Below are 57,671 nucleotides of genomic sequence, written 5' to 3' on the forward strand. Positions count from 1 at the left end.
CGACCGAGATTGAAAGTTTTGAAGCATCTGGCCCATTTAATAAACCTTTATAAACATTGGCGTTATTGGCCGTTGGGCGGAATAACACTTGTTTGCGTGGGTCGTCGAGTTTGGTCAGAATTTCGTCCATTGTTTCCGACATGATGAACAAATTAAAGTCACCGATACGAGCGGTTGCCATTCTAAAATTATTAGGTTGCGAAGCCGTAAAGGCATAAACCGCATTTTGAGTAGCGTCTTTGATATAGTCTCCGCCAGCAAAAATTTGTTTTAACTGCTCTGCTACATTCTCTTTGCCTGATGCACGCATCAAATATTTGAATTTCAACGAATTAGCAAATCTTCTCCATTTAGTCAAGTCACCGTTGAAGATAATATCTCCTTGCAAGCGTGTTGCTCCTTTATAATTCGTAATAGCCGTAATGGCTGAATTTAGGTTATCGATGATTCCATCTTTTCCTAAATAAATGTCTCTTTGAGCATCGTATTTTGGCGTCACGTTTCCACTTTTTCCCTTCAAGGCCTCTGAGTAAGGTACATCGCCATAAAGGTCGGTCAAAACACCTGTCAAATACGCCTTGTAAATCAAAGCTGGGCCTTCATAGACACCAAAAGCGGCATTTGCTCTTGATTTTGCCAATAAAATCTCATTATCACGTAGATTTTCGTACAAAAATGGCCACGGATTTCCGCCGTACTGTGGTTCTGTCAAGCTATGGCGGTCGAATAAATTAAAGTCGATGGCCGTGAACTGTTGTCCCAATAAATTTCCCGCCACAAAGCCTTCGTACGACATTTGGTCGGCAAAATCGAACAGCACTTTACGGAGCAAAAGCTCGGGCTGCACATCAACTGGGGCAGTTGGATTGATGTTGAGTTTCTCGAAATCTTGCGTACAGCTCAAACTGCTCACAAACAAGATAGCAATGATATATTTATTAAATTTCTTCATGTCTTTAATGATTTGAAAACCTTAGAATGTTATGCCCAATTTCACACCAAAACTACGAGTAGTTGGGTAGCTCATGTCTTCTACGCCCGACATCAATTTTTGTCCTTGAAAACCAAACTGCTCAGGGTCGAAGTGCGGTATTTTGCTGAAAGCGTAGAGATTACGGCCAATCAACGAAACATTGATGCTCTCAATACGATTTTTGAACCAACCTTTTGGCAATTCGTAGCCAATCAGTACCTCACGGAGTTTCAGATATGAAGCATCATAAGTGTTATTTTCTTCGTGGTTTCGGTCGTAATACATTCTGTAATACGTTTCAGCACTTACAGCAGTAGTATTTGGCTGGTAATTAGGGTTTTCGGCCGTTCCCGTGTTCACTACACCTTTAGCAATAATTCCTGCTTCGGGGCGGTCTTCGGTTTCGATAAGTTGTCCACCAACTGCGGCCAATGCTAAAGTACGAGAAACAACTTTTCCGCCTTGACGCCAATCGAACAAGAAACTCATTTGAAAGTTTTTATAACTCAAAGTATTATTGAAACCTACCATAAAATCAGGTGTATAATTACCCAACTTTCTGAGGTTATTATCAACAATGTAACGGCCATCTTTTCCAATGATAAACTCACCTTTATCATTTTTCAAATAGCCCGTTCCGTACATATCGCCCATGCGGCCACCTTCTTTTACTTGGTACCAAACCGTTTGATTGACGTTATCATAAATTCTGTTGTAGGCCAAAGTGATAGTTTGCCCAGGAATCGGCAATTTCTCTACGATATTCTGATAAGTCGAGAAATTGAAAGTACTTCTCCAAGAAAAAACATTCGTGCGGATTGGCGTTAAATCAAGTACAACTTCAACACCTTTGCTTCTAACTGCTCCGCCATTGATACTTTGCTGACCATAACCCGAAGAAACGGCAATCGGCAATGAGATAATTTGATTTTTATTTAATGCGTTAAAGTATGTTACGTCAAGTTTGATTTTATCATTCAAGAATCGCACATCGGCACCAAATTCGGTCGAACTAATGCTTTCGGGCTTCAAGTTGGCATTTGAGATTTGGTTTTGGTCTGTAAAAGTCGGCAAACCACCTACGGGTGTACGTGCCACGAATGTTCCGATGGTTTGGAAAGGATTGGTATCATTTCCAACTTGTGCATAACTCGCACGGAGTTTCAAGAATGAAATGGCCGTTGGTAATTTTACTAAATTTGAAACCACTAAACCTGCCGAAACTGATGGATAGAAGAATGAAGTATTGGCCGAAGAAGTAGCAGTTGCCAAAGCACTTGACCAGTCGTTACGACCAGTAATATCTACAAACAAGAAATCTTTAAAGCCGAATTTAGCAATTCCATATAAACTATTGATGCGTTTGGTGCCTGCCGCTTGAAAATACTCTAAAGGCGAAGCTGCATTCGACAAAGCATAAACTCCAGGTTGTGCCAGCGATAACGTTTGAACTTGTTCGTTAGCCACTCTTTGGTCCATTCTATTACCACCAGCCGAGACATCTACGCTCAAATTGCCCAAGTTTTTGGTGTAATTCAGCAAGAAATCAGAGTTGATTTCACGATAGAAAACGTTTTGCTCGGCATAAGCACCAGTTTTAAAACGGTTTGAACTGTATGCACGACGGAAAGTACGGTCTTCGTTTTGGTAGTCCATACCCGTACGAACCGAAAGCGATAATTCGGGCGTAAATTCATAACGAGCCGAGAGATTACCAAAAACTCTGTCACGATTGAAGGCGTTGCGGTTTTCGTAAAGTGTAAAATAAGGATTATCAAAAAATGTGTAGTTATATGAAAACTGTTGCACATTTTCTAAACCTGGCTGCCAGTAATCTTTCAGTGGCTCAATATTATTTGAGCGACCAAACCAACCTACCAAAGCATAGTTGATATTTTCAGAACCATATTTTGTAGCAGGACGATTACTACTTCCCGAATTAATATAACTAATATTTGAGGTAATTTTTAGCTTAGAAATTGGCATAAAATTGAGAGCCGTAGAAACTGTACGACGCTTCAAATCTACTCCTGGAATATAAGATTGGCTATTCAAATCGGTCATTGAAAGGCGGAAATTGCCTTTTTCGTTGCCTGCCGAAATGGCCAGATTATTGATTGAAGTGCGGCCAGTTCCGTAGAAATCTTTGAGGTTATTCGGGTAAGCCACAAAAGGCGTTGGCGTGATTGGCAAACCACCGTGAATGGCCACATCGCCCGCTCTTACAGTTTGTCCGTTTGGCAAAGTTACGGGGCTATCATATTGCGGAATCGAAAGCCCAGTGTTTAATTTTGGTCCAAAACTATAAGTGATATTATCGTTGATACCTCCACCGAGACCATCTTTGTAAGCATATTGCCCGCTATTTCCTAAACCATAAGAATTCTGAAAAACAGGTAATTGAAAAGGCGTTTCGAGATAATTTGAAGTATTAAACGACACGCCCAAGCCTTTAGATTTTGCTCCTGATTTTGTTTTAATAATCAAAACTCCATTAGAAGCACGAGTTCCGTAAAGTGCTGCCGCTGATGGGCCTTTTAGCACCGTAACCGATTCAATATCATCAGGGTTCACTTCCATACCTCCGTTCCCGAAATCAACTTCCATGAAGCCGTTGGCATCATCGTTTACGTTATTTACTATTGTATTGTTATTAATCGGAATTCCATCAACCACAAATAGTGGATTGGCATTTGTGAAAGACGATTCTCCTCTTATGCTTATACGTGTGGTTGAACCTACGCCCGTAGAGCCGCCTGTGATGGTTACGCCCGCCACTCGGCCAGCCAAATTATCCAAGAAATTAGTTGATTTTACTCGGCTAACTTCCTTAGCATCAATCTGCTGCACGGCATATCCCAAGTTTTTCGACTGACGCTCTAAACCTAAGGCTGTGACTACAACTTCGTTTAAAACTTCACCGCTTTGCAAAGAAATTGTCAGTTGAGTTTGGCCATTCAATGCTATCGTTTGGCTTTTATAACCTACCGATGAAACATTGATTTGCTGAGTTTTTTCGGGAAGTATTAATGAAAAGTTTCCTTTTTCGTCCGAAACAGTTCCGATAGTTTTTTTACCATCGTTGGCACTGATGCTCGCTCCGATTACACCTTGATTGGTTTCGGCATCAAGGATTTGCCCTGTTATTTTTCGGGTTTGCTGTGCGAAAGTCGAGACCGAAAACATCAGTCCGATGAGCCATAGAAAGCCACTACCTTTCGTAAATATTTTTTTCATAAAATCTTATAGAAACAGATTGATAAAATTTGAGCAAAACAATTCTAAGCCTTCGTAAATGAAATCATTTGAAGGTGTTTACTGAGAATTATTAATTTTAGATTTACGTATTAGGCAACTTCGCCTCCGCACGAACTACCCGCTCCTGCCGTGCAGCCATAACAATGCTGATTGACAATAATTGAGCGATTGCTTAGTTCGTCGTAATCAAACTCGCTGATGTGCTTTGATTTTGCAGCTACTTTTAGTTCGAGCATCTGATTAAAATCACAGTCGTAGAGATAGCCATCCCAACCAATTGAAAGTGTATTTCGGCACATAACATTGCTGGCAGCCACAGGATTATAAGCCGCTACGAGTTTTTCCATATAAGCAGCGTAGTTGCCACTTACCAATAAATAATCGAGATAACGACTAATTGGGATATTAGTGATGGCAAAAAGAGAATTGAATTCAATGTTGAATTTTGTTTTTAAAACTCGTTTAAATTCTTTCTCCAAACCAGCTTGACCAGCAGGCAAAAATGCACCAGCAGGATTATAAACTAAATTGAGGTTTAGCCCTGTTCCTTCAACACCATAACCAACGGCATTGAGCATTTGTAAGGCTTTTATTGAATCATCAAAAACACCATCGCCACGTTGCGAATCGGTACGAGAAGCACTCGTAGCAGGCAATGAAGAAACAACTTCAATATTATTTTTTTTGAAAAAATCTGGTAAATCGTGGTATTTTGGATTGGCCAGAATAATTGTCAAATTACAGCGTACAATTATCTTAATCTCCGCATCAACCTTACGGATTTCTTCAATAAACCATCTGAAATTATTGTTCATTTCGGGAGCTCCGCCAGTCAAATCAAGGGTTGTGAACTTATATTTTGCAATGATGTCAACGCATTGTTGCATGGTTTCACGGGTCATGATTTCCTTGCGGTCAGGACCTGCGTCAACGTGGCAATGCTTACACACTTGATTACACATTTTTCCTACGTTTATCTGAAAAATCTCGAGTTTGGTAGGTTTCAGTGGAAACAAGTTGATATCCTCTAATTTATCTCGAAACAAAGGCACGTTATTGCCTAAAAGTTCTTTATCGTTAAGTACTTTTAGTTGGAAAGCAGATTCTCCTAATTGGCTTTTCTGAGCCTTTAAACTCTTGACTGGATTTGACATTTATTTATTCTAATGTTGAATGAGTGAATGATAGAATGAGTGAATGAATGAGTCTGATTTTTTATTCTATCATTCACTCATCCAATCATTCAAAATTATATTTTACATCATTAATTCTTTGGCTTTGTTTATCATCTGTACGCTGTGTACGAGTTTTACGCCCGCTGCCATTGCTGCTGATACGTGTACGGCTTCCATCATTTCATCTTCGGTACAGCCTTTTGCCAATGTATCGGCTGTGTAAGCATCAATACAATACGGGCATTGCATGGTGTGAGCCACTGCCAGAGCAATTAATGATTTTTCACGCTCGGTCAATGCACCGTCTTTGAAAGTTTCGCCGTAATAATCAAAGAATTTCTTGGCTAAATCTTTGCCACCAAATTCTCCGATTTTACCAAACTTTGCGAGGTCATCGGGGTTATAATATGTTTTCATATAGTATGTGTTTTGAAAAGAAAATACAGCATTGTATAGCGGACTTAAAAAGTCCGTTTATGACTAAAATTAAACAATAAATGAGTGTTTTTAGACGAATGGTGGAGCTCGGAGAGATAAGGAGCGAATTGACCAGTTTTCTACAAAGAAGCTGTAAAAACCCTGCATTCTTGCAGTAACTTGCTCAACGAGTCGAATTAAAAAGGCAATAAAATACCTTGATGTTGTGTAGGTTTGTAGTTCTTGAAAATTATGAATATCTGATAAAGTTTCGAGCATTAATACAGCTTGGTTAGTGTATTGCTCTATAAAACTTTCCAGCATTTTTTCACTCTGCCAAGCAAGATTCTCGAAAACTTCCGCATTAAAATCTTTGCTCGAAATACCAATTAAATAAGCTCCTCCACGATTATCAGGGCCAACAACTGTATCAACAGTTTGAAGTTTTTCGGCTGCCGCTAAAATTCGATTTTCATTAAGTGCGGGGCAGTCATTACCGATACAAATTACTTTTTCAAATCCTCGCTCAAAAACTACCTGAATAGCTGCCGAAAGCTGTTGCCCGAAACTATTACTGTTTGGCTTGATTAATTGATTTGAATGAAAAACTTGCAAATTTTCGGCTTTAGAAGCAGCTGCCGTAGCCGTACGTTCAACGAAATGGTTCAACTTGTCAAATACCAATCGATTGACTCCTTGATTCTTTGAGGGAGTCAGCATTTTACGAGCAGCTTCTTTCGATGCTTCTTGCGTAAAAATCAATATGGCAGTAGATTTTGACAAGGTTTTTCTAAGTTTTTCTTATAGTCATTTAAACTACATACGTTAATAATTGTTCGTTGGATTTCAGATATGTTCTAAAAAGTTACCGCAAGGATACAAAACATTCATTTAGGTATCCTTGCGGCAGCAGAAGATTTTGAAATCTTACTAAAATTTACTTACCATATTTGGCAATGTGTTCTTTAATTTTAGCAATACGATTCTCGGGACTTGGGTGCGTACTCATAAACTCATCTTGTCGTTGTCCGCCAGCGGCTTCTTCTAAGATTTCCATTACCTGAATCATCGCATTAGGGTCATAACCCGCCTGTATCATATATTTTACGCCAAACTCATCAGATTGTAATTCATCATTACGGCCAAACTTCATTTGCTGGATTTGTGCCACATACTGGGCAATTTGTCCACCGCCCATGCTAGTTCCGTCAGAAGTTGCCGTTGCTACCGCACCAACCAAGCCATTATAAAAATCAGATTTGGCCATTTGTTGTGCCGAATGGCGGTGAATAACGTGGCCAACTTCATGACCCAGCACACCAGCCAATTGGTCTTCTGACTTCAATCTTTTTAGAAGCCCAACAGTTATAAAAATTTGTCCGCCTGGCAATGCAAAGGCGTTAACGGTTTGGTCATCGGCCAGTACGTGGAAATCGAATTGATACGGAATATTTACTCCCTTAGCTTTCGCTTCGTCGGCCACTTGTTTCACAATTTTATATCCAACGGCTTTAGCTTGCTGCTGTACTTCATTATCATTATATAAACCGCCGTATTCTTGAGCCATTTGCGGAGCCGACTGCAAGCCCATTGCCACTTCTTGCTCGGGTGTTAGGTCAATATGCTGTTTTTCTCCCGTTATGGGATTTACTTGGTTTTTGCTGTAATAGCTTATCAAGGCCACAATCGCCATGACGATACCGATAAGAAGTCTGAATTTTAAACCAGAAGACTGCATGATTTATTGAATTTACGATTTATAAATTACATTTTGTGTTTTAGACGAACAATGCCCCGTTAAGAAACGTATTATTGGTATTTTTCTCGAAAAATTATTTCAGTATTGATAAAGCGGCATCAATATAAGTAAAGTTTTCGGGCTGGAAGTGATGCACGTGTTTTACAACTTTTGTTTCGCCTAAACGCACAATTATAGCATTTTTTTCTCGAATAGTATATACGTATTGTCCGAAAAGACCATTCATAGTCGGAATCGAAAAACCGCTATGATTGAATACCCAAAACTGATAACCGTAATAATCCACTGGTTTACCGCCTTCGGTTGGGTCTTTCAGATAACTGGCAGGCGAAGTGGCCACTTTCATATAATCTTCTGGCACAATCTGTTTATCTTTCCATTTACCGTTCGTACGCATCAATTCTCCGAAACGAGCGTAGTCACGAGCCACTCCATTGAAACAACAAAAGGCCTTTTCATGCTTACTTTCACCATCCAAAAGCCACTTTGCATCATTTTCCGCTCCCATCGGTTTCATAAAATACTCAGAGGTTAGTTCCGAAATATTCTTCCCAAAAGCTTTTTCAACTACAAGCCCCAGCACTTGTGTATCGCCACTGCGATATTCCCAATTTACACCTGCTGGCTCTTTGACTTCCATTAAATTCACTACATATTCTTGGTCATCGGCATAATACATTTTGGCAGAAAGACCCATATAGCTTTGGTCGCTTTCTTTGTAGTTTGTTCCCGAACTCATCGTCAGCAAATCTTTGATTCTGATTTTGGCCAAATCCCCTTCTTTAAAATGTGGCACATAATTACCAACGGGTTCGTCGAGTGACTTTATTTTTCCTTCGCTTACGCCAATGCCTACGAGCATCGAAATGATACTTTTCGCCGCCGAAAACGAACCACTGATACTATCTTTTGTGTAGCCGTCGAAGTATTTTTCGTAGAGAATTTTGCCGTCTTGAATCACTAAGAAAGCATGTGTATTATTAGAATCTATTTTTGCTAAGAGCGAATCGGGAAGCTCAATTTTATTGTAGAGAGAATCGTGAGGCCAAACTTGCGGGGCATCGCCATTTTCGATATGACGAGTTGGGTGCGTACGAAAATCAAAAATGGAGTGTTTTCCCCATGCCATAAAGTTTCGTATGTGGTCAAACGACGGCAGATAAAGAATTCCAGCAAGTAAGGCTACGGTCAGCGAAACGCCGATAAGCGATTTTTTAAGCATTTGATTAGGTTTTTAGGTTGATTTGCGATGAGTAAAGTTAGCATTTTTATTAAAATCTACATCAAAACTGGCACAACAAAAGTTTTATGAGAAAGCATCTTGACTATCAAGTCTTTAGAAAAAAAGTTGAAATTATCGAAAACATTCATTGTGAACAAACAATTATGTGACTATATTTGGGATACAATTCTACTGTTACACAGTCCCAAATAAAAAATGTAAATACTTGGCGGAGTACCGCCGACCAATAAACTCCAAAACTATAATTCCAATGACCGACGCTGAACTATTACAAGTTGAACCCCTTCTTATCGAAGACAAAACTCGTTTTGTTCTTTTCCCCATCAAACATAACGATATTTGGGAATTTTATAAAAAACACGAAGCCTCTTTCTGGACTGCCGAAGAGATTGACCTCTCGCCAGATTTGCAAGACTGGGCAAGATTGAACGATGGCGAACGCCACTTTATCTCACACGTACTCGCATTCTTTGCAGCGTCTGATGGAATCGTGAACGAAAACCTGGCCGTAAACTTCATTTCTCGTATTCAGTTTGCCGAGGCGAAATGTTTCTATGGTTTCCAGATTATGATGGAAAACATTCACTCAGAAACTTACTCGTTGTTGATTGATACGTATATAAAAGATGCGGTTGAGCGTGATAAAATGCTTAATGCCATTGACCATATTCCGTGCGTGAAGAAAAAAGCCGACTGGGCTTTGAAGTGGATTGATAACGGAAATTTCATTGACCGTTTATTAGCATTTGCCGTAGTTGAGGGAATTTTCTTCTCAGGTTCGTTCTGCTCAATTTTCTGGTTGAAAAAACGTGGTTTAATGCCAGGTCTTACATTCTCAAACGAGCTTATCTCGCGTGATGAAGGCTTGCACCGTGACTTTGCTTGTTTGCTTTATACGCAGTATATCCAAAATAAATATCCAGCCGAAAAAGTATATAATTTAGTACGTGATGCGGTTGAAATCGAGAAGGAATTCGTAACAGATGCTTTGCCAGTATCATTGATTGGTATGAATGCCGAATTGATGTGCCAATACATCGAGTTCGTAGCCGACCACTTGCTCGAATCTCTTGGTTTGGATAAAACTTACAATGCAACCAATCCATTCGACTTTATGGATATGATTTCGTTGCAAGGAAAAACCAATTTCTTCGAGAAACGTGTGGGTGAATACCAAAAATCAGGTGTTATGTCGCAAAAGAGCGATATGGCTTTCTCGTTAGACGAAGAATTCTAATTTCTCTGTGGAGCGAATCTCCCGATTCGCAGTAGATTTTACATAGTGAACGAACTGGGAAGTTCGTTCCACAAATATAAAAAGGCTGCAAGTTTGATTTGCAGCCTTTTTTATATTTTAGTTGGTGTATCTCTCATATCTCCACCACAAACTGCTTACCATTTTGCTGCGGAATAAAAGCCTCAACGCCAGTTTTTATTTCTTCGGCCAATACTTCGAGCAACTTTGTTTTTACGAAATGGCGGTAGGTAACCAAACTTATTTCACGTACAGGTACGGGAGCTTTAAACTCTCGTATCTGTTTTTTTTGTTTGGTATCAAAGTTAATCACTGCCAGTTCTGGAACAACCGTAATACCATTATTCATTTCTACGATTTTTAGTAATGACTCAATACTTCCTGCTTCGTATTCGAGATTTCCGAAATCAGTATTTTTCTTACGTAACTCACACAGATTCATCATTTGTGAGCGAAGGCAATGCCCTTCTTCGAGCAGCCAAAGTCGATTTACATCAATTTCTTCGGGCAAAATAAACTTTTTCTTGAGCGTAGTTTCTTTATCCGATACAAAAACTACCAGTTTTTCGTAAAAAAGTGGATATTCTTTCAAACCTTCAATATTGATAGGCGTAGCTAAAATACCGACATCAAGGTGGTCTTTTTCGAGTTGTTCTACAATCTGGTCAGTATTTAACTCGCTGACTTTTACCTTTAGTTGTGGGTTATTTTTTAGTAAATTATACAAAAACAATGGCAGAAGATACGGTGCAAGCGTCGGAATAATGCCGATTCTGATTTGTCCTTTTACTTCAGCTTTGGTGTCGTTGGCAAGTTGTTTTAGGTAAGAAGTTTCTTTCAAAATAACCTTTGCTTGCGTAATAATCCCTTTTCCTGTTTCGGTTGGCACAACGGGCTGTTTACTTCTATCAAAGAGTATCACTTCTAACTCTTCTTCGAGTTTTTTTATCATCATACTCAGCGTTGCTTGCGTAACACAACATTCGTCGGCCGCTCGCTGAAAATGACGATGTTTATCAACCGCTACTATGTATTCTAATTGTTGGAGATTCATTAATGCTTAAATTAGATATTATCTATACAAATGTAAGAACTATCATTTCTATTTAATAAACTTAGCTCTCAGATAATAAAATTGAGCCCAAAATAAATTTTCTTCATTTTTTCTGTAACCTTTCTTTTTTTGCTAAGTTTCCACATTCAAATAACAAAACTTATATATATTCTGACGCTTGAACGCTCTATCCGACAATAACCTAATGCTCAAAGTAAAAACGGGCGATTTGGATAAGATGGGCCTGCTCTTTGAGCGGTATCATCGAGCTTTATTGGCCTTTTTTTACCACTCAACAGGGCAGTCGGCTCACAGTGAAGATTTGGTACAGACGGTATTTTACCGAATGCTCAAATATCGACACACTTTTATAGAAAATGGCGAGTTCAGAACTTGGATGTACCATTTGGCTCGAAATGTATTAAACGATTCAATTAAAAAGAATCACCGAATGAGTTATCAGTCGGATATGACAAGCATGAGCGAGCAAGCATTTACTGAGCCTTCGGCCGATAAGCAACTCGAAAAAAAACAGGAACACGAAAACCTTCATGCGGCCTTAGCAAAGCTTAGTTCTGAGCATCGAGAAGTTTTAGTTTTGAGCCGTTTTCAAGATTTATCGTACAACGAAATTGCCGATATTTTACAAACCACCGAGGGCAATATCAAAGTAAAAGTACACAGAGCCATGAAAGAGTTGAAAAGTATTTATTTGAAAGAAATGATTTAAATTACCAGATGATGATGAACGAAGAATTTGATGATATAGAAAAACAACTTTGGGAACAAATGGGTAACCTTCCAACGCCCAACCCAAGCCCAAACATGAAAACTCGTTTTCATGCGATGCTTGATACTTACAAAGCCGAAGTTGAAGACAAAAAAGCAAGTAGTTTTAGCGTGTTTTTAATGAAATTAAAGCAAGTTTTCACCTACAAAACATCCAACAACTGGGCTTATGCGATTATATTGATAATGATGAGTGGCATCATCGGATACTTTGCCGGAAAACCTAATAATCAAGCAGTTGCCGACCAAAATGATGTAAAGAAGCTGTCGTCAGAAGTGCAAGAAATGAAAGAAATGATGATGCTTTCGATGCTCGAAAACCCAACCGCCACCGAACGCCTCAAGGCCGTAAGTTATACACAAGAACTCAACAAAGTTGATGATAAAGTGATTGATGCTTTGCTAACAACCCTAAACTCTGACCCGAATGAAAACGTTCGCCTCGTTACGCTCGAAGCCTTGATTCAACTGGGCAATAACCCGAGGGTACGAGAAGGCTTAGTGCAGTCGCTTATGAAGCAAGAATCGCCACTTGTGCAAGTTGCACTGGCCGATGCAATGGTGAAATTACAAGAAAAACGCTCTGTCAAACAGTTTAAGCAATTACTTCAAAAAGAAAACCTCAACAAAGCCGTGAAAGGCAAAATTGAGAAAACGATTCAAGTACTTTCGTAGAACACAAAACAAACACAAAATTATGAAAAAACTAATTATTCCGATTCTGTCGGGAGTGGTATTGTCATGCACAAACGCACCCGCACAAGAACCAAAATTCACCGAAACCATCAAGAAAGAGTTTGTGGTTTCACCCAGCAGTGTGTTGGCAGTTTATAACATTGATGGCTTTATCAAAGTCGAAGGTTATGAAGGCAATAAGGTTTTGATTGAAGTCGAGAAAACCATTTCGGGCAAAACTAATGAGATTGTAGAAGAAGGAAAGCGAGAATTTAAACTCGAATTTGAGCAGAAGGCAGATAGCCTAATCGCATACATTTCCGAGCCGTTCGATTCTCGACCAAACCGAAATCGTGATAGATGGAATAAGGATGAATACCGTAAAATTCATTATCGGTATAACCTGGATTTTACGATTAAAGTGCCTAAAAGTATGAATTTGGCGGTTTCAACGATTAATAACGGAGATGTAATGATAGCCGATGTAAATGGTTTATTAAAAGCCAATAATATCAATGGCAAAATTACGCTCAAAAACGTTAAAGCGGCTACCGAGGTACGCACCATCAATGGCGATGTAAATATCAATTATATATCTTCGCCGCCCGATAATGCTAAATATTACACACTAAACGGAAATTTAAATATCAGTTATCCAGCCGATTTTTCGGCCGATTGCGAGTTCAAAACTTTCCAAGGGGATTTCTATACCGATTTCGATAATGTAGAGAAACTACCCGCTCGTGTAACAAAAACCACTAACGAAACCGACAAAGGTACCACCCACAAACTCAGTAAAGGTAGCATTATAAGAATTGGGACTGGGGGGAAAAGTCTAAAATTTGAAACTTTCAACGGGAATGTTTATATCAAAAAATCGTAAAGCAATTTAGAGAATTGCTACATCTAAAATCAAAAAATAATATTTCAAGAATCTTAAAAATATGAAATCGCAAAAAACAATATTCGCTGCATTGATGCTAATGTTATCTGCATCGTTTTATGCCCAAAGTCAAGAACGTGAGCAACTTACCGTTCCGTTATCTGACCCCGCCAAAGAAGTAAAACTCAACGTCAACCTAATCACAGGCTCAATTAAAGTCATGGGTTATGATGGCAAAGATATTATTATTGATGCTATCGCTCCTGTTTCGGAGAAAAAACAAACTCGTGAGCGAGCCGACGGAATGAAGAAAATTTCAACCAACGATGGTTTCGAGATAGTGGCTCGTGAACAAAATAACATCGTCAATGTCAGCACCGACCGTGTTAATATGAAGGTAAACCTGACAATAAAGGTACCTCGTAAAGCATCGCTCAAACTCAAAACTATCAATGATGGCGATATTTATGTGGAAAGTGTAGCTGGAAATCACGAAATATCAAATATCAACGGCGAAATCAAGATGAAAAATGTGGCAGGTTCGGTTGTTGCCAATACCATCAACGAAAACATCATCATTAACTTCACCGACATCACACCCAATACCCCAATGGCTTTCACGACTCTCAATGGTAACGTAGATGTAACGTTTCCAGCCAATTTAAAAGCCAATGTTAAGCTAAAGTCTGACATGGGTGAAGTACTAACCGATTTTGATATTGATGTTGATAAAACAGCCGCAAAAGTCAAACAAACGGCTGATAAAGAAAAAGGTCTTTACAAAATTCAGAAAGACGAATGGACGTATGGAAAAATCAACGGTGGCGGCCCTGAAATCATGATGAAAACCATGCACGGCGATGTACTGATTCGTAAGATAAAATAACAAAAAAAACACCCAGTCGAAATTCGGCTGGGTGCATACTGTTCAGTTTAGGGTAGGTATCAAAAATCATTCAACAGGCTGTGTGCTTGCATATACCAAAGCACCACCTGCAATCGCAAGGTCTTTCAATAAGCTCATCATTGACATCTGCCCGCTATCTCCACCTGCCATTACTCCTGGTAGGTGAATAGCCAAAACAAACACTAATAATAAAACAGCAAGTAAAGCTGACGCAAGGCGAGCTTTCTTTTGCATAATAATTGCCACAGCGGCTGCAATAAGGGCTACTCCTGTAATATACACCCAAATAACACCTCCGGGAATTGGAACCATCTTAGCCATTCCTTCAGCACCCAAAAAATGAAAAATACCGAAAATGGCCATCGGGATAGCCAAGAGAAAACGGCCGATTTTTGTAAGCGGCGAGATTACTGCTTCCATGATAAATAAGTTAGGTTAGGTTTAGGGTTAAATAGAATTTCGTTGTAATATTAAATTTTTTATTGGATAAATACAAATTTAATACTCAAAATTTTATGTATGTACATACATTATTTTCAATATTCATCTCGTTTTGTCAAAACATTCCATTTTATAAAACGTTAGTATATTGAAATTTCTATCTATATGCCATGCCAAAATCACTATTAAAATATAAAAACTATGATGTGCATTCCATAACAACCGTACACGACGGAAACATCAATGCCAATATTGCAACTTGGGTTATGCAAACGGCAATGGGCGGAAAAATTGTTTGTGTGTCTCTTTATAAAGTTGATTATACGATTGAACTCGTGAGGGTTTCTAAGGTGCTAAACATCAATTTGTTGCATATCGAACAGACGGGCTTAATAAACAAATTGGGTCGTAGAAGTGGAAAAGACAGCAATAAATTTAAAAACTTAAAGTTTGAATTAGATAATAGAGGGTGTCCGTTCTTGACCGAAGCCATTGGCTATATTCAATGTAAAGTTTTACATTCGACCGATGCAGGGGACCACGAATTGTTTATATGTGAGGTATTAAAACAGGTAGTTTTAAATCCCGAAAAAGAAGTAATGACCAATAATTATTTGAGAGAAAAAGGATTGGTTCGAGGTTAAATGTTAAATAAAAACGCCATTCAACGTTCTGCTGAATGGCGTTTTTGATATAGTTATCATTACTTGCAATCGTAAGTATAAGTGGCACTTCCTTCGAGTTTATCTTTACCATCAATTTGAATGTAAGTCATCTTTGTTGGAAGATTATCTTTGCTATACTCATATTTATAAGTAGTAGTAACAGGGTCTGTACTAAAAACACCTAATAACTTATCTGTCAAAACATTATTAGCATTTACAAATTTGGTCATATTTGTTCCAAAAAAAGCCCCCACGATAATAAACGGAATATTAGCTTTTGCCAAACCTGCATTCACAAATACATTCGATTTAGCATCAAATGTTAGATTTTCAATTAATGTTTCTTTCTTCCCATCTGCACTGGCAATTAATTTCTTAATATTATTGCCTTGATATTCGAGGATAAAATCAATATTTCCGTCTTCAGTTACGGCTGTCACTTGCGAAACCTGCCCGCTGGCATTTGTGGTAAGCTTATATTCAGTTATAAAGAGCGAAACAGGCGTATTCTTAGCCGTATATTTGATATTCGACATATTGCCTTTCGAATCATACGAATAAGTATATGTTTCAACCCCAGCTCCATCAACTAAAGTAAGTTTTGTAACCCTATTATTGGCATCATATTCATAAGTCGATAATGCCCCATCTTGGTCAGATGTAGTTAAGAGATTCTTGGTATTATAAGCCAGCTTATTTGTATAAGTATCACCATCTTCTACTTCGACAATCGTTTTTACATAGCATTTCGTAGTGGTTGTTGTCGTACCTGTATTAGAACCCGTTGTCGGGCTATTGGTCGAATTTCCTTGGTTAGTGCTTGCTCCAGTGATAAGATTTTCTTCTTCACAAGAATTAAGAATTAACAGCGAAAAGGTTGAAAGTGTCAGCAGCAATAAAAGTTTTCTCATTACAGGTGTATGATTTTGTTATTTTATTCACAAAATTATAAAAAAAACTATTAATTATCACATCCTTGTATAGTTGCTTTAAAAACACTTCCTGCACTAACACTAAACCCTGGTAAAAGCTCAATTTTGTTAGTTGCTTGATAATTAACCTTTGACGCTCCCGACAAAGCATTGCTGGCACTAATCGAATCCGCTGCTTTTAGGGTAGCGTTTGTATTGGTGTAATTATCTGCTGTGGTCAAGTTTAAGCTCGATACACAAGGGGTAAACGTTAAAGCCAACGATTTACTTGCTGCACGATTATTAGCGTCATCTCTCGCTTGTACGGAAACAATATACGTTCCGGCCGCTAAAGCTGGTAACGAATAACTAAGATTTACGGTACTATCTATTTTTACTCCATTTACGATTATTTCGTATGTAATATTAGTTGTTACATCATCGGTTGATGGATTCCACGATAATTGATAATTATTGGATATTGGTGCTATACTTGTCAAATTGCTTGGTGTTGTTGGTGGTAAGACATCGCTATTTACACTTTCTAACAAAAATTTAGCATCGGCCCAATCTCCATGGTCACAAAAATTATTGTCTCCCGAAGTATCAGTAATTAATTTTATTTGAGAGGTGTTACTTATATCAAGATTTACATCTACTGTTGCTGATGATGGATATAAAGTCGGGCTTGTATAAGCCAAATTATTATCTTTATATATTTTAAAAATAACACTTCCGCAGTTTCCATCTAAAACCTCATCGTCAATACCAATTTTTGCTTTAAATGTATTATACTGATTAGGTGTCAAATTATAGATTATTTCCGAATTGGCATGTGTCCCAAGTCCTTTAGCATAAGTTGTACCGTTAAGTGTTAAAGTCCTTCCATCACCCACAGCATCTTCACCATTACTTTTATCAATTTCAACTGGTCCAAAACCATTAGTACTTGACACAGCTGTTAAGTCTGAAACATAAACCTGAGCACTACCCCCAGAATTAGCTTTAGCTACAAAATCAATCTTTGAGCTTGGCGTAGCATTATTTCCTAAGTCAATGGCTTTTACATAACATTCAAAAGATTGATTTAAGATGCTTGTCTGAGAAGTGTATTGATAAGAAAGCGTTTGAGCATTTACAATAGCTTTGGATACTCCATTGACAAATATCTCATAAGAGTTAATACCAGTATTATCAGAAACACTATTCCATGATAAATTGAATGAGTTATTTGTAATATTATATACTTTAATTAATGGCTCATCGGGCGGAGTAATATCACTTGGATTACAGTTAGGATAAATGTCTTTTATGGAGGTCGTTGAAAGTCCATAAGAGTCTGTTACTCTTAACGTAACTCTGTAAAAATACAAGTGTCCATCACACGGTACAATTTCAAGATTCACCTGCGAGGTTTGTCTTGTTACATCTAAAGCAGGGTGTGAGTGGTCGTCGTGATATAAACGGACTGTCCAACGATAAGTAAGTTGACTACTGGCTTCTTCGTTGTCAGAAACTTGTGCAGAAAGGGCAATAATATCAGTGCCATTGTTATTGAAGAAATTAATAGCATCAACACTGGTAGAGTTTATAACTGGAGGTGTATTATTGAGCGAGATAATAGTAGAGGTTGTATCTGTCAGCCCACCTTCATCAGTAACAGTAAGCAAAACCTTAAAAGCCTGTGGATTTGACGAACCATTATCAAATGTATGAGAAGGGTTCACTCCACTTCCAGTCTGTCCATCACCAAAATCCCATGTGTATGTGAGAGTACCTGTATTTTCAGGGTCAGTAGAGGCCGAAGCATCGAAAGTAACATTTAAAGGCGAAGTTCCATTTTTAGTACTTGGTGTAAATTTTGCCGTTGGAGCAATATTAGTACCTAAAGTATAGTAAATTCTACGAATTTCCTGTGGGTCTCCTTCATTGAAACCTAATTTCACATAATAAAGTGCTTGGTCAGCTGGGTTATAAGCCAAAGTTACAGCTCCAAGAGCGATTGTATTCAAATCTCTAAATGATGTTGGGTTCTCGTTATTATCAAACGAAAAGCTCTTAATCCAACCAGGAGTAAAGTCAGCAAAAATATAAGAGTTACGGTATTCTTCTGGAAACGCCGTACCTGTGTACCAAACTCCTCCGATAGAACACGTACCTGTAAAGTTACTGCCAGGAAATTCGTCAGAACCAATCGTATGAGCCATATCATTAATGATTACTCGAGCAGAAATGTCTTCTTGAGAGCCTTCGTGTATCCATTCTACGGTTGGTTTTTTGTAAGTTGCAGGTGTATAAGTCGGATTTGACCACAACGTCGGTCTATCATTTCCTTCATAAATCGGCCACCCAAAATTTTGCCCTCCTTGGGTAATGATATTTAATTCTTCACGGTTATTCCAACCAACTTCTCCGATATACACTATCCCAGGTGAGCCAGAGTTAGGTCTTACTGAAAGTCTGAAAGGATTTCGGAATCCTAACGCCCAAACACGAGATTGAGCCGAGCGAGGAGCATTTGAATCATAAAACGGATTTCCTCCTACTCCATCACCAGTGTTAGGGTCAATTCTAAGAATTTTCCCATTAAGAGAGTTTATCATCTGACAACGATATACCCTATCTTCGACATTTTCAGCCTCTGATAAAATCCCATCAGCCAATGCTTCGCCATCATAATCAATACCGAGACCACCATCACCACTACCAATAAACAATGTTCCATCATTACCAAAAGCCATACCTCCACCAGCATGATTTGTGCCTGTAATTGGAATACCTGTCGATTTTGTTTCACCCAAAAGTACTAACCTTGAACCATAATCAACCGTAGTTGGGGTTTGCGGAGTAGGTGTTGTATATCTTGTTACACGAGCAATAGTTGCTCCTTCAAGCGAGGTATTAGGGTCGTATCCCTCAGTGCCATAGTTTAGTAAATAATGCCTATCAACAACATAATATAAATAAACATGACCATTATTGATAAAATTGGGGTCTAATGCAAAACCTAAAATACCATAATCTCCATATATGGCAACTTCTTCCGAAATATCAATAAATAAAGTTTTTACATTATTTTCAACTACATATACTTTCCCATCTTTCTCCCAAACATACATTTTACCATTAGCATCGAATGTCAATCCTGTTGGGTTTTGCCAATTATTAGAGTGTAGTTGGTCAACAAAGCCATTTGGAACTTGAGCTTTGCTTACAAAAGTTGTGAATATTGAAATAATAATTATTTGTAAGAGTTTCCTCATAATATTATGCACAGGTTAATGTATATTCTATTCAAGTTGTAGGACGGATTTTTCTAAAATTAAGTTGCTTCATTACTATTTACCTTTAAAGTTTGGCTTTCTTTTCTGTAAAAATGCCATTACTCCCTCCGCAAAATCATGGGTTTTACCTAAAATATATTGATTCTCAGCTTCTTGCTCAAGTATTTCCGCTATTGTGCTGCTGTAAGATTGATTCAGTACTTTTTTCATCAAACCAATAGATTTTGTTGGAGCGGTTTTATAATATTCTACCAATTCGCCTACGGTTTCGTCTAAGTTCTCATAGGCTACCGCTTTTGTTACTAATCCTAAGGTCAACGCTTCATCCATATAAACTTTCCGACCAGTACTACACAATTCAAATGCCTTTTGCATCCCGATGATTCTTGGCAAAAAATACATCGAACCAGCGTCAGGCATCAAGCCAATTCCGACAAAAAGCTCACTCATGTAAGCTTCTTTATTAGCAATAATCAAATCACATGCCAATGCCAACGACATCCCTGCTCCTGCTGCAATACCATTCATTCGACAGATAACAGGCTTTTCAGCATTTCTTATAGCTGCTATCATTGGATTATAATTTTTGCGAAGCGAATCTCCTAACGAAGCCATTCCTTCGTCCATACCTGCTTTCAAATCTGCCCCCGAACAAAACGCCTTATCACCTATTCCTGTAAGTACGATTACACGCACCGAATTATCGGTTGAAGATACCTCTACAGCCTTCGTAATTTCTTTGATGAGGCCCGTGCTAAGGGCATTATATACCTGTGGACGGTTGAGTGTAATGGTAGAAACACCATCAGAGATTTCCAAGAGTATGTTTTCGTACATAATTGACTATCAATTATTTGGTTTTGTTGTAAATTGTAATTTTTGAAGCGTACATCTGCATATACGGCAAATTAACATACAAAGTTGGGAAGGAAAGTGACTTAATAAAACATTTTCATTTAAAATTTCTTTGAATTGCTTCCGAAACTCTATATTTGCAAACTTTTTTTACAAATAATCAGAAAATTAAAGTGAGTCTAACTGGAAATGAGCAAGGTAGTGGCAACCATAGTAACGGGCATCACCACCATAATCTCGACAAAGTATCTGCTGCTGGACTGTTAATTGCAATGGGAATTATTTATGGTGATATTGGCACTTCACCATTGTATGTTCTAAAAGCCATTGCAGGAACTGAAGTTATTAATGAAGCAATAATACTGGGGGCATTATCATGTGTTTTTTGGACGCTAACAATGCAAACAACTCTAAAGTATGTAATCCTAACGTTAAGAGCCGATAACCGTGGCGAAGGTGGTATTTTGGCTCTCTTTGCATTAGTCCGTCGTCATGCCAGATGGTTGACAGTACCCGCAATAATAGGAGCAAGTGCATTGCTCGCCGACGGTATCATTACTCCCCCTATTTCAGTAGCCTCAGCCATCGAAGGATTACGCATCAAATTTCCTGATATTCAGCAAGATACTATCGTAAAAATTGTAATTGCGATTATATCTATCTTATTTATAGTACAGATTTTTGGAACAAAAAAAGTAGGATACTTATTTGGTCCTTTTATGCTTGCATGGTTTTCTATGTTAGCCATTTTGGGGGGTGCTTGGATAGCCAAAGATTTTACGGTGCTAAAAGCTGTAAATCCTTACTATGCTTACCAATTATTAGTAAAGCATCCTGGAGGATTTTGGATTTTGGGTTCTGTTTTTCTATGTACAACAGGGGCCGAGGCTTTATACTCTGATTTGGGTCACTGCGGGCGTGGCAATATCCGTATCAGTTGGGTCTTCGTGAAGATTTGTTTATTGCTCAATTATTTCGGACAAGGTGTGTATGTGATGAGTCTAAATGGACAAATGCTGGGCGATAAAAACCCTTTTTATAACCTAATGCCAGAATGGTTTTTACCTTTCGGGATTTTCATTGCTACTTCTGCTGCTATCATTGCAAGCCAAGCCTTGATAAGCGGTTCATTTACACTTATTTCGGAAGCTATTCGCTTAAATTTTTGGCCAAAAATAAAGGTTAATTATCCATCTGACCAAAAAGGACAAATTTATGTTCCAAGCATTAATATTTTGCTTTGGATTGGTTGTGTAGGCGTAGTTCTCTACTTCCGTGAATCGTCTGCGATGGAAGCTGCTTATGGTTTGTCGATAACCATGACAATGCTCATGACTACAACACTAATGGCTTATTATTTATATGCCAAGAAATACAACATTTGGGGCATAATTGCCTTTATTTTCATCTATTTCTGTATAGAAGTTGCTTTTCTTATTGCCAACCTCCAAAAATTCCCTCATGGTGGTTATGTATCCTTAATCATTGCGGGTATAATTGCCTTGGTAATGTACATTTGGATTCGTGCATTCAAAATCAAAGCAAGATTAACAGAATATGAGAAATTGGATAAATATACCGAATCATTAAAAGAATTGAGTTCGGATATTACCGTTCCAAAATACGCTACTCACTTAGTATTTTTGAGCAACGCAGGCCGTGCTTCGGAAATTGAAAACAAGATTATCTATTCTATTTTTCAGAAACGCCCCAAACGTGCCGATGTATATTGGTTCGTACACGTTGATACCGTTGATGACCCTTACACAATGGAATACAAGGTAATGACCGTAGCCGATGATGATGTTTATAAGGTCAATTTCCGTTTGGGATTCCGTGTTCCGCATAAAATAAATCTTTATTTCAGAAGAGTACTCGAAGACATGGTTAAAAATGGCGAAGTAGATATTCGTAGCCGATACGAATCTCTAAACCGACATAATGTAATCGGTGACTTTAGATTTGTTGTTCTTGAAAGGTTCCTTTCTTATGAAAACGAACTACCATTTTGGGAAGGATTAGTTATGAGGGCCTACTTTTTCATCAAACAATATACGCCTTCCGAAGATAAATGGTTCGGACTTGACAGTAGTGCTGTGAAAGTCGAAAAAGTACCATTTATCATTAAAGCCATTGATAATATCAACCTCAAGCGTATTCCGTGGGCAACTAATGGTTCGGGACAAACAAACGGGCATTAATAGATGAATGTACAATTTGATGAACGTGGCAACCTTTCTCCAAAAAACGAAGAAAAATTCAGCTTACAATTGTTGAAGCAATGCTTCGTTAATGAATTTCAAGAAAGCCAAACAAGGGAATTAATTTATGAAGGCTTAGTGAGGTTTTTAACTAACTTTTATAACTTTACTAAAACTTCTTTTGAAATTTGGATAGATGGCAGTTTTGTTACAAAAAAAGTCAATCCCAATGACATTGATATTGTTTTGATTATAGATGCTCATATTCTAAAACAGAAAGGAGCGGAAATTGAGAATTTATTCAAGTCAAAAGAAGCAAAATTAAGTTATAAAGTTGATGCTTATACCATTGCTGAATATGATATTGATAGTCCACAATATCCACTTTTTCAAATAGAAAGAGCTTATTGGGCAAACTGGTTTGGCTACACTCGAAGAAATCGCCAAGGAAAACGTTTTCCAAAAGGTTTCACAAAACTAACTTTCAATGGATATGAATATCAATGATGATAAATTAGCTCGAATAACTGACCTTTTGGAACAAATCCAAGAAACTGAGTCGATTATTCTATCTCATAAAAAACTCAACGGAATTCAAACTCAAATAGACCAATACGAAACTATTCGCGAAAACTTAGTGAATGAGCTTTCTGAACTAATGAATGAATTTCACTTCAAAATACAGTATCAAAAAGAGGCTGCATAGTCTTATCAACCAATAAAATTTAAGAAATTTTTCCTTCAGGAAAACCAATAGTTTATGAAAATACTCATCACAGGCGGAGCAGGATTTGTGGGTTCGGCCTTAGCACTTTCGTTGAAAGCAAATTATCCATCTTATGAAATTTATTGTCTCGATAATCTTCGCCGTAAAGGTTCAGAATTAAATGTATCTCGCCTCGGTAAAGCTGGCATCACATTCGTACACGGAGATATTCGCAGCAAAGAAGATTTCGATGCTCTCCCAATTGTTGACACCGTAATTGAGGCTTCGGCCGAACCTTCAGTTTTGGCTGGAATCAATGGCGGAACGCCCGATTATTTGATTAATACCAACCTTTTCGGAACGGTTAATTGCTTAAATTATGCCGTAAAATGCAACGCAAAGTTCATTTTCCTTTCTACGAGCCGAGTTTATCCAATCAAAACCATCGAAACCTTAGATTTTGAAGAAAAAGAAACTCGTTTTGTATTGACTGATAATCAACCAGTTAAAGGAGTTTCATCCAAAGGAATTGCTGAAGATTTTCCTTTGGATGGCGTTCGTTCACTTTATGGAACAACCAAACTGGCTTCTGAATTAATCATTCAAGAATATAACGAATTTTATAAACTTCAGACCGTTATCAACCGTTGTGGCGTGCTTACTGGCCCGTGGCAAATGGGTAAAGTTGACCAAGGAGTAATGGTGCTTTGGATTGCCAAACACTTCTTTGAGCAGCAACTTGCCTACATCGGTTACGGTGGCGAAGGAAAACAAACCCGTGATATTCTGCACGTGGCCGACCTTTATCGCTTGATTGACTGGCAATTACATAATTTTGAGAAAGTAAACGGCGAAATTCTAAACGCTGGTGGAGGTGTTGATGTAAGTGTTTCATTGCAAGAATTGACTGAGATTTGCCAACGAGTAACAGGCAAAACGATTCCGATTAAGAAAATTAAAGAAAACCGCCCTGCGGATATTCGTTTGTACGTAACCGATAACTCGAAAGTAACTGCCCTGACGGGTTGGAAACCAGAAATTGGTGTAGAAGAAATAGTAAAAGATATTACGCAATGGTTATCAGATAATCGTGCTGATTTAGAGCCGATTTTGAAATAAAAAAGTTTCCGTGGCACACTGTGCGTGTCACGGATAGTGGTTTCGACTCCGCTCAACCACCAAAAAAAGCAAATGTGGCACACCTGTTTATCGCTGATAACAAGGTGTGCCACATCTTTTTTTTACGCTGCCCGAGTGAAGTCGAGGACAACTCTACTCAATGGTGTCTGAGCGAAGTAGAAGACACACTCATCTACTTCAACCTTTCCTCAAATAACTTCAAAATACGCTTGTATTCATCCATCCAAGAAGTTGGTTCTACAAAGCCGTGGTCTTCCATCGGATAGCTGGCCATTTCCCAATTTTCTTTTTTCAATTCAATAAGGCGTTGAACCAAACGATATGAATCTTGAATGTGCACATTCACATCAACCATGCCATGACAAATCAATAAATGTCCTTTCAAACCAGCTGCGTGGTAAATTGGCGAACTTTTGCGATAAGCCAAACTATCAGTTTGTGGTTCGTTCAAGATATTTGCCGTGTATCCATGATTATAAGCTGCCCAATCAGTCACGGGGCGGAGTGCCGCACCTGCCGCAAAAACATCGGGCGTTGTAAACATGGCCATTAAAGTAATAAAACCACCATAAGAGCCACCATAAACACCTATTTTCTTAGGGTCAATGCCATATTTTGAAACCAACAATTTTGCTCCATCAACATTATCTTCTAAATCTTTTCCGCCCATAAAACGGTAGATTCCTGTGCGGTGGTCACGACCGTAGCCCGCACTTGCACGGTAATCAATATCCAAAACTGTATAACCTTTATCGACCAATAAATTATGAAACATATACTCTCTCGAATACTGACTCCACCATTTATGAGCATTTTGTAAATAGCCCGCACCGTGTACAAATATGACCGCTTTTTTATTCTTCAATTTGGCAGTTGGTTCATAAATTCTAGCAAAAACCTCTACACCATCACGAGCTGTAAATGAAATTACTTTTGCATCTTTCCAAGCATAGGCTTTAAATTCATCAGTTAACGAATTGGTCAATTGCTCGGCTTTGGCATTTGGCTTGTTTTCTTGCAAAAACAACTCCCATGGCTTATTGATGTATGAATAACGAATCGCCAAAGTTGATTCATCGGGCGAAAGCGTTACATCATTTGCCCCAACCATGCTTGTCAATTTTACACGCTCGCCACCTTCAACTGACATTTTATAGAAATGCTGTTCGCCTGGATGAACCTCGTTGGTAGTCAAGTAAAACGATTTTTTATCTCTTGAAAGTTGAGTTTGCTGCACCTCAAATTTACCTTTCGTAAGTTGTTTTTTCTCGCCAGTTACTAAGTTTACGGTGTAAAGATGCGAGTATCCATCGGCTTCTGACTGAAAATAAAGCGTTTGAGAATCGACCCAACCTAAACCTCCACCACCGAAATTAAAACCAATTCCTGGACCACCAACCCATGCTTCGTCGTGTTGGCGGTCGAGTAATTTTAGCTTGCCAGTAGCAGGGTCAAGTTGCATAATCCAACGGTCTTTGTTATCAACCGAACGAATATTTACAACCGCATACGAGCCGCTTGGCGACCAAATTGGACCTAAAACTATTACTTTACGAGCCGTTGCCTTCTTCTTTGTTGTATCTTTCTTGGCATAATCTTTCAAGAATTCTGGTTGGTCCATAATCCCTGGAATATCTTTCGTAACTATTTGATAAACAGTATCTTTCTTTATATCATAGACAAAATTTTCGTAGGTAGCCAATGGCGAACCGACTTTTGTACGAGCGGCAATATCTTCTGTAAAACCAGATTCGGTTACATAACTTGGTACAATCGTAGTTTTGGCGTTTTTAGGCTGTATCGAAAGTCGATAAGTGATGTAGCGTAAATCAGGGCTGATTTGTGATTGCTCTAAAGTTTTATCTTCGGTGTAAATTTCTTTCGGGCGTTTGGCTTGGTCGAGTTTAGCCAATTTCTCGGCTTCGTCTTTCTTTTCTTTGCGTTCTTTCAAGACATCAAACATGGCTAATTGGTCGGCTTTTAGCCATTTTTCTTCATCGTTGGCAGGCTTTGCTTCTGCTCTTTTGCTACCCGTCAAGAAATTGGATAATTGCGTAACCGAGCCATCTTCTAAACTCATGCTAAATAAGTTATTACTTCTTCCGAAAATAATCTTAGTTTCATCTCCACTAAAATATGGGTTCGATTCACGCTCAATAGTGTTGGTTAATTGCTTGATTTTTAAGGTTTTAGTGTAAAGCAAATACAGTTCTCCTTGCTTTTCGTAAACCTTCATTGAGCGGCTCGGGCTGTAAGTACCCGACTGAGCAGGTAAAGCTCGGCGTTCTTTGGGCGTAACTTTTACAGGTGTGCGGTCGGGTAAAACAAATTTATAGAGCGAATCACCTTTGTTTTTATCGGGATTCCACGAAAAATAGAGTGTTTTGCCATCTTCCGACCAAAAAATATTACTTGGTGAGGTGCCAATCCATTTTGATTGGTCTTGCATGATTTTTTCGACCGTAAGGGCTTGACCGAAAGTAAATTGAGCGAAAAAAATACTAATAAATAGTAGTAATGCTTTTTTCATTGACGAAGTTTGGATAGGGTTTGATATAAAAGAAAAAGTGCAATCTTTGCTGTTCAAAGATTGCACTTTTTCCTAAAAATTCAAAGGGTCGAGTTCTTTAAAGTGACCATTCATAGCGATTCGCTCTTTAGTTCGTTCGACTTCGGTCACGACTGGGATAATTCTTTCAAGGTGGTCAGCCAAAATTTCTTGTCTGACTTTTTCGCTGGAAGTTGTCAAAATTTCGTATTCTTCTTGCATTGAAATGCCAATTTTATGAGCAATTCGGTAGCTAAAAGGCATATATTCTGGTTTTTCGTAATCAACTTTTACTTTCAAAAGTCGATACAATTTTTCGACCAAACTCAATAAATATGGATTGATAACTTCGCTCAAATCTTCATTTTCGATAAAAACTACGTCTCCTCCTGCATATAATTTACCCTTAGTTGGATTCTGAAAATCAACAATTCTGAAAATACGTAAGCCCTTGGTTTTAATGTCCATTCGACCATCACCATAGCGTTTTGATAGTTGTTTTACTTCTACTTCTGTGCCGTAGCCGAGGAGTTTACTATTCACAAACGAAGGTATTCCGAAAGTTTTTTTTTCGTCGAGACATTCATTTATCAACTGACGATAACGAGGCTCGAATATATGTAGATTGAGGTCTTCGTGCGGAAAGACCACTAAATTTAGCGGAAAAAGAGGTAAAAAAGACATAAAATTCAGAGTTCTTAGTTTTTGACAGGCATTCCTGTTAGATGCTGAGTTATCTGATTTAAAACTTATAACTCAGGTTTAAAACTTCAAACTTCAAATAATAGATTATTGTTTTGGCGGTAGAGGTTTTTCAACGCTTACACCAACCGACATTACATAAGGGAGCGGGTCTTGACGCATATACTGCTTCAATTTGATAGTATATTTCCCTTTTTTCGGAAACATATAATTGCGAGTTGAAAGCACTTTATGGTCCCAAATATCGCCGAGTCCTTCACCCAATGGCTTCCCAGTTTTCGGGTCAAAAAGCGTCACTTCTTCGAGGCGATTGCTAATTTGTTTACCATCTGGCCCATAAATGTAGCGAGTTACATAAAGGTTATTGTAAGGATACTGAGAAGCATTACGAATCAAGAGATAGATATTATAAGGCACAGTTTCGTCTTTGACTTCAAACGTAAACGAAGGAATATTTTTTACGTACCAATTGGTCTCTTTTAAATCTTCGTAAGATTTAAAAATGGCATTACTATCGCACGATAAAACCCACACCGAAAGCACGAGCATGGAGCTAATAGTCAATGATTTTTTTAAGAATTTCACCAATTTTTGTTTATTATTCATCTATCTAATCTAATTTTTCGGCTGTACATATTTTGAAACGGACGTGATACACATTTTATGTTTATCACGTCCGTTTTTATTTAATTATTGCTGCTCAGTGTTTGGTTTATTGGGCGGAGTTGGATTTGGTTTTTCGCCGCCTTGCTTATTCTGAGGGTTATTGTTTGGCCCACTACCTTTTTTGTGCTGAGGATGCTGCGGTTTCCCCTGGCTTCCTCCTTGGTTATTCGGGCGATTCTGATTCTGCTGCGGGTTTGGTTTCCCTCCTTGCTGCGAAGCCTGAGGATTATTTGGTTGTTTTCCTCCTTGTGGTTGTCCACCGCCCTGCGGAGAGCCGCCCTGCGGATTTCCTTGTTTGTTAGGGTTTTGTCCGCCTTGTTGCTGTGGCCTTGGCTGCTGATTCGGATTTCCGCCTTGTTTATTATTAGGTTGATTCTTAGGCTGATTTCCTTGATTTTGCGGAGAACCTCCTTGCTGAGAGCCGCCCTGCTGTGGCTTTTGTCCACCCTGTTGAGGGCCACCCTGTTGCGGATTATTTGCTTGAACCGCATTATTACGATTCTGATTATTTGCTCCTTGTTGATTATTTTTTTGCGGATTATTCCCCTGTTTTTGCGGAGCACCTCCCTGCTGATTACCTTGTGGTTTTCCACCCTGCGGAGAGCTACCCTGCGGTTGTCCGCCTTTGTTTTGTGGTTGGTTATTATTTTTTGGAGCAACAGCTTCTTGCTTAGCAGCTTCTGGATTATTATTTCCACGATTTTGCTGCGGCTGATTTGGGCGATTTTGCTGATTTTTATTGCCCGAATTTTGCTGTGGCTTTTTGCCTTTATCAGTATATTTTTTATCCAGACGGTCTAAGTCAGAGTTTCTTGGAGCGTTTTTATCAACTACAATCGAATCAATCAGATTCAAGTCTTCCAACGAGTTTGGCAAAATACCTTTTTCGTTCATCTTCATGATTTCTACCACTTGATGAATCGGTAATGAATGCCAGTTGATGTCGTTGTTGTAGCTAAACCACATGATACGACGGAAAATGTCGGTTTTTTGTAAAACGGCAATTCCTTTCTCAGTTTTCAATGGTTTTTCTACGGTTGGAATGTCACTCAAAGCATCGAGATAGGTCTCTAACTCATAGTTTAAACAACATTTCAAACGCCCGCACTGACCCGAAAGTTTGGCAGGATTGAGCGAAAGATTCTGATAACGAGCCGCCGAAGTCGGAATCGCACGGAAATCGGTAAGCCATGTTGAGCAGCATAGTTCACGACCACACGAGCCAATACCACCCACACGAGCTGCTTCTTGACGCAAACTGATTTGCTTCATTTCGACCCTGATTTTGAATTCAGAAGCCAAAAGTTTAATCATTTCACGAAAATCGACACGGTCGTCGGCTGAATAATAGAATGTCGCTTTGGTATTATCGGACTGAAATTCTACATCCGACATCTTCATTTGTAACTTCAATTCTTTAGCAATCTCACGCACACGATACATCGTTGGCATATCACGAGCGATGGCCTGCTGATGCTTTTCGAGGTCTCGCTCGGTGCTTACTCGTAGAATTTTTCGGAGTTCGTCGTTGTCTTTGAGGCCTTTTTTAATCATTTGCAGACGAACCAATTCGCCTTGCAAAGAAACACTACCGATATGATAGCCCGAAGCCATTTCGCAAACCACGAAATCGCCCGTGTAAAGGTCAAGATTATTGGCATTACGGAAATATTCTTTTCGTCCGCCTTTAAATTTTACTTCAACTACATCATAACGCATCGAGCGTGGTACGTCCATATTAGACAACCAGTCGTAAGCGTTCATTTTATTGCATCCACCCGATGAGCAGCCTCCAGAAGAGCATCCTGCTACGGTTTTATGATTTGATTTTTCGGTTTGGCCTATTGCTTTAACTGCTCCACAACCTCCCGATGAACATTGTCCACAGCCCATTTTTGTATGTATATATATAGTTCAACCCACGAATGGGTTTAATGAAAACTTAGGCTTTAAGCCTATCAATTGTTTGTTATTTCATTAAAAATAACAAATCTGTATAAATATTCCGTTAGGAATTAAATATTGGTAAAATAATAGAAGAACATTATTTTCATGCCATAGGTATGAAACATCAGTCATCTTTGAAATTTCAATACTACGTCTGAACGTGAGAATGAAATTATTTTACCGTAGCGACAAACGCCGATTCATAATCCCAAATGGGATTTGATTTTTTAATATTTCAGATGAAATATTAGTCACTTATTCTGACAGGATTCACGCCCATCTTACGATTCCAGATACTTCAATAAATCTTTCCCGATGTCGTTTCGGAAGTATTTTCCGTCAAATATAATCTTTTTTGCCATTGCCTGCGACTTTTTACGTGCAGAATTTAGCGTACGTGCCATTCCAGTTGTTACGATTACTCGACCGCCGTTAGTTTGTACTGAACCATCAGTAGCGATTTTTGTGCCAGCATGGAAAATGATGGTATCTTTTTCGGCTTCTGGAATCGTCATTACATCGCCTTTGCGATAATCTTCGGGATAACCCTTTGCTACCGAAACTGTTGCGATAGCCGCTTTTGGGTTAACCGTAAGTTTGATTTTATCCAGTTTACCGTCGGCAGTTGCTTTCATCAATTTTACCATATCAGTCTTGATTCTTGGCAAAACTACCTCAGTTTCGGGGTCGCCCATGCGAGCGTTGTACTCAATCACATAAGGCTCTCCATCGACGTTCATTAGTCCAACGAAAATAAATCCTACATATTTGATACCTTCGGCTTGTAAACCTTCGAGTGTTGGTTTTACTACTCTTTCTTCAACTTTACCCAAAAACTCAGCATCAGCAAATGGCACTGGAGAAACTGCTCCCATTCCACCTGTATTTAAGCCTTTATCGTTTACGCCGATACGCTTATAATCTTTGGCTTCGGGTAAAATTTTGTAGTTTTTACCATCGGTTAAGACAAATACAGAAAGCTCGATTCCAGAAAGGTATTGTTCGATAAGTACTTTGCTGCTGGCATCACCAAATTTGGCTTCGGCGAGCATTTCATGAAGAGCCGTTTTGGCATCGGCCATTGATTCTGCAATGATTACGCCTTTTCCTGCGGCTAAACCATCGGCTTTCAATACAATTGGTAAAGATTGAGTTTCGAGATAAGCTAAACCTTCTTGTAGCGTGTCTTTCGTGAAAGTTTGTGAAGCACCTGCTGGAATGTTGTATTTCTGCATGAAGCCTTTCGAGAAGTCTTTACTTCCTTCGAGTCTTGCCCCAGAAGCATCTGGTCCAACGATTTTTATTTTTTTAAGAGCTTTGTCTTTTCTAAAGTAATCTACAACTCCACGCACCAAAGGCTCTTCGGGGCCTACGATTACCATTTCGATTTTATTTTCCTTTACGGCATTGCCGATGGCTTCAAAATCATTTACACCGATTGGCAAATTAGTTGCAATTTGTGCGGTTCCTGCATTGCCAGGGGCAACAAAAAGATTTGTACAGTTTTTTGATTGTGCAATTTTCCAAGCAAAAGTATGCTCACGTCCACCCGAACCAAGTATTAGAATATTCATTGAAATTAGAATCTTTGTATTTTGAACTTGTAAAGTTCGTCAAGTTTTTTGTAAAATAATATTTTTCTATGCCAATCCTACACTTTAAAAAGACATATTAGCATATAAACAACTAATATTCAATTATTTACAACTCTTATAAAGTTTCATTTTGAATATATTAACACATTTGTTTTAACTATTTATAGTTTGTAATATTGGTATTATTTTTCAGAAAAATGCCCCATTATTCTTCAACAATGCAAAAACTATTCAGAAAACTATACTTGAAATCTATTCGGGTCTTATTAGTTTTTTTTGTATCATTTTTCCTTTTCTCAAATACAGAAAACATTGGCATAAATGATTGGCCAAGTTATAATGGTGGCGATAACTGTAATCATTACTCAGCACTCACACAAATTACACCTGAGAATATTTCGTCCTTGAAATTGGCTTGGGTTTACAGTTCGGGTGGAGCCGATACTATAAAAAATACTACTCAAATCCAATGTAATCCATTAATTATCAAAGGTATTCTTTATGGTGTTTCGGCTGGCTCACAAGCATTTGCCATAGATGCTGCATCGGGTAAAGAAATATGGAAAACCGACTTGAAAGATAATACTTTCAGTATGACCAGCCGAGGTGTTAGCTACTGGACTGATGGGCGTGATGAAAGAATATTCTTTGGTTACGGAGCTTTTCTCTACGCCTTGAATGCCAAAAATGGGCAGCCGATTTTATCGTTTGGTGCGAAGGGAAAAATCCATCTAATTGACGGAATTAAACGCCCAGGTGCCGACGAATACGTAGTTTTGAATACACCACCCGCAATCTATAAAAATACGTTGATTGTAGGCATGAGAGTGTCGGAGAGTGCAACTGCTTTACTCGGAGATATTAGGGCTTTTGATGCACGAACAGGAAAAAAACTTTGGACATTTCATACGATTCCACGCCCCAATGAGTTTGGTTACAAGACATGGGAGAAAGATAATTATAAAAATTTAGGCGGAGCTAATAACTGGATGGGAATGGCTATCGACCAAAAACGGGGTATTGTATATGCTCCAACTGGCTCGGCAGCGTTTGATTTTTACGGTGGTAATAGAAAAGGTGATAATCTTTTTGCTAATTGTTTGTTGGCTTTAGATGCCAATACTGGCAAAAGACTTTGGCATTTTCAGACGGTACATCACGACATCTGGGACAGAGATATTCCTGCTCCACCAAATTTATTTACAATCACACAAAATGGAAAAAAAGTTGATGTTGTGTCGGTGCTAAGTAAGCAAGGGTTCACTTTTGTATTTGACCGAGTAAGTGGTAAACCTATTTTTCCTATCGAAGAGCGTGTGGTTGTAGCCTCTACTATCAAAGGAGAGCACACATCTCCTACACAACCGTTTCCAGTTTTACCCGAACCGTTTACCCGACAAAGCTTTACTGTCAATGATATAAACCCATTTGCATCGAACAAAGAACAAATAGTTGCACAAGTGAAAGAGGCATCTACGGGTCAAGCATTTATTCCATTAGGTAAAAATCGAACTATTTTCTTTCCTGGAACCGATGGCGGAGCTCAATGGGGTGGTGCAGCGGTTGATGAAAATGGTATCATGTATGTTCCTGCTAAAGAAAACCCTGTGTACAGTTCATTAGTCGATGTACCTCCAACTAATAATAGCCAATCAAATTCTTCTGGCAAAAAACTCTATCAAACGCATTGTATGGCTTGTCATGGAGTCAATCGTGAAGGCAACGAAGATGGAACATTTCCTTCACTCCAAAACATTGAAACAAAATATAATGAAACGGCCATACTACAACTCATATCAAAAGGCCGTGGACGTATGCCTGCCCTAACTCATATCAAAGCCGAAGAAAGCAAGGCAATTATCCAGTTTTTATTCGGCAAAGATGCCTACATAAAAACAGTCAATAAGTCGAACCTTTCAGAAAGTCCATATAAAATTACAGGTTATAATCGCTGGTACGATAGTAACGGTTATCCTATAAGTACGCCACCTTGGGGAACACTCACAGCCATCAATATGAACAATGGTAAGCGTATTTGGCAAATTCCACTGGGAGAATATCCAGAACTCACAGCGAAGGGGATTCCTGTAACTGGCACAGATAACTACGGAGGGCCAGCCGTTACGGCAGGAGGCATGCTATTCATTGCAGCTACAAAAGACCATCAATTTAGGGCTATTGATCGAAAAACAGGTAAAATACTTTGGCAAGTAACACTACCAGCGGCGGGCTATGCTTCGCCAAGTGTTTATGCCGTTGGAGGAAAGCAATATGTGGTAATTGCATGTGGCGGTGGTAAATTGAAGACCCAATCAGGTGATAAATATTTGGCTTTTGCATTACCTTAATCAAAACTCAAACTTTCCGTCTTTTGCAGTTTTGTTGATGATTCTGAAAATTTCCTTTTTACCTTTCAGAGAAATTCTGCGGGAAACTTCAACGGCTGAAGTAAAGTAGGCGATTTTAGTAAAAAGTTCGCCCTGCCCGAAAAAGTCTTTTTGGGTGTTTAGTTCGTTCAGTGGAATCGGAACTGGACTTAAATAACTTAGTTCGGTTCGATAATCAATGTAGCGTTGGATAGAATCTTGGCTACTCACGAAACGATAATCAAGCATCAGAGCCAAACCTTCATCAAACCAAGTCGGAATTTCTTGCTTGGTTTTCCACCAACCCAGTTTGGTCATTAGTTCGTCGTGACACATTTCGTGAGCAATTACATCAACATTCAGGCCATCTTGATTCAGAATTATCCACGAACCAAGAGGTGTTCCGATACTAAAACCCGCACCTTCGGTGGTTTTGGCGTATTTTTGGTAGGTATTTAAGTTTTTACAGAAAATAATTTTTGCTTGTCCGTTTTTACTTCCCCAGAAGGTTTTTAGACGTTTTTCGGCACTTTCTACATATTTTAATAATGAATCTTGCTGTTTTTTAGTAGTCTTTTCTTCGACAAAAATATTAGGTTTTATTTCTTGAAAACTATCGTATTCTACGAAGAAACACCGCAAGAACTGTGGAAAAAGCCATGCGAACAAAAATACAAATACAATTATTAGATATATGGTTAGTTTAAATATCTTCATTTCGTTTTCTCTTTTTTCCAGCGAACAGGATGTTCGCCCCACAGATGTAACAAAACCTGTATCTGCGAAGTTATGTTATTCAGCGTTTATAACGTAACTTCGCACAAAATTTTTAATCACCTTACTTTTAGATAAACAACAAATATGTACTCAATCATCCAACCAATTCACTCATATTTAGCTTTTGCAGCACTTGCGTTATTGGCAGCAGCTACTATCAACGGAATTATCGGCTCAACAAGCGAGAAAAGTTTTGAAGGTTCGCACCTCAAAATCAATAAGTTTGCTTTGATAGCCACGCATACAATGTTTTTGTTGGGCTTAATCTTATTATTTGTCTCACCTGGAGCTCAAGCTGCCTTTTCTGACATGAAATTGACAATGAAAGATAGTATTTTGAGAAAAGCCTACATTGAGCATCCTACAACTAATATTATTGCGGTAGCTTTGGTTACAATCGGAAATGCTCGTGTGAAACGTGCCGTAGGTAATGGTCGCAAATTTAAGCAAACAGCTATTTTCTTTGGTTTAGCTTTAGTTTTGATTCTTAGTCGTATTCCTTGGTCAACTTGGTTAGGTTGATACTTTTTTAGTCCACGGTTTACAGTCGATAGTCCACAGTGGGGACTTCAGAGTTTTGGGTGTTTACTATCTTCAGTACAAACTAAACATAATTAATTTTCGGGGTAAAGTCACTTTGATTTTATACCCGATACAATATTTATCATGTTAAGACCATACGTTGGAAATATCGGACATATTTCCGTGATTATATCTTTTGTAGCTGCCATCGTTTCGACTTATGCTTACTGGCAAGCTACTCGTCCACAAATTTTAAAAGATAAGCAAGTAACCGACCAATGGCTCAAATTTGCTCGTGGAGCATTTTATGTACATACTTTAGCCATTTTTGCTATTTGTGCTTCTTTATTAAGCATTATTTTCAATCATTATTTTGAGTATCACTACGCTTGGGACAACTCTTCGTGGAGTTTGCCTTTTGGTTATGCCATTTCGTGTTTTTGGCAAGACCAAGAAGGTAGCTTTTTGCTATGGATGTTCTGGAATGTTGTTTTGGGTGTTTTGTTAATCAATACTACGCTTCGCAAAACTCGTAATGCAGGAATTGAAGCTCCAACAATGACGATTTTTGCGTTAGTACAAGTTTTCTTGGCCTCGATGATTTTGGGTGTGGTACTTTGGGGCGATTTTAAGATTGGAAGTTCGCCGTTTTTGACTTTGAAAGAATCAATGCCGAATATTCCGATTTGGAAAACCAATCCAAGTTTCGTTCCGAAAGATGGTAACGGCCTAAATCCTTTACTCCAAAACTATTGGATGGTTATTCACCCTCCTACCCTATTTTTGGGTTTTGCGATGACACTCGTACCTTTTGCGTTTTGTATTGCAGGACTTTGGAAAAAACAATATACTGAGTGGATTAAGCCCTCATTGCCGTGGACTTTGACAGCAGCGGTTGTATTGGGAACAGGAATCATGATGGGTGGAATTTGGGCTTACGAAACGCTCAACTTTGGTGGATATTGGAACTGGGACCCCGTTGAAAACGCAGTTTACGTGCCGTGGTTGGTATTGGTGGGAAGTTTTCATACGATGCTTTTGGCTCGTAAGAGTAGTACGGCTTTGAAATACACCATTATTTTGGTAATTGCTCAGTTTATTCTGATTATCTACTCGACCTTCTTGGCTCGCAGTGGTATTCTTGGAAATGCGTCGGTACACTCATTTACTGACTTGGGACTTTCGGGGCAATTATTGATTTACTTACTGACTTTCATTGTTGTTTCGATTGTACTTTCGGCTATTCGTTGGAAGTTCTTACCACAAGACAACGAAGAGGTTTCTACATTTTCACGTGAGTTTTGGGTATTTTCGGGTGTGCTAATGCTATGTTTGGCGGCTTTTCAAGTGATTGTTACGACTTCGATTCCTGTGTATAATAAAGTAGGTGAAATCTTTGGTGCAAAACTCAACATGGCCTTGCCAACCAATCAGGTAGAACACTTTACGCAGTTTCAGATGTGGTTCTTTGTGCTGATTACTGCACTTACGGGCGTTGCACAGTTTTTCTGGTGGAAGCGTGTGCAAAAAGACAGCCTCAACAAATTAATCAACCCACTCGTTATCAGCCTTTTAGCTTCGGCTTTGATTATAACATTTGGCAAAGTTAATAACTGGAAATATATCATATTACTAACAGCAGCCGTATTTAGTGTTGCAGCCAATGGCAGTATTTTGTTGGATATTCTGAAAGGAAAATTTAAAGTTGCTGGTGGAGCAATAACGCACATTGGTTTGGCCGTAATGCTTATCGGCATCATGTTTTCATCGGGCTACTCAAAAGTAGTTTCATTGAATTTTTCGGGAGCAAAAATCTTTAAAAACGAAAGCGATAACAAAGAAAATGCTTTGTTGTGGCTAAACCGTCCAACCGAATTGAGCGACTTTTCGTTTACATATAAAGGTCAGTTTGTTGATGTACGTAATGCCCCAGGTTATATCGAGAAAAAATACGTTTGGCCAGTGCCAGGCAGTAATTACAAGGGAATTGCTCGTGCTGATGTAGTTGATGGCGATAAAACGTATTTTAAACGTGGCGATACGCTCGAATACGAAGCAGAAAACACCTACTTCCAGATTGAGTATTCTGACAAAGACGGCAAGAAGTTTAATCTTTACCCACGTGTGCAAGACAACGAAAAAATGGGTACGGTGCTTTCGCCAGATATTAAGAAATTTTGGAACAAAGACATTTATGCGTTCGTTTCTGGCCCACCAGTTGCCGAAGATGAGCGTGATTGGAGTCGCCCAGAAGAATTTGCGGTAGCCGTTGGTGATACTTTCTTCATCAATGATTACGTAGCAATTCTTGAAAATGTAGAAGGAATCAGAGAAGTTGATGGTATGCAATTGGCCGAAGGCGATGCAGCGGCCCGTGCAACGGTAAAGATTCTCGACCGAAACGTAGCCATTACGATGCGTCCAGTTTTTGCGATTCGTAATCGTGAAGTTTGGAGCAAGCCCGAAGTAAATAACGAAATGGGGCTTCGCCTACAATTATCAAAAATTGACCCTGTTTCGGGTAAATTTGCCTTTACTGCGAGCCGTGGTCAGCGAGAATTTATCGTACTGAAAGCCACCGAAAAACCTCATATCAATTTACTTTGGATAGGATTTTTCATGATTATCGTGGGTATCACGCTGGCAGCCATACGCCGTTTTCAGATTGTAGATGCCGAAGGTTAAATTAGTGTATTGGTTATTAGTTACTGGAAAATTTGGACATAAATAACCTTTAATATTTTGATAAAAAGTCTCTTTTTGCTCTGTGCAGAAAGAGACTTTTTTTTGTGGGACTCATTCTTTCAAAAACTCTTCAAAAGACCTTATTTTGTACTTTTCTACGATTCGATTATATTTTTATTTTAATTCAAATTAAATTCTCCGCACTCGGCATTGTGGCATACTTTTTGGAAAAGGCTATACAGAAAATGATTAAGCGGAGACATTTATGAATCTTTACATCAAAACACGTAACATCCTGATTCCATTCAACGCCATAAAAAAGTTGATTTTATTGGCCTTCCTATGCTTTACCACGCAAGTTTTTGCTCAAGGTGAACGAGGAATAGATTTTATTAGAGGAACTTTTGAAAATGCCCAAAAACTTGCCAAGCAGCAAGGAAAGTTGGTATTTATTTCATACGAAAACTACGGCGGTAATAGTCGTTGGATGAATCAAAACGTTTTTCCAACCTCTGAAGTGGGTATTTTCTTTGCCGAAAATTTTGTGAGTCTGAAAATCAATTCAGAGTCGCTCAGAGATAAATCTGCTAATAGTGATTTCAAATATTATGGAGCATCATCGGCTTATTTTTTCTTTACGGCCGATGGGGAGCTTATCTATAAATCTCATTTTGCATCAAATCCCAAAGATTTACTTTCTGACGCAAATCGTGCGATTAGGGTGAGCGAAAACTTTCTTTCGTTAGATAAATTAGATAAGATGTTTCGCAAAGGCGAACAAAGTCCCGAAATGTTTTATCTCTACTCATTGAGACGTTTGCAGGCTGTGAATGTGGGAAGCAACAAAGAACGTGAGAAAAACATCAAAGAACTCGACAAGGCAATCAGAGGCTATATTTTGGGTTTGGATAAGAAATCATTGGCATCAGAACAAAACATGTTGCTTTTGTGCGAGTACCTCTACGAAACCAATAAAACTGCTGATGACGAATTGTTTAAGATAATGGTAGCGAATTCGGAAAGTCTCAAAGGTTTCAACGAAGAAAATGCCATCGGGCTGCGTCAACGAGTGAGTCGTATTATTGACCGTTCATTTAATCAAGCAGTTCTAAACAAAAACGAAGAACTTATGAATAATGCCGTAGCTGCAATCTCGCCTTTTTGGTATGAGAGAAGCACACCACTCTACAATAAGGAAATGGTAATGGCCAGCTACAAGATTGATTTCTATGAAGTTACCAAAAACTGGGACAGCTATAGCAGAGAAATAACTTCGTACCTCAATCGTATTGATGCCATTGACACAGAAGCATTGACGAATCAGTCGGTAGCCGAATACAAAAAGTATGAAGATAAATTAAAGTTTACACCCGAAGAATGGACGATGCTTCGTGATGATATTTTTAATGGATATAATGAAGAAGTTGCGTATCAATTACGCCTCTACGGCTGGAGATTTGCTCAAAATATCACCGACAAAGAACAACTTAAATTGCCTTTGAAGTGGTTGAGTAAATCGCTCAGAATATCTGAAAACCCGATTGCGATGAAAACTTACTCGCAATTATTATACAAAGTTGGTCGTGAGCAAGAAGCAAAGAAATACGCTGAAGATGCAGTGAAGGTAGCTAAAGGACAAGTAATAGCACGAGATTTTAGGGAGGAGGACTCGAAGAATAAGTGATTTAAAGTAAAAGTGAAATTCTCCAATTTTTGATTAAAAATTGGAGAATTGTATATTAATCCTTCGGCTTGAGATTGAATTCTTTCATACCCTTTCAACAATAGTTTTAGCTAATCTATCCCCTAATCGTTGTGTTTTCTCCGAAATAATTGCTGAAATTATTGCAGCTAAACCTAATGTACAAACAAAATCCAATACTCCCCCAGTCCAACGAAGAAAAGCTTCTTTTGGCGTAATATCTAATCCAAGAAACTTTCTCACCTTAATACGACAAATAAATTTACCAACTGTAAATCCCTTGGTGATACTTTCCATTATTGGAACATATAACATACAAATAGGTAGGTAGTACCCCATTTCCTGAATACCATTGAAAAGACGGTCATAGGCCATTGAATTATTGCGATTTATCCAACTGTAAAATAAGCCAAAACCCCAATATAATAGTATTAAGTCTATCAAGCGTGCGAGGCTTCGTAGGAGTATCAAAAGGGGTTTATCTGTAGAATAACTTAACATTTTATTATAAATAGTTACCGTTTTTTTCAAAATATATTTGTTTTATACCTTGTTTACCTATAAATGTTCCGTCTTCACAAACTTTAATAGTATTAAATTTCAAGGGAACGAGTTCGTTTCCTATTTTATCTATCACACCCCATTTATCATTTATACAGACAGTAGCCAAACCATTTTTGAAGCAACTTACATAATCATAATATAGCGGAATAACCTCTACACTCTGCTTATTAATAAATCCCCAATTTTTTGTCATACTTACAACAGCTAATCCTTCCGAAAAGTCTTCTACTATATCATAACATGCTGGCACTACTAACTGAAATGCATCATTTATAAAACCATATTTTCCATTCAATTTTACTTTTGCCATTCCCTCACAAAAATGGTAAATATTGTGATAAATAAAAGGTAACACTTGCTTACCCACAGAGCTAAAAATGCCATAATACTTATCTTTCAAGATAGCTATTGATATTTGGTCTAAAGCTCTGATATTATCATATTCTATTGGTAAAATTACCTGATTATCATGGTTTAAAATACCCCATTTACTATTATTTCTAACAGCGTATAAAGCATTTGTCAGTTTTATGATTTCATCAAATTCTATCGGTATTATTGTATCACCTAACTTATTAATGCAACCATACTGAATATTAAGCTTAACTATAGCCAAACCATTCTCAAACGATTCTACTTCATCGTAAATAAGAGGAATTATCTCTTTTCCTTTAGCATCAATAAATCCCCATTTACCTAAATTCGAATCTGAATAACTATTTGATTGTGTTTGAATATGGTTCAAAGAAAAAATTGTCTTTTTCTTCTCTTTATACCCAATATTCACTGCCGCTAATCCTTCTGAGAAATCATAGGCATTTTCATAAATAGCTTCAGTAATATTATTTTCTTTGATGTCGATAAATCCCCACTTACCTTTTTCTTTTATAAGTGCAAAGCCATCTGAAATGCTACCTTTAAAATCCTCTACTTTTACCATATTTATCAAAAAATAATTCCACGTTAATTCTACATTTTTTTCAAATCGGCTATAGCAGCAGGATGTTTTTGTTTAGCTGCCTTATTCAACCATTTTTGTGCAAGTTTTAAATTATTATGATGCCAAAAATACCACCCTAAACGATACAAGGCATCCGATTCGCCTTTATGAGCCGAACGACTCCACCAATCAAGAGCAACATTGATGTTTTCTTTAACTCCTAAACCGTGGTAATAGATTTCTCCCAAAAATAACATAGAACGAGGGTCGCCTCTATAGGCCTCTAATTCACTAATTTTCAAGTCATTTTCACTATTAATACCGCCAATTTCTTCGTGCCATGCCCCCGCACCTCTCCATAATTCACTGGCTTTTATGAAATCTATATCGGTATCCCACCCCCAAAAATAGGCTTTGCCGAGCTCATAAATACAACCAGTATTGTATCCACCAGCTTTATTAATGGCTTCTTTGATAGAAAAATTTTTAGGAGGCAACATAACGTAAATATATTGAAAGAATGTTATTTTCTAATTCGATATTATCTTTCGATACTATGAATTTTGATTTGTCACTTCGAAGTTTTTCGTATATTTTTAAAAATTTCTCTTCACCCTAATTTGCTTTATAATCTCACTGTTAGCTTTTGTCGTTGTACACTATTTAATACATATATGAATGATTATCCTTTGATACCTGATACACTTGAATCAAGGACTTAAGCTTCGTTTTGAATCGAACTGGAGAAATATTTGGTAAGCGATATTAAAAGCAAGAGTTATCTAATAAATTTTAACTGATTGAGCCAAACTCTTTCACCATTATCCATACATCAGAATTCTTATCAATATTCTCAGGGGCATGAATGGGTAGTTGACAGATTTTCTCAAAACCATAGTTTGATAATACTTTTGTTCTTTCTCCACTACAAAAGCAATAATCTACACCTTCATTTGTAAGATATTGAAGACGTAGTTTATCTAAAACTTTAGCTAAACCCATATTCTGGTGTTGAGGATGTACTACATTTCTTGAAATTAGTCCAATTTTCGTAAAAATTTGATATTTAGTGTTATTGAAATATTTAGACAATGATAACTCATTAACCGAAGGTAGAATATTAACCCTCGCTGCTGCAATTACATTATCTTGGTTATCGAAAATGGCATAATGGATAGCTGATATATCTAATTTATCCTTCCACCCGTTTGGAAACTTTTCAACTATCTGTTTATCTCGTTTTTGCCAACAAACAAGCCGTAGTTTATAGATTTCTTCGAGTATTTCTGCATTCTCTCCCGCTGAAAGCTTTACAGTTCTGTATATAGACTCCACTGGCTTCTTTATTAAGAAATAATTTCAAAAGGAATAAGTCTTGCTTTTAGTTCTTCTATTCTCTCATGGCTTGGCACACTACACATTATGAGTAACCTGTCACCTTCTTCTTCTCTTATTCCTAATTGCTCAAGTATTGTCACGTCATATTTTTTTGCAAATTCATTAATTCTTAAATTCTCTGCCTTGGAATATCGTGCCTTAGCAATACCTTTTAAAATAAAAGGGTGGTTTTCATTGTACTTACTATATCCTTTAAGAGTCTTTATTTTTTCAATATTAATCTTGTCAAGCAAGTCATATTTCCCCTGCAAGGTTGGTTTCACATTGTCCCAAATTTTAGGGAGTGTAAATAAAACAATCGGTGATGCCGTAGTACCGTAAAGTATGGATTTACTGTTATTTTTAGTTCTATATGAATCAATTGTAAATAAAGTATACAACACAGTAGCAATGCCTTTGATATTTTCATCTGAACAACTTAGACCAAGATAGGTGTATGAAACATTCTCATTCCAAATATTTGAATTAACCATAAAAAAAGCAGCCATCTTGCCATCAACTTTGGCAAGGTAAACTTCATTATTATTATTTAACTCTTCTAAAACTATTTGGGTAGAATCAATGTAATAGGGAGCTGCCATTTTAAACATTTCAACCTTTTCTATTTCAGAAAGCTCGATAATTTTCTTTTTTTCAAATATAGGTTTCATAGACAGATTATTCTTTTTGAGCCTTGACGATAAACATTTTTACATGAGCTAAAAATATGCCTTCTTTTTGTCTAATTTCCATTTCTTCAAGCCATTCTCTAAAATAAGCACTATTAGATATTTCGTTAACAGAAAGCTTTCGGCTAATACCCAAAGCTTTATCTGCAATTCTTAAATCTGTAAATTTTATTTCATAACTGTATGATTCTATATTTTTGAATAACGCTTGCTCGCATAGAAATTGTAATTGACTACCAATGCTTTTATTTGGAATGCAGTGCGTTAAGAAATTAGTTATTCTTCTTGTTTGAGCTTGATTATCAGAATCTATACTTAAAGTTTCCCAGTCTGGTTCACATAAAACAATTATTCCATCTCTATTAATAATCCTTTTTACTTCATCTAAGGCATTAGTTAGATTTTCCAAATGTTGAAAAACCCTATCAACTCTAACACCATCAAAAGACTGATTTTGAAAAGGCAAATCATAAATTGTTCCATTTATAAATTCTATTGGAAAGGGCCAATTAAAACTTAATTCTTTAGCTCTTTCCAAAATAGTAATACTTGAGTCCAATCCTACAACTTTGCCACTTTTTCCCGTAATAGAAGACATTCGTTTCACATCCGAGCCAATCCCGCAACCTACATCAAGAATTTGTTGACCTGACTGAATACGTAAAAGTTGATACGATTTACTTTTGTATTCAATAAAATCACTCAATTCATTTAATTGTTCTAAATACTCTGCAATTTCTATTGGGTTAATTGAGCTATCCACAGAAGTCCAATTGTAAAATTCGCTGTTTGCCATAATAAGTTTTTAAAAGTCTTTATCAAGGTCAAAAACGATGTACCATCTTTCATCATCTTCCCAAACAATTGTTGAATTTTTAAATGAAGTGTTATAGGAATATCCTACATTATTAGACTTTGTGATTGAACCAAAAAGTAGTTTATATCTTTTTTGAGCTAATTTGCAGATTTCAATAAAAAGTTTTTTTCCAATTCCTAAACTTCTATATTCATTAGATACACAGGCTTGGTTTCCGGTCAAGACTTTGTAGGTATTTAATGATTTATCATTATAAACACATTTTTTCATTGCAAGCCTTAGATATTCAGTTGCAGGGTCGGATTCATCAATGCCAGACATAAGATAATATCCAATTAGTAGATTCTCTTCTAATGCTACTACAGCTAAGTTATTTAAAATAATAGTTTCAATTTTTTCTTTAGATAAATTAACCCTCACAAAACCCTTTCCAAAATTTTCACTGCTAATATTTTGAAGTAGATTAGTTTGTTGTAATTGAAATACATAATCAACATCTCTTAACTCCGCTTTCCTTATGGTAATATTCATATAAATGTTAAAATATAGATAGCTAAAACTTTTTTTCAAATACAGGCTTTGCTACTTGGTATACAGAAATAATCTATTGATATTATTCTTGTTTTGGCTATGCATTAATTCATCTCCATATAAGTTGTCAAAGCGATTCGTAAAATCATATTATTTTGTTGTATCTGAGTCATTATTATCGCTTATGTCTAAATTTTGAGCATCAAAAAAACCGATTTCAAAATATTTATTTTCAAAATCTTTACAAAGCTTTCTATATTTCAAAGCTACATCGAAGGTTGAGGTTTCTGTCAATTCTAATAAATCATAAAGTTTACGCAATTCAATTTCATAAATACTATTACGCCATGCTCTTTTTGCAAAATCAAAAGTTCGACTTATTATAATGATTAGCCCGGGAACACCCGCAATTACAGCCAAATTGAGTTGCTCAACTATTTCATTCTTTTTTTCATATGAGATTAATATTGATGAAATAAAACTGGCTAAAACAGAAACCCAAACAAATACATGAGCAAGTGTATGGTCTGCAAAACCCAACCAATAAGTTTTAGTTATTTTCCTTCGTATTTCGGCTTTTAGATTATTTCTGTCTTCACTATAGTTTGAGTTCATGGCTATATTATTTTATCAAAATTATACGTTTGTTATTCTTTTGTCTCGTGAGAAATGTGCACTATTTTTTCGATTGTTTTTTGTATGTTTTTGTAGGATAAACTTCTAACAAAGTTGCGAATTGAAAATTTTTCAGGCAATCCCCCTTTCGGGGTATTTTATCTACTGTTTAAATAGTATATTTTTGGATTGTTTTATGATTAAAGTTTATGGAAGTCATACATTCTGAGACGAAAGATGGGAGTTTATCTGAGTTTTAGCTGAGAATTTGGGCTAATATGAATATAACGATAAGTGATAAAAAGGTAATTTTTGTTTTGAATAATTAGACCACTACAAACAATTATATGCTTAATAAGTCCATTATACTAACTTTATTATGCTTATTTGGGATTATTTCACCCCCTACTTTGTCGCAAGGACCTTCTATACCCGACAGTTTATATAACAAGGTTGTATCACTAAAAAAGCAACTGCCTTCAGATAAACGCAATAAGCAAATACTAACTCTTTTTTTTGAATTAATCATTCACTATCACCCAACTATGAAGGGCCACTGGCGTGATTCACTATATATCTATTCCAAGAGTTTTAAATCTGAATATGGAAAAAATCTGAGTGGGCTTGCCAAAGCAGAAAGACTATACCAAGAAGGAAATATCAAGGAAGGCTCCGAAATATTTCTTGAATCAATATCAAACCTTGAAAAAACTAATAATTATGCTCAAGCATCTTTTGGTTTATTACGTCTTGGTTCTGCAAAAGAAAGTATGGTTCAAAATAGTCATGATAAAACCTATCCAATTTACTATTCTAAGGCATTAACGTTAGCAACTAAATCTGAACAAGCAGCATATTTGGTTTTAGCGTGGGGCTACATTGCTGACTGGCACTTAGAAAAACAACAATTCAATGAAGTGGTAAAGACAAGCTTTAAAATGCTTGATATAATTGCAGAGGATAAGACTTATTCTGCAACACAGTATTTGGGTGCTGCCTATAAATATTTAGGGTTTGGATACTTAGGTTTAAAAAATATAAGTAAAGCGGAAAAGTATCTGAATTTGGCAAGAATATGGACACGAAGTCCAGGTAGAAGTTTATATTTAGATTATTCCATTCGTAAGAGCCTTGCCGAATATTATTATAAATATAAACACCATAGAAAAGCATTGGCTCAGATTGATAGTGCCATAGTAACTTTATCTAATTGGAAAGCTAACACAAAACTTGTTGATGCAGATAAATATCTAAGTAACGTTTACGAACTAAAGTATAAATGCTTAAAAGATTTAGGGCAAACAGACTCCGCTTTGATATACTTAGAAAAACTTAATACTCAGACAAATTTGAATATAAAGAATGAATTAGATAAAAGCTATCAAGAGTTTCATGAAAAATATAGCCTAAAAGAAAAAGAAGTTAAAATAATTGAACTAAACAATAAGTCATTAAAACAAGAAAACCATATTCGTAATTTACTGATTTTTTTCCTATCTTCAGTGCTACTACTTTCTATTATCTTAGCTATTGTACTGCATCGTTCATTAAAATTAAGGCAAAAAAATATTGAGTTTTCTTTGGAATTGGCTCAAACTCAAAACCAAATGATAAAAAAGGAAATCCAAACTCAGGAAACCGAACGCCAACGCCTTGCCAAAGACCTACACGATGATTTGGGGGGTACACTTTCGGTCATTAAAGGAAAAATAGCCAACGAAAAAGTCAGTCAAGAAGCAATTAATTTGGTGGAACAGGCCATTGAGGATTTAAGGTATATCTCTCGCAACCTCTCTCCCCCAGAACTCGAAAACGATGGACTCATAATTTCAATAAAAAACACCATTGATAGAGTTCAAAATGTGTCAAATATAAAATTTGCTTTTATTACTTTCGGCGAAAAACAAAAATTAAATCAAGATATTAAACTAAATATTTATCGAATAATCACTGAATTAATCAATAACATCCTAAAACATTCTAAAGCTCAAAATGCTATCATTCAGTTAATCTATTATCAAGAATCTCTACAGATTTTGGTCGAAGATGATGGAATCGGTATAAAATCTGATAAAAATAATTGGGGAATTGGACTAAAGAATATAAATTCAAGGGTCGAATTTTTGGGGGCAAAACTTGATATTGATTCGGGTGCCAAGGGAACGACTGTAATTATAGAATTACCCTTAAAAGTAAAAAATAATGAAGCCCAGACTGCTAATAGCAGATGACCATACACTATTTAATGAAGGTGTAAAACAACTTATCTCTGACCATTACAACATAGTCGGGCAAGTATTCGATGGAAAAGATGTATTGATAATGGCTATGGTCACAAGGCCCGATGTGATTTTACTGGATATAAATTTACCATCAATCAATGGTTTTGATTTGGCAATAGAGCTAAGAAAATCATTTGAAACTATCAAGATTATTTTTGTTTCTATGTACACCGAACCACGATTTATTGAACAGTCGAAACAATTAAAAGTAGATGGCTATTTACTAAAAAACTCAACTAAAGAAGAATTGATTCTTGGTATTGATAATGTATTGAATGGTGGAAATTATTATGACCCAAAACTAAATCAGCTTCGACCAAACCTCCATCATGATGATTTTTTTGTAAAACAATTCTCGTTGACTCCACGAGAAGTCGAGATAATCAGAATGATTAAAAATGGTATGAATACTGGAGAAATTGCCGAAAAACTGTTTCTGGGTCTTGAAACCGTCAAAACGCATCGAAAAAATATCTATTACAAACTTTCGATTACCAAATCGACTGAACTTATCAAATTCGCTTTAGAAAATAATATTTGAATATATTGAAAAAAGCCACGCTACTCTTACGGGTAACATGGCTGATAGTTTTTGGTATTTAGTTTTTTAGATGGTGTTTCGGAAACAAAGTAAAAGCTGGTGGACTTAGCCTATCTATTCAACCTTAAATTAACTTGACACTTTTGAAAGTTTCAGGTATGTTTTTGATTTTTTGAGCATGTGAGGAGCAAGTCCTAAGCCCGTAAAAATCAACCCTGTAATTAATAATGTGCTCGTATGAGCAAAAAACTGACCCGAAGCTAAAATACCCATTACCAAAATCGTTGAAAGTGGCAATGAAAAAGCCAAAATCAGTACCGCTAAGTTCATATCAAAAGTTTTTCTTTCTTTCGCATAGTTTTTGTCCTCTTCTTTGATATTTATCGCCGAAATATGAGCAAAAGGCCAAAAACTACAAGAACTCAACGGTACTACGACTGCAAGTAAAATTAGGTTAGGGGTGTTGATGTTAAAGATATTGATAATCAGAACACTGAAGAGTATCGTTATACCCGCTCTGAATAATAAAATCGAACTTACGAGTTTGATTTTCCCTTCTTTGAATTGTACTGCCAAACCGATGTAAATCAATACGAGTGGTGTCATCAGACTACTGGCACGATTGAACAATTCGGAGATTGCCGTTGGCAATGATTTCATATTAATGCCTACCGAAAGAAAAATAATAGCCAAAAGCATAATGATATTGATTGGCTCTTTAACTAAACTCAATAACAAACTTTTTACTTTTCCTTTATCTTCTACTTCCTCAGCTTTGTTATTTTTAAGATACATTTTCATGGCTACAAAATAGAGGAAATTCAAAGCAAAAAATTTATTTCCGACATCTCCCATAGCGGCCAACGCCAAAGACTCATCGCCCAAAAACTCGTTGATGAACGGAAAGCTTGATAGCCCAGGTGCGAGTGAGGGCAGCAGCATAGTGAGCGTACGCCCAGCCGAGCTATCTTTTTCGATGCCAAAAATTGGCAAAAAATAAGGTGCTGATAGGAAAATAAAAAAGTTAAACGCAATAACAAGCACGGGGTAAATAAGTAACGATGCACTAATTTTAATCCCCATCAATGCAATAAAAACCGTCGAAGGCAATGCTATTGACAAGATAATTTCTTTGACACCATTTATTTCGGTTTTGTTTTTTATTTTACTCCTCAGAGCCAATCCCAGTCCAATAAGTAGGAGGAGGATAAGCGTTTTTTGTACAGCCTCAACCATAATTTTAATTAATAATGAAGAATGTAGAACGGTTCGCCGTAGCGATTAAGAATTCAGGGTCGTGTGAACGACACAGTTTTATTATAAACCCCTAATTATCAATTGTTTATAATAATGAAAATTTGGAGAAGTCAACAACTTCCCCAAATCACTCTAACCTATGACAAAAAAACTAAGATAATTCGCCGAGAGCCTTTACAAATTGTTTCATTTCGTCCATTGTTCCCATACTAACACGGCACCAAGGCTTATTCTGAATATCAAACGCACGCACTAAGATGCCTTTGGCAGTCATCTTAGCTAAGAAGTCTTTACCATTCATATTGATTGGGAAAATCACAAAATTGGTATAAGACGGGATGTATTTATAACCCATTTTTGTAAGATTTTCGTACAAGTATTCCTTACAAGCAGTGTTTTGTTTTTTGGTCATTGCTTGGAATTCGGTATCTTCAAAGCTGGCAATAGCACCCAAAACCGAAGTATGCGAAATACCCATACCACCTCTCGTGATTTTCTGAATTTTATCTAAAAACTCTGGTTGAGCTACGGCATAACCTACACGCAAACCAGCCATACCCATGATTTTTGAGAATGTACGGGCAATGATTACGTTTTTCTTTTGAGCCAACAACGAAACCATACTTTCAGTACCAGTTCCTTCGGCTAATTCGAGGTATGCTTCATCAACAAAAATTGGCACTTTTTCAGATACTCTCGAACAGAAATCTAAGAGGTCTTTTCCTGCCGTAATACTACCAACTGGGTTGTTCGGATTACAGATATAAACCATTTTAGTATCTTTATCAATGGCAGCTTCCATCGCTTTCAAGTCATGCGACCAGTCTGCTTTGCACGGAATTGCCTTCCAAGTAGCACCAACTGCTTCAGCTACACGAATCAACGACATATAAGTTGGGTCAGCCGAAACAATATTTCCACCATTCATAAACAATACTAAAGCAACTTTTTCAAGTAAATCAGAAGAGCCTGGCCCCATCATAATGTGCTTGTCAGTTACGCCTTCTTTCTTAGCCAATTTGTCAACCAAGGTTGCTAATTCTTTCCAAGAATAACGATTTCCGCCTGAAACTGCCTCAGCAACAGCCTTTTTAGCACTTTCTGGTGGCCCATAAGGGTTTTCGTTGGCGTTCAAACGAGCAGCCATTGCCATTACGTCTGGTCTTTCATCTAAGAAATGTTCTCTCAAAAGCGGGCTGTAATAAAGTCTGCTTTTCTCGTCGAGAGTGTAAGAAGCCCCCGAAAATGCACCCATTGAAATATGCGGAGCAAGTGCCATTCCGCCGATTGTCATTAAACCTGTCTTTAAAAGACTACGTCTGTTAATCATGTTGCTCATTGTATTCTTAGTTTTTTTGTTATTTGAATAGAGAATTTTTTGAATTGAGAATTGAAAATGGATAATTGAGAATTTGTTAAAATAAATTTTCCATTCTCAACTTTTAATTTTCCATTACTTTGTTGCTGTCAATCTGAAATACTTTGTAAATGACACATCTTTGTAAGTTGCCGAACAGGCTAACTGCACCGATGAACCAACGGATGGCGTAGCTATCCCAAGAGATTTCCAAGCGATTTTTAGTGTCGAACGACCAGTACCATCGGTTGTTACATCTGAAATTTTTGTTCCATTTCTGAGTTTGAATGTTACGGGAACAGCGGTAGCTGGAATGCTATCAATCCCTACTTTATAATCAAGCAAGCCATCTTTGTTTAGTTCTAACAAGCGTACTGTGATTGAAGCATCAGCAGATGCTGAAGAAACCACTGAAGGCTCGGTTGTTAGTCCGTTCGACTTACCCGCTGGGTCTTCAAAAATCACTAAAACAGGGGCTGCAATTCTATCTACAAATGGGTCATCAACTTTACATGATGCAGCTACAAATCCTAAAAATATGGTGCTAAAAAATAGTATTTTCTTCATGATGAAATTCGTTTATGTTTAACTTGAATTAGCTTTTTGAATTGATTATGAAGTTTTTTCTATTCACTCACAATTCAATTCTATTGTGGCTCTCATTCAATCATTGATTTTACTCCGTCCACCAAAGTTTGGTTTTCATGTTATCGGCTCCGTTGATTTTGATACCTTCGTCGAGTTTTACTTTATTTAAAGAATATTCAGTAGTAGGGTACGGTAAGCGAGTCGGTACAACGCCATCGTTTTCAAATACCGCTCTGGCATCACGTGGAGAGAATTTTGGGAAACCCGTACGACGGAATTCTGTCCAAGCCTCCACTCCTTGTCCGAAAAGAGCAATCCATTTTTGTTCGATGATTTTTTCTTTAGAAATCGCTCCAACTGTTGTCAAATAAGTAGTAGGAGTAGTAATACCAAACTGAGCAAATGAAGCATCAATGCCCTTTTTGAAATAATCATCAGCTTTGCCATCAATATCTCCATCAAAAGCAGCTTCTGCCAAAATAAAGTTTAATTCGCTGAATGTCATGATTACACTTGGTGCACTTGCCTTCGTGAAATAATCAGTCAGTACTGAAGCCGAACTCAAGTAAGTAGTTGCAATCGCATCTGGTAAGCCATTCGGGATTCCTTCATAGCCACCAGCTTTATTTTTTGTAGCAAAAACACCTAATCGAGTATCGCCTAAAGCTGTAAGTTTATCAACCACCGTTTTGCTGATACTCCAGTCAGTACGGCTACCAACAATCATTACTTCGTTCCACTCATTATTGCTTGGGCGAGTATTGGTATTGGCCAAAAGTGCATTATCAGCATTGCTCATGAAGATTGGATATTTGGCTGCATCAGAAAGGATTTCTTTCATAATTGCCTTAGATTCTGCCGATTTTTTTGCAGCTTGACGATTAGCCAAACGTAAACGAAGCGAGTTGGCAAATTTCTTCCACTTCAAAATATCTCCACCATAAATAATATCACCAGAAATAGCGGGGCCACCAACTGTCAATTTTTCGTTAGCGAGTTTCAAATCAGCTAAAATTCCTGCGTAAACCTTATCCATAGAGTCATAGGCAGGCGTATAGATTGGCGTTGCGTCTGTGCCTTTGATAGATTCGGTGTAAGGAATGGCTCCGTACAAATCTGTCAAGAGCGAAAATGTCCACGAACGCATAACTAAGGCAGCACCTTCATAATTTTTATTCGGGCTTTTGCCTTTTTCGCCTGTTTCGGTAATAATTCTTTGAAAATTTAGTAAGCCATCATTATAAAGCGATTTCCACGTATTATTATAAAATGTGGGCGTGATTCCGTAGTTATCGCCTTCGTTTGAATAAATATTACGTGCTAAATACTGTACCCAAAGCATCGCACCATCAAGGTTTAGACGCTCGAAACGAACGTTTCCACCCCAATATCTATCAACTGCTTTTTCTACTGCATACGGAAACAAATATTGAGCTCCGATAGCCGTTGGGTTATTTGGGTCGGTATTCATTTCATCGAAGTCTTTCGTACAAGAACTAACCGATGAAAGCAATCCAATAAATGCGAATGAATATATAATTTTATTGAGTTTCATATTTGTCAAAATTTTAGGTAGATAATAAAGCTGTTGGCGATTAGCTTTTAGCATTTAGCTTAATTATTTCTTTTAAAAAGCTAAAGACTGATTGCTAACAGCTAATCGCTTTTCACTTAAAAACTTATCGAAAGATTTGCACCTACACTTCTTGAATTTGGTAATTCGCCGTAAGCAAAACCTTGTTGGTTTGCACCGAAGCGGTCAACTTCTGGGTCGATGTGTGGCGTATTTTTGAATAAAATAGCCAAGTTGCGTCCCACAATCGAAAGTTTTGCATTTTGCAAACGTAACTTCGACAATACCGATTTAGGAATATTATAACCAAATGAAACTTCACGTAATTTGACATAAGAAGCATCAAAAATTGCTGCTTCGTGGTAGCGACGAGGGTTATTATAGCCAATCAGTTGGTTGGTTGCCACAATCACATCATTTGGTACATATTGAGGGTTTTCGGTGGTTCCGATATTCATCACACCTTTACCAATGATACCTTCTTCACGACCAACGGCTGTTTCAGCATATTGACCAGTCCAACGAGCAGTTCCTGTACCTTCATCGAAAATATCACCACCAATTTTAGCATCAATTAAGGCAGTAAGTGTAAACTTCTTGTAAGAAAAAGTATTCGAGATACCTCCCATCCACTTTGGTTGGATATTACCCAAAATTCTTGGCGTTGTTTCTACCACTGGTAAGCCGTTGGCATAAACAATCTGACCATCAGGAGCATGTTTGAAGCCGATACCAAACAATGCACCGTAAGGCATCCCGACCTGAGCGATTGAGGTCAAACCACGACGCTCTTGGAGGGTGTAAGTTGTAAGACCTTCAGCCAACTCAATTACTTTATTGCGGTTACGAGAATAATTTACCGACACATCCCACTTGAAACTATTAGCTTCGATTACTTTCCCAGAGAGCATAATCTCGATACCTTGATTAGTGATTTGTCCAGCATTTAAGATACGCTTGTCATAACCACTGGCTTTCGAGATTTCTACTCCGAGAATTTGGTTTTTAGTTGACTGATTATAGTAAGTGAAGTCTAATCCGAAACGATTTTTCATGAATTTCAAATCAAGACCTAATTCGATACCTGTCGTAATTTCAGGTTTCAAGGTAGCGTTTGAAATCGTTAGGTTTTCATAATATTCTGGTAATGAACTATTCCACGAACCACCCGCACGGAATGTTTGAGCTAATTGATACGGGTCAGCATCGTTTCCTACTTGAGCCCAGCTTGCTCTTACTTTTCCGTAAGAAAGAATATCTTTTGGATAATTGATGAGGTCAGTGATAACACCACTCAACGAAACCGAAGGATAAAAATACGAACGAGCATTTGATGGAAGCGTACTCGACCAATCATTACGAGCGGTTGCATCTAAGAATAGAGCGTTCAAATAACCCAACTGTAATGAGCCATAAACACTTTGTACTTCGGCTTTTTCAATGCGGCTTTCGATTGCATTTTGGCTTGGGTTTGAATTGGCCAAGTTATAAACACCATCCACAACCAACTCTCCAACGTAAGCGTAGTTACGTTTGTAATAATTTGTGCGTTGTGCTGCACCAGCCGAAGCCACTAAATGAAAATCTTTTGAAATTGATTTTTCGTAAGATAATAAGGCATCGTGATTGGTTTCTTGACGACGTAATACTTCTTCCGAATAACGTCCTGGAGTTTGGTTACCATTACGCACTCTTTCAAAGTTTACGATATTGACACGGGTATCTGACCACATATCCGTACCGCTTCTGAGCATCAACTTCAATTCTGGCGAAATTGTGAAGTTTAAAGCAATATTACCCACTAAACGGTCTTTTTCGTTGGTATATGGTAGTTTTTCGCTCAAAAAAATCGGATTCGTGAAGAATGTATGTTGCCAGTTTGCTGGGTCATTATCTGGTAATTTTCCAGCTACTTCTCTTTGGATGTGTACACTCGAATAATCTCTCCAATTAGCCAATTGGTCCCACGAAACGTGGCGATGCGACCAAATAAATTGGTCACCGTTTTGGTAAGTACGATTACCGCCAGATTTCACGTATTCACCCGAAACCACTGCCGAAATGAACTTTGAAACCTTATAATTTGAGTTGATTTTAAAGTTATTTCTGTAGAAATCGTTGAATGCCATCAAACCTTTTTGGTCAAGGCGACCAACGCTCAATCTGAAACTACCTTTATCGTTTCCACCCGAAAGAGCCAAGTTATTGGTCAAAGTAGTACCTGTTTGCCAATATTCATCCCAGTTATTAGGTTGTGGCGTAAGCGGAGCTACATCTTTTCCTGTAAACCATTGTCTTACTAAACGACCATCCATTGGAGCACCCCAGCTTTCGTCAGTACCTTCAGTACCAGTAGTAGAGCCTGGTTTAACCGAACCGTAAGCGGCTTTGTATTGGTCATAAGCATCAGGAGTAATCACGCCACTCCAACCATCAGAATACCATGTTGTATAACCCGAACCACCACCATAAGTGTTTTGGAAATTCGGTTTAACCAATGGGCGTTCGGCCGTGAAATTTGAGTTATATTCGATACCCAGTCCTTTTGTGCCAGCACCGTCTTTGGTTGTAATCAAGATTACACCATTAGCAGCACGAGAACCATAAAGAGCAGCAGCATTAGGTCCTTTCAAAACCGAAATCTCTTTGATGTTATCGGGGCTAACCTCCGAAATACCACCACCAAATTGCTTGTCGAATTGTTGTTGAATCGGCACACCATCAACTACAATAAGAGGTTGGTTATTGCCAGAAACCGAAGAAGCACCACGAATCTGGATAGTTGAACCACTACCCGGCCCACCATTGGCACTGATACGAACACCCGCCATTTTACCCGAAAGAGAATTAGCGATGTTATTTGAGCGAGCCTCAACTAAGCCTTCGCCTTTGAGTTCTTGTTGAGAGTAACCGAGAGATTTTTTCTCTCTCGAAATACCAAGAGCCGTCACAACAACCTCATTTAAAGTTCTTGTGTCGGGCTGTAATGTTATATCATAAACGCTTTTATTTTCAATTTTCACATCAGTTGTAGCATATCCAATCGCACTAAAAGTAAGAAATGTACCACCTGCTGGCACTTTCAACGAAAACTTTCCATTGGCATCAGTAACAGTTCCAAAGTTTGTACCCTTTACAGTAACCGAAGTTCCGGGCAGAACGCCCTCACTTTCAGAGTTCACTACACCCGTAATGACCTTTTCTTGTGCCATTATCGCAGACGATAATAGCAGACATACTAATAGGTAGAAATTCTTCATCATAAAATTCTTGGTTTAGTTAGTTTGTTGGCACCCTTTTCGGTCGAATCATTACGAAACTCCGACCGCTCGGCTTCGTAACAATCGACCTAAAGGGAAATTATTATAGGGTCCAGTTTGGATAAAGTGTATCTTCTGAGTCGAAAATTCTGAGTGTCGAAAATTCAACTTTTAATCTAAAATAGGTTTTCTGTTTTCAGTGGTTTCCATCCACCAGTTTAATTTTGGAGTGCTTTACGTACACACTCAATTCCGCATTTTAAGCGTAGTATTTTTATGATTCAGATACCTCTCATATTGCGGTCGGAAGTAGAAGTATCTGTTGAAGAATTGTTGTACTTATCTAAGATTTAATGATTAAAAGTAGTATGTGTATTTTTAATAAAAAAGTATTTTTCAAAAAAAATTAAATAAAGATTAAAAATAATTGATTTTTTTAAATAAATAATTTGAAAAATGCAATTAATAGACACTTTTTTATAAAATATCAGAAATACGCTTAATACTTTGTTAAAATTATTGATGTTTCATTTTTTGTAATTTTTTATTAAAAAATGAATTTTTCTTCAAATATATGTTTTCAAAAATAATATATACCAATAAAAAAGTTTAAAATTACTAAAAATACGTATTTTATATTTATTTAAAATAATTCTACATAATTGTAATATTCTAATTTTGAGTAGTTTTACCTATAAGTATTAATCTCATAAAAAAACACCCAAACAACAAAGCTTGGGTGTTTTAGACTATCTGAAGATATTAAGATTAAATTCTATCGAATTAGTGTATTATTTATTTACTATTAAGTATTCATGAATAGCCTTATTTGTAATTGTAGCCTCATTGGTTTTGCTATCTGATTTGATGGCCGATATATAAATATTATTCACCTCAATAAGTAAGATTTATGCAAAAGAAGCATCAATTATTTCCTAAAACACGCCAAACTTGGTCAGTACCATCATAGATTAGCATACAACCGCTATTGGGCTTTACATTTACTGATAAATCAAGTATCCAGCCCCCATTTTCGGCAAATACAATTCTATCGGAGGCAGCTACATTGGCAAGCGGATAATTACCCCAAATTTTAAGGGTTGTAGTGCTATTAGTCATAACAGTTAGTATGAGTCCATCGACACCACCCGAAATACCATTCAAATTTACTGTACCATT

48 protein-coding genes (2 of these 48 running past the window's edge) are annotated in these 57,671 nt (G+C 37.5%); 16 read left to right on the top strand and 32 right to left on the bottom strand.

Going from position 1 to position 57,671, the window contains the following annotated elements; translation table 11 throughout:
• The 7 genes from IEX65_RS13505 to IEX65_RS13535 form a co-directional block, all read right to left on the bottom strand.
• A protein-coding gene (locus IEX65_RS13505) for a SusD/RagB family nutrient-binding outer membrane lipoprotein (protein WP_188766611.1) crosses the window boundary here: on the bottom strand, positions 1-952 show its 5' portion. The gene continues 491 nt to the left of window position 1, outside the view; 952 of the gene's 1,443 nt are visible here — the first part of the coding sequence; it begins with the start codon at positions 950-952; the stop codon falls past the left edge of the window.
• A gap of 21 nt (positions 953-973) precedes the next feature.
• Positions 974-4,210, bottom strand: a complete 3,237-nt coding sequence (locus IEX65_RS13510) for a SusC/RagA family TonB-linked outer membrane protein (RefSeq protein WP_229250672.1) — start codon at positions 4,208-4,210, stop codon at positions 974-976.
• Positions 4,211-4,320: 110 nt separating this feature from the next.
• Entirely contained in the window at positions 4,321-5,385 is a 1,065-nt protein-coding gene (gene arsS / locus IEX65_RS13515; protein ID WP_188766612.1) for an arsenosugar biosynthesis radical SAM (seleno)protein ArsS, read from the bottom strand.
• Between the two features lie 102 nt (positions 5,386-5,487).
• Positions 5,488-5,823 (bottom strand): arsenosugar biosynthesis-associated peroxidase-like protein, encoded by a 336-nt coding sequence (locus IEX65_RS13520; protein WP_188766613.1) that lies wholly within the window; start codon positions 5,821-5,823, stop codon positions 5,488-5,490.
• Positions 5,824-5,913: 90 nt separating this feature from the next.
• A complete protein-coding gene (locus IEX65_RS13525) occupies positions 5,914-6,606 on the bottom strand; it encodes a TIGR04282 family arsenosugar biosynthesis glycosyltransferase (protein ID WP_188766614.1) in 693 nt (230 codons plus the stop codon).
• 154 nt (positions 6,607-6,760) lie between these two features.
• Positions 6,761-7,561, bottom strand: a complete 801-nt coding sequence (locus tag IEX65_RS13530; RefSeq protein WP_188766615.1) for a M48 family metalloprotease — start codon at positions 7,559-7,561, stop codon at positions 6,761-6,763.
• A 94-nt stretch (positions 7,562-7,655) separates the two neighbouring features.
• Complete coding sequence (locus tag IEX65_RS13535) at positions 7,656-8,804, bottom strand: serine hydrolase domain-containing protein (protein ID WP_188766616.1); 1,149 nt, start codon at positions 8,802-8,804, stop codon at positions 7,656-7,658.
• Between the two features lie 271 nt (positions 8,805-9,075).
• On the opposite strand from IEX65_RS13535, the gene IEX65_RS13540 reads away from it, so the two are divergent.
• Positions 9,076-10,062, top strand: a complete 987-nt coding sequence (locus IEX65_RS13540) for a ribonucleotide-diphosphate reductase subunit beta (RefSeq protein ID WP_188766617.1) — start codon at positions 9,076-9,078, stop codon at positions 10,060-10,062.
• Between the two features lie 133 nt (positions 10,063-10,195).
• Here IEX65_RS13540 and IEX65_RS13545 read toward each other — a convergent pair whose 3' ends face one another.
• Complete coding sequence (locus IEX65_RS13545; protein ID WP_188766618.1) at positions 10,196-11,134, bottom strand: LysR substrate-binding domain-containing protein; 939 nt, start codon at positions 11,132-11,134, stop codon at positions 10,196-10,198.
• 205 nt (positions 11,135-11,339) lie between these two features.
• On the opposite strand from IEX65_RS13545, the gene IEX65_RS13550 reads away from it, so the two are divergent.
• From IEX65_RS13550 to IEX65_RS13565, 4 genes are all read left to right on the top strand, one after another.
• Positions 11,340-11,864 carry an RNA polymerase sigma factor gene (locus IEX65_RS13550; RefSeq protein ID WP_188766619.1) on the top strand — a complete coding sequence of 175 codons (525 nt, stop codon included), beginning with the start codon at positions 11,340-11,342 and terminating at the stop codon, positions 11,862-11,864.
• 11 nt (positions 11,865-11,875) lie between these two features.
• Positions 11,876-12,598: a HEAT repeat domain-containing protein gene (locus IEX65_RS13555; RefSeq protein WP_229250674.1), complete on the top strand. Its 723-nt coding sequence runs from the start codon at positions 11,876-11,878 to the stop codon at positions 12,596-12,598.
• Positions 12,599-12,620: 22 nt separating this feature from the next.
• Positions 12,621-13,481, top strand: coding sequence for a DUF4097 family beta strand repeat-containing protein (locus tag IEX65_RS13560; RefSeq protein ID WP_188766620.1), 861 nt, complete (start codon positions 12,621-12,623; stop codon positions 13,479-13,481).
• 61 nt (positions 13,482-13,542) lie between these two features.
• Entirely contained in the window at positions 13,543-14,367 is an 825-nt protein-coding gene (locus tag IEX65_RS13565; RefSeq protein ID WP_188766621.1) for a DUF4097 family beta strand repeat-containing protein, read from the top strand.
• Positions 14,368-14,433: 66 nt separating this feature from the next.
• On the opposite strand, the gene IEX65_RS13570 is transcribed toward IEX65_RS13565, so the two are convergent.
• The gene (locus IEX65_RS13570) at positions 14,434-14,808 is read right to left on the bottom strand and encodes a DoxX-related protein (protein WP_188766622.1); all 375 of its coding nucleotides are present in this window, start codon (positions 14,806-14,808) and stop codon (positions 14,434-14,436) included.
• Positions 14,809-14,999: 191 nt separating this feature from the next.
• On the opposite strand from IEX65_RS13570, the gene IEX65_RS13575 reads away from it, so the two are divergent.
• Positions 15,000-15,473 carry a flavin reductase family protein gene (locus tag IEX65_RS13575; protein ID WP_188766623.1) on the top strand — a complete coding sequence of 158 codons (474 nt, stop codon included), beginning with the start codon at positions 15,000-15,002 and terminating at the stop codon, positions 15,471-15,473.
• Between the two features lie 59 nt (positions 15,474-15,532).
• Here the strand turns inward: IEX65_RS13575 and IEX65_RS13580 are convergent, their stop codons facing one another.
• The 3 genes from IEX65_RS13580 to IEX65_RS13590 all read right to left on the bottom strand — a co-directional run bounded on the left by IEX65_RS13580 (position 15,533) and on the right by IEX65_RS13590 (position 20,526).
• Positions 15,533-16,405 (bottom strand): RHS repeat domain-containing protein, encoded by an 873-nt coding sequence (locus IEX65_RS13580; protein ID WP_188766624.1) that lies wholly within the window; start codon positions 16,403-16,405, stop codon positions 15,533-15,535.
• 50 nt (positions 16,406-16,455) lie between these two features.
• Entirely contained in the window at positions 16,456-19,668 is a 3,213-nt protein-coding gene (locus tag IEX65_RS13585) for an NPCBM/NEW2 domain-containing protein (RefSeq protein WP_188766625.1), read from the bottom strand.
• A 75-nt stretch (positions 19,669-19,743) separates the two neighbouring features.
• Positions 19,744-20,526, bottom strand: coding sequence for an enoyl-CoA hydratase/isomerase family protein (locus IEX65_RS13590; protein WP_188766626.1), 783 nt, complete (start codon positions 20,524-20,526; stop codon positions 19,744-19,746).
• 191 nt (positions 20,527-20,717) lie between these two features.
• On the opposite strand from IEX65_RS13590, the gene IEX65_RS13595 reads away from it, so the two are divergent.
• The 4 genes from IEX65_RS13595 to IEX65_RS13610 are packed head-to-tail and all read left to right on the top strand — an operon-like array spanning position 20,718 to position 24,570.
• Positions 20,718-22,745, top strand: a complete 2,028-nt coding sequence (locus IEX65_RS13595) for a KUP/HAK/KT family potassium transporter (protein WP_510185808.1) — start codon at positions 20,718-20,720, stop codon at positions 22,743-22,745.
• A gap of 3 nt (positions 22,746-22,748) precedes the next feature.
• Entirely contained in the window at positions 22,749-23,252 is a 504-nt protein-coding gene (locus IEX65_RS13600) for a DUF6932 family protein (RefSeq protein WP_188766627.1), read from the top strand.
• Entirely contained in the window at positions 23,233-23,451 is a 219-nt protein-coding gene (locus IEX65_RS13605) for a hypothetical protein (RefSeq protein WP_188766628.1), read from the top strand. Before IEX65_RS13600 ends, IEX65_RS13605 begins: the two co-directional genes overlap by 20 nt.
• Before the next feature lie 54 nt (positions 23,452-23,505).
• Entirely contained in the window at positions 23,506-24,570 is a 1,065-nt protein-coding gene (locus IEX65_RS13610; RefSeq protein ID WP_188766629.1) for an NAD-dependent epimerase/dehydratase family protein, read from the top strand.
• 193 nt (positions 24,571-24,763) lie between these two features.
• On the opposite strand, the gene IEX65_RS13615 is transcribed toward IEX65_RS13610, so the two are convergent.
• The 5 genes from IEX65_RS13615 to purD form a co-directional block, all read right to left on the bottom strand.
• The gene (locus tag IEX65_RS13615; RefSeq protein WP_188766630.1) at positions 24,764-27,121 is read right to left on the bottom strand and encodes a prolyl oligopeptidase family serine peptidase; all 2,358 of its coding nucleotides are present in this window, start codon (positions 27,119-27,121) and stop codon (positions 24,764-24,766) included.
• Positions 27,122-27,193: 72 nt separating this feature from the next.
• A complete protein-coding gene (locus IEX65_RS13620; protein WP_188766631.1) occupies positions 27,194-27,823 on the bottom strand; it encodes an LON peptidase substrate-binding domain-containing protein in 630 nt (209 codons plus the stop codon).
• A 105-nt stretch (positions 27,824-27,928) separates the two neighbouring features.
• Positions 27,929-28,447 (bottom strand): gliding motility lipoprotein GldH, encoded by a 519-nt coding sequence (locus IEX65_RS13625; RefSeq protein WP_188766632.1) that lies wholly within the window; start codon positions 28,445-28,447, stop codon positions 27,929-27,931.
• Positions 28,448-28,531: 84 nt separating this feature from the next.
• Entirely contained in the window at positions 28,532-30,400 is a 1,869-nt protein-coding gene (locus IEX65_RS13630; protein ID WP_188766633.1) for a PSP1 domain-containing protein, read from the bottom strand.
• Between the two features lie 335 nt (positions 30,401-30,735).
• On the bottom strand, positions 30,736-32,028 hold the full coding sequence (gene purD, locus IEX65_RS13635) for a phosphoribosylamine--glycine ligase (RefSeq protein ID WP_188766634.1): 1,293 nt from the start codon (positions 32,026-32,028) through the stop codon (positions 30,736-30,738).
• Positions 32,029-32,267: 239 nt separating this feature from the next.
• Here purD and IEX65_RS13640 point away from each other — a divergent pair, with 239 nt between their 5' ends.
• A complete protein-coding gene (locus IEX65_RS13640; protein WP_188766635.1) occupies positions 32,268-34,397 on the top strand; it encodes an outer membrane protein assembly factor BamB family protein in 2,130 nt (709 codons plus the stop codon).
• Here IEX65_RS13640 and IEX65_RS13645 read toward each other — a convergent pair whose 3' ends face one another.
• Complete coding sequence (locus tag IEX65_RS13645) at positions 34,398-35,132, bottom strand: hypothetical protein (RefSeq protein ID WP_188766636.1); 735 nt, start codon at positions 35,130-35,132, stop codon at positions 34,398-34,400.
• 144 nt (positions 35,133-35,276) lie between these two features.
• Here IEX65_RS13645 and IEX65_RS13650 point away from each other — a divergent pair, with 144 nt between their 5' ends.
• The 3 genes from IEX65_RS13650 to IEX65_RS13660 all read left to right on the top strand — a co-directional run bounded on the left by IEX65_RS13650 (position 35,277) and on the right by IEX65_RS13660 (position 40,083).
• Positions 35,277-35,714, top strand: coding sequence for a hypothetical protein (locus IEX65_RS13650; RefSeq protein ID WP_188766637.1), 438 nt, complete (start codon positions 35,277-35,279; stop codon positions 35,712-35,714).
• 144 nt (positions 35,715-35,858) lie between these two features.
• The gene (ccsA, locus tag IEX65_RS13655) at positions 35,859-38,399 is read left to right on the top strand and encodes a cytochrome c biogenesis protein CcsA (RefSeq protein WP_188766638.1); all 2,541 of its coding nucleotides are present in this window, start codon (positions 35,859-35,861) and stop codon (positions 38,397-38,399) included.
• Positions 38,400-38,664: 265 nt separating this feature from the next.
• Entirely contained in the window at positions 38,665-40,083 is a 1,419-nt protein-coding gene (locus tag IEX65_RS13660; RefSeq protein WP_188766639.1) for a hypothetical protein, read from the top strand.
• Between the two features lie 84 nt (positions 40,084-40,167).
• Here the strand turns inward: IEX65_RS13660 and IEX65_RS13665 are convergent, their stop codons facing one another.
• The 8 genes from IEX65_RS13665 to IEX65_RS13700 all read right to left on the bottom strand — a co-directional run bounded on the left by IEX65_RS13665 (position 40,168) and on the right by IEX65_RS13700 (position 45,634).
• A complete protein-coding gene (locus IEX65_RS13665) occupies positions 40,168-40,602 on the bottom strand; it encodes an RDD family protein (RefSeq protein WP_229250693.1) in 435 nt (144 codons plus the stop codon).
• Between the two features lie 4 nt (positions 40,603-40,606).
• Complete coding sequence (locus tag IEX65_RS13670) at positions 40,607-41,605, bottom strand: WG repeat-containing protein (protein ID WP_188766641.1); 999 nt, start codon at positions 41,603-41,605, stop codon at positions 40,607-40,609.
• Positions 41,606-41,634: 29 nt separating this feature from the next.
• Positions 41,635-42,105, bottom strand: a complete 471-nt coding sequence (locus tag IEX65_RS13675; protein ID WP_188766642.1) for a tetratricopeptide repeat protein — start codon at positions 42,103-42,105, stop codon at positions 41,635-41,637.
• 292 nt (positions 42,106-42,397) lie between these two features.
• The gene (locus tag IEX65_RS13680) at positions 42,398-42,940 is read right to left on the bottom strand and encodes a hypothetical protein (protein ID WP_188766643.1); all 543 of its coding nucleotides are present in this window, start codon (positions 42,938-42,940) and stop codon (positions 42,398-42,400) included.
• Between the two features lie 11 nt (positions 42,941-42,951).
• Complete coding sequence (locus IEX65_RS13685) at positions 42,952-43,653, bottom strand: hypothetical protein (protein ID WP_188766644.1); 702 nt, start codon at positions 43,651-43,653, stop codon at positions 42,952-42,954.
• Between the two features lie 7 nt (positions 43,654-43,660).
• Positions 43,661-44,467, bottom strand: coding sequence for a methyltransferase domain-containing protein (locus tag IEX65_RS13690; RefSeq protein ID WP_188766645.1), 807 nt, complete (start codon positions 44,465-44,467; stop codon positions 43,661-43,663).
• Positions 44,468-44,476: 9 nt separating this feature from the next.
• The gene (locus IEX65_RS13695) at positions 44,477-45,019 is read right to left on the bottom strand and encodes a GNAT family N-acetyltransferase (RefSeq protein WP_188766646.1); all 543 of its coding nucleotides are present in this window, start codon (positions 45,017-45,019) and stop codon (positions 44,477-44,479) included.
• A 150-nt stretch (positions 45,020-45,169) separates the two neighbouring features.
• Entirely contained in the window at positions 45,170-45,634 is a 465-nt protein-coding gene (locus tag IEX65_RS13700) for a hypothetical protein (protein WP_188766647.1), read from the bottom strand.
• 347 nt (positions 45,635-45,981) lie between these two features.
• Between IEX65_RS13700 and IEX65_RS13705 the strand changes: the two genes are divergently transcribed.
• Positions 45,982-47,865, top strand: a complete 1,884-nt coding sequence (locus IEX65_RS13705; RefSeq protein ID WP_188766648.1) for a sensor histidine kinase — start codon at positions 45,982-45,984, stop codon at positions 47,863-47,865.
• Positions 47,837-48,457, top strand: coding sequence for a response regulator (locus IEX65_RS13710; protein WP_188766649.1), 621 nt, complete (start codon positions 47,837-47,839; stop codon positions 48,455-48,457). Before IEX65_RS13705 ends, IEX65_RS13710 begins: the two co-directional genes overlap by 29 nt.
• Positions 48,458-48,586: 129 nt before the next feature.
• Here the strand turns inward: IEX65_RS13710 and IEX65_RS13715 are convergent, their stop codons facing one another.
• The 6 genes from IEX65_RS13715 to IEX65_RS13740 form a co-directional block, all read right to left on the bottom strand.
• Positions 48,587-49,693, bottom strand: coding sequence for an AEC family transporter (locus IEX65_RS13715; RefSeq protein WP_188766650.1), 1,107 nt, complete (start codon positions 49,691-49,693; stop codon positions 48,587-48,589).
• A gap of 172 nt (positions 49,694-49,865) precedes the next feature.
• Entirely contained in the window at positions 49,866-51,053 is a 1,188-nt protein-coding gene (locus IEX65_RS13720; protein WP_188766651.1) for a pyridoxal phosphate-dependent aminotransferase, read from the bottom strand.
• Between the two features lie 114 nt (positions 51,054-51,167).
• The gene (locus IEX65_RS13725) at positions 51,168-51,638 is read right to left on the bottom strand and encodes a hypothetical protein (RefSeq protein ID WP_188766652.1); all 471 of its coding nucleotides are present in this window, start codon (positions 51,636-51,638) and stop codon (positions 51,168-51,170) included.
• Between the two features lie 109 nt (positions 51,639-51,747).
• The gene (locus IEX65_RS13730) at positions 51,748-53,214 is read right to left on the bottom strand and encodes a SusD/RagB family nutrient-binding outer membrane lipoprotein (protein WP_188766653.1); all 1,467 of its coding nucleotides are present in this window, start codon (positions 53,212-53,214) and stop codon (positions 51,748-51,750) included.
• A 116-nt stretch (positions 53,215-53,330) separates the two neighbouring features.
• Complete coding sequence (locus tag IEX65_RS13735) at positions 53,331-56,495, bottom strand: SusC/RagA family TonB-linked outer membrane protein (RefSeq protein WP_188766654.1); 3,165 nt, start codon at positions 56,493-56,495, stop codon at positions 53,331-53,333.
• Positions 56,496-57,416: 921 nt separating this feature from the next.
• Positions 57,417-57,671 carry the 3' portion of a hypothetical protein gene (locus IEX65_RS13740; protein ID WP_188766655.1) on the bottom strand. The gene runs 897 nt beyond the window's last position, so only the last 255 of its 1,152 coding nucleotides appear in the window; its start codon lies beyond the right edge, outside the window; it ends in the stop codon at positions 57,417-57,419.

This window comes from Emticicia aquatilis, assembly GCF_014644295.1.
GTDB lineage: Bacteria > Bacteroidota > Bacteroidia > Cytophagales > Spirosomataceae > Emticicia > Emticicia aquatilis.

What these genes read in the sequence shown, in the direction of transcription:
- IEX65_RS13510 (WP_229250672.1), bottom strand. Translation starts at nt 4,210, where the DNA reads ATGAAAAAAATATTTACGAAAGGTAGTGGCTTTCTATGGCTCATCGGA.
- arsS (WP_188766612.1), bottom strand. Translation starts at nt 5,385, where the DNA reads ATGTCAAATCCAGTCAAGAGTTTAAAGGCTCAGAAAAGCCAATTAGGA.
- IEX65_RS13520 (WP_188766613.1), bottom strand. Translation starts at nt 5,823, where the DNA reads ATGAAAACATATTATAACCCCGATGACCTCGCAAAGTTTGGTAAAATC.
- IEX65_RS13530 (WP_188766615.1), bottom strand. Translation starts at nt 7,561, where the DNA reads ATGCAGTCTTCTGGTTTAAAATTCAGACTTCTTATCGGTATCGTCATG.
- IEX65_RS13535 (WP_188766616.1), bottom strand. Translation starts at nt 8,804, where the DNA reads ATGCTTAAAAAATCGCTTATCGGCGTTTCGCTGACCGTAGCCTTACTT.
- IEX65_RS13540 (WP_188766617.1), top strand. Translation starts at nt 9,076, where the DNA reads ATGACCGACGCTGAACTATTACAAGTTGAACCCCTTCTTATCGAAGAC.
- IEX65_RS13545 (WP_188766618.1), bottom strand. Translation starts at nt 11,134, where the DNA reads ATGAATCTCCAACAATTAGAATACATAGTAGCGGTTGATAAACATCGT.
- IEX65_RS13550 (WP_188766619.1), top strand. Translation starts at nt 11,340, where the DNA reads ATGCTCAAAGTAAAAACGGGCGATTTGGATAAGATGGGCCTGCTCTTT.
- IEX65_RS13555 (WP_229250674.1), top strand. Translation starts at nt 11,876, where the DNA reads ATGATGAACGAAGAATTTGATGATATAGAAAAACAACTTTGGGAACAA.
- IEX65_RS13560 (WP_188766620.1), top strand. Translation starts at nt 12,621, where the DNA reads ATGAAAAAACTAATTATTCCGATTCTGTCGGGAGTGGTATTGTCATGC.
- IEX65_RS13565 (WP_188766621.1), top strand. Translation starts at nt 13,543, where the DNA reads ATGAAATCGCAAAAAACAATATTCGCTGCATTGATGCTAATGTTATCT.
- IEX65_RS13570 (WP_188766622.1), bottom strand. Translation starts at nt 14,808, where the DNA reads ATGGAAGCAGTAATCTCGCCGCTTACAAAAATCGGCCGTTTTCTCTTG.
- IEX65_RS13575 (WP_188766623.1), top strand. Translation starts at nt 15,000, where the DNA reads ATGCCAAAATCACTATTAAAATATAAAAACTATGATGTGCATTCCATA.
- IEX65_RS13580 (WP_188766624.1), bottom strand. Translation starts at nt 16,405, where the DNA reads ATGAGAAAACTTTTATTGCTGCTGACACTTTCAACCTTTTCGCTGTTA.
- IEX65_RS13585 (WP_188766625.1), bottom strand. Translation starts at nt 19,668, where the DNA reads ATGAGGAAACTCTTACAAATAATTATTATTTCAATATTCACAACTTTT.
- IEX65_RS13590 (WP_188766626.1), bottom strand. Translation starts at nt 20,526, where the DNA reads ATGTACGAAAACATACTCTTGGAAATCTCTGATGGTGTTTCTACCATT.
- IEX65_RS13600 (WP_188766627.1), top strand. Translation starts at nt 22,749, where the DNA reads ATGAATGTACAATTTGATGAACGTGGCAACCTTTCTCCAAAAAACGAA.
- IEX65_RS13605 (WP_188766628.1), top strand. Translation starts at nt 23,233, where the DNA reads ATGGATATGAATATCAATGATGATAAATTAGCTCGAATAACTGACCTT.
- IEX65_RS13610 (WP_188766629.1), top strand. Translation starts at nt 23,506, where the DNA reads ATGAAAATACTCATCACAGGCGGAGCAGGATTTGTGGGTTCGGCCTTA.
- IEX65_RS13615 (WP_188766630.1), bottom strand. Translation starts at nt 27,121, where the DNA reads ATGAAAAAAGCATTACTACTATTTATTAGTATTTTTTTCGCTCAATTT.
- IEX65_RS13620 (WP_188766631.1), bottom strand. Translation starts at nt 27,823, where the DNA reads ATGTCTTTTTTACCTCTTTTTCCGCTAAATTTAGTGGTCTTTCCGCAC.
- IEX65_RS13625 (WP_188766632.1), bottom strand. Translation starts at nt 28,447, where the DNA reads ATGAATAATAAACAAAAATTGGTGAAATTCTTAAAAAAATCATTGACT.
- IEX65_RS13630 (WP_188766633.1), bottom strand. Translation starts at nt 30,400, where the DNA reads ATGGGCTGTGGACAATGTTCATCGGGAGGTTGTGGAGCAGTTAAAGCA.
- purD (WP_188766634.1), bottom strand. Translation starts at nt 32,028, where the DNA reads ATGAATATTCTAATACTTGGTTCGGGTGGACGTGAGCATACTTTTGCT.
- IEX65_RS13640 (WP_188766635.1), top strand. Translation starts at nt 32,268, where the DNA reads ATGCAAAAACTATTCAGAAAACTATACTTGAAATCTATTCGGGTCTTA.
- IEX65_RS13645 (WP_188766636.1), bottom strand. Translation starts at nt 35,132, where the DNA reads ATGAAGATATTTAAACTAACCATATATCTAATAATTGTATTTGTATTT.
- IEX65_RS13650 (WP_188766637.1), top strand. Translation starts at nt 35,277, where the DNA reads ATGTACTCAATCATCCAACCAATTCACTCATATTTAGCTTTTGCAGCA.
- ccsA (WP_188766638.1), top strand. Translation starts at nt 35,859, where the DNA reads ATGTTAAGACCATACGTTGGAAATATCGGACATATTTCCGTGATTATA.
- IEX65_RS13660 (WP_188766639.1), top strand. Translation starts at nt 38,665, where the DNA reads ATGAATCTTTACATCAAAACACGTAACATCCTGATTCCATTCAACGCC.
- IEX65_RS13665 (WP_229250693.1), bottom strand. Translation starts at nt 40,602, where the DNA reads ATGTTAAGTTATTCTACAGATAAACCCCTTTTGATACTCCTACGAAGC.
- IEX65_RS13670 (WP_188766641.1), bottom strand. Translation starts at nt 41,605, where the DNA reads ATGGTAAAAGTAGAGGATTTTAAAGGTAGCATTTCAGATGGCTTTGCA.
- IEX65_RS13675 (WP_188766642.1), bottom strand. Translation starts at nt 42,105, where the DNA reads ATGTTGCCTCCTAAAAATTTTTCTATCAAAGAAGCCATTAATAAAGCT.
- IEX65_RS13685 (WP_188766644.1), bottom strand. Translation starts at nt 43,653, where the DNA reads ATGAAACCTATATTTGAAAAAAAGAAAATTATCGAGCTTTCTGAAATA.
- IEX65_RS13690 (WP_188766645.1), bottom strand. Translation starts at nt 44,467, where the DNA reads ATGGCAAACAGCGAATTTTACAATTGGACTTCTGTGGATAGCTCAATT.
- IEX65_RS13695 (WP_188766646.1), bottom strand. Translation starts at nt 45,019, where the DNA reads ATGAATATTACCATAAGGAAAGCGGAGTTAAGAGATGTTGATTATGTA.
- IEX65_RS13700 (WP_188766647.1), bottom strand. Translation starts at nt 45,634, where the DNA reads ATGAACTCAAACTATAGTGAAGACAGAAATAATCTAAAAGCCGAAATA.
- IEX65_RS13705 (WP_188766648.1), top strand. Translation starts at nt 45,982, where the DNA reads ATGCTTAATAAGTCCATTATACTAACTTTATTATGCTTATTTGGGATT.
- IEX65_RS13710 (WP_188766649.1), top strand. Translation starts at nt 47,837, where the DNA reads ATGAAGCCCAGACTGCTAATAGCAGATGACCATACACTATTTAATGAA.
- IEX65_RS13715 (WP_188766650.1), bottom strand. Translation starts at nt 49,693, where the DNA reads ATGGTTGAGGCTGTACAAAAAACGCTTATCCTCCTCCTACTTATTGGA.
- IEX65_RS13720 (WP_188766651.1), bottom strand. Translation starts at nt 51,053, where the DNA reads ATGAGCAACATGATTAACAGACGTAGTCTTTTAAAGACAGGTTTAATG.
- IEX65_RS13725 (WP_188766652.1), bottom strand. Translation starts at nt 51,638, where the DNA reads ATGAAGAAAATACTATTTTTTAGCACCATATTTTTAGGATTTGTAGCT.
- IEX65_RS13730 (WP_188766653.1), bottom strand. Translation starts at nt 53,214, where the DNA reads ATGAAACTCAATAAAATTATATATTCATTCGCATTTATTGGATTGCTT.
- IEX65_RS13735 (WP_188766654.1), bottom strand. Translation starts at nt 56,495, where the DNA reads ATGATGAAGAATTTCTACCTATTAGTATGTCTGCTATTATCGTCTGCG.